This is a genomic window from Isoptericola sp. NPDC058082 (assembly GCF_042885055.1).
Classification (GTDB): domain Bacteria; phylum Actinomycetota; class Actinomycetes; order Actinomycetales; family Cellulomonadaceae; genus Isoptericola.
Map to the genome: position 1 here is coordinate 106,194 of NZ_JBHVSQ010000003.1, position 40,515 is coordinate 146,708.

At 74.8% G+C, this 40,515-nt stretch carries 35 protein-coding genes and 1 tRNA gene; 21 read left to right on the forward strand and 15 right to left on the reverse strand.

The features are described 5' to 3' along the window. Positions 1-187: 187 nt before the first annotated feature. The gene (locus tag ACFVS0_RS05475) at positions 188-1,861 is read right to left on the reverse strand and encodes a DEAD/DEAH box helicase (RefSeq protein ID WP_430587383.1); all 1,674 of its coding nucleotides are present in this window, start codon (positions 1,859-1,861) and stop codon (positions 188-190) included. 301 nt (positions 1,862-2,162) lie between these two features. Between ACFVS0_RS05475 and ACFVS0_RS05480 the strand changes: the two genes are divergently transcribed. Then, positions 2,163-2,837: a ferritin-like fold-containing protein gene (locus ACFVS0_RS05480; RefSeq protein ID WP_430549547.1), complete on the forward strand. Its 675-nt coding sequence runs from the start codon at positions 2,163-2,165 to the stop codon at positions 2,835-2,837. 6 nt (positions 2,838-2,843) lie between these two features. On the opposite strand, the gene ACFVS0_RS05485 is transcribed toward ACFVS0_RS05480, so the two are convergent. After that, positions 2,844-3,068: a DUF3107 domain-containing protein gene (locus ACFVS0_RS05485; RefSeq protein ID WP_430549548.1), complete on the reverse strand. Its 225-nt coding sequence runs from the start codon at positions 3,066-3,068 to the stop codon at positions 2,844-2,846. Positions 3,069-3,319: 251 nt separating this feature from the next. Here ACFVS0_RS05485 and ACFVS0_RS05490 point away from each other — a divergent pair, with 251 nt between their 5' ends. Together ACFVS0_RS05490 and ACFVS0_RS05495 are read left to right on the forward strand one after the other, a co-directional pair. After that, positions 3,320-6,730: a PD-(D/E)XK nuclease family protein gene (locus ACFVS0_RS05490; protein WP_430587384.1), complete on the forward strand. Its 3,411-nt coding sequence runs from the start codon at positions 3,320-3,322 to the stop codon at positions 6,728-6,730. Next, positions 6,727-10,479 carry a UvrD-helicase domain-containing protein gene (locus ACFVS0_RS05495; protein WP_430587385.1) on the forward strand — a complete coding sequence of 1,251 codons (3,753 nt, stop codon included), beginning with the start codon at positions 6,727-6,729 and terminating at the stop codon, positions 10,477-10,479. The genes ACFVS0_RS05490 and ACFVS0_RS05495 overlap by 4 nt, the downstream gene beginning before the upstream one ends. A 3-nt stretch (positions 10,480-10,482) precedes the next feature. Here ACFVS0_RS05495 and cynS read toward each other — a convergent pair whose 3' ends face one another. The 3 genes from cynS to ACFVS0_RS05510 all read right to left on the reverse strand — a co-directional run bounded on the left by cynS (position 10,483) and on the right by ACFVS0_RS05510 (position 12,961). Next, on the reverse strand, positions 10,483-10,932 hold the full coding sequence (gene cynS, locus ACFVS0_RS05500; protein WP_430587386.1) for a cyanase: 450 nt from the start codon (positions 10,930-10,932) through the stop codon (positions 10,483-10,485). A gap of 49 nt (positions 10,933-10,981) precedes the next feature. Beyond that, positions 10,982-11,842 (reverse strand): formate/nitrite transporter family protein, encoded by an 861-nt coding sequence (locus ACFVS0_RS05505; RefSeq protein WP_430549552.1) that lies wholly within the window; start codon positions 11,840-11,842, stop codon positions 10,982-10,984. Positions 11,843-12,037: 195 nt separating this feature from the next. Next, the gene (locus tag ACFVS0_RS05510) at positions 12,038-12,961 is read right to left on the reverse strand and encodes a macrolide 2'-phosphotransferase (protein WP_430549553.1); all 924 of its coding nucleotides are present in this window, start codon (positions 12,959-12,961) and stop codon (positions 12,038-12,040) included. 143 nt (positions 12,962-13,104) lie between these two features. Here ACFVS0_RS05510 and nudC point away from each other — a divergent pair, with 143 nt between their 5' ends. After that, the gene (gene nudC / locus ACFVS0_RS05515) at positions 13,105-14,106 is read left to right on the forward strand and encodes an NAD(+) diphosphatase (protein ID WP_430587387.1); all 1,002 of its coding nucleotides are present in this window, start codon (positions 13,105-13,107) and stop codon (positions 14,104-14,106) included. 21 nt (positions 14,107-14,127) lie between these two features. On the opposite strand, the gene ACFVS0_RS05520 is transcribed toward nudC, so the two are convergent. Next, on the reverse strand, positions 14,128-14,397 hold the full coding sequence (locus ACFVS0_RS05520) for a mycoredoxin (protein ID WP_430549555.1): 270 nt from the start codon (positions 14,395-14,397) through the stop codon (positions 14,128-14,130). Between the two features lie 73 nt (positions 14,398-14,470). Between ACFVS0_RS05520 and ACFVS0_RS05525 the strand changes: the two genes are divergently transcribed. The 3 genes from ACFVS0_RS05525 to ACFVS0_RS05535 all read left to right on the forward strand — a co-directional run bounded on the left by ACFVS0_RS05525 (position 14,471) and on the right by ACFVS0_RS05535 (position 17,985). Further along, on the forward strand, positions 14,471-16,507 hold the full coding sequence (locus ACFVS0_RS05525) for an ATP-dependent DNA helicase UvrD2 (protein ID WP_430563881.1): 2,037 nt from the start codon (positions 14,471-14,473) through the stop codon (positions 16,505-16,507). 110 nt (positions 16,508-16,617) lie between these two features. Next, on the forward strand, positions 16,618-17,124 hold the full coding sequence (locus tag ACFVS0_RS05530; RefSeq protein ID WP_430587388.1) for a hypothetical protein: 507 nt from the start codon (positions 16,618-16,620) through the stop codon (positions 17,122-17,124). Positions 17,125-17,613: 489 nt separating this feature from the next. Next, a complete protein-coding gene (locus tag ACFVS0_RS05535; RefSeq protein ID WP_429762635.1) occupies positions 17,614-17,985 on the forward strand; it encodes a WhiB family transcriptional regulator in 372 nt (123 codons plus the stop codon). A 130-nt stretch (positions 17,986-18,115) separates the two neighbouring features. On the opposite strand, the gene ACFVS0_RS05540 is transcribed toward ACFVS0_RS05535, so the two are convergent. Continuing rightward, entirely contained in the window at positions 18,116-19,225 is a 1,110-nt protein-coding gene (locus tag ACFVS0_RS05540) for a ThiF family adenylyltransferase (RefSeq protein ID WP_430587389.1), read from the reverse strand. A gap of 144 nt (positions 19,226-19,369) precedes the next feature. Between ACFVS0_RS05540 and ACFVS0_RS05545 the strand changes: the two genes are divergently transcribed. After that, entirely contained in the window at positions 19,370-19,909 is a 540-nt protein-coding gene (locus ACFVS0_RS05545) for a SprT-like domain-containing protein (protein WP_430549937.1), read from the forward strand. A 51-nt stretch (positions 19,910-19,960) separates the two neighbouring features. Here the strand turns inward: ACFVS0_RS05545 and ACFVS0_RS05550 are convergent, their stop codons facing one another. Next, positions 19,961-21,445 (reverse strand): zinc-dependent metalloprotease, encoded by a 1,485-nt coding sequence (locus ACFVS0_RS05550; protein ID WP_430586644.1) that lies wholly within the window; start codon positions 21,443-21,445, stop codon positions 19,961-19,963. Positions 21,446-21,669: 224 nt separating this feature from the next. On the opposite strand from ACFVS0_RS05550, the gene ACFVS0_RS05555 reads away from it, so the two are divergent. From ACFVS0_RS05555 to ACFVS0_RS05575, 5 genes are all read left to right on the forward strand, one after another. Further along, positions 21,670-22,839 carry a PDZ domain-containing protein gene (locus tag ACFVS0_RS05555; protein WP_430563884.1) on the forward strand — a complete coding sequence of 390 codons (1,170 nt, stop codon included), beginning with the start codon at positions 21,670-21,672 and terminating at the stop codon, positions 22,837-22,839. A 118-nt stretch (positions 22,840-22,957) separates the two neighbouring features. Then, on the forward strand, positions 22,958-26,014 hold the full coding sequence (locus ACFVS0_RS05560) for a UPF0182 family protein (RefSeq protein ID WP_430587390.1): 3,057 nt from the start codon (positions 22,958-22,960) through the stop codon (positions 26,012-26,014). Positions 26,015-26,184: 170 nt separating this feature from the next. Continuing rightward, positions 26,185-26,261: transfer RNA gene (locus ACFVS0_RS05565), tRNA-Met, on the forward strand. 208 nt (positions 26,262-26,469) lie between these two features. Next, positions 26,470-26,739: a Rho termination factor N-terminal domain-containing protein gene (locus ACFVS0_RS05570; protein WP_430549562.1), complete on the forward strand. Its 270-nt coding sequence runs from the start codon at positions 26,470-26,472 to the stop codon at positions 26,737-26,739. Between the two features lie 91 nt (positions 26,740-26,830). Next, a complete protein-coding gene (locus ACFVS0_RS05575) occupies positions 26,831-27,322 on the forward strand; it encodes a dsRBD fold-containing protein (RefSeq protein WP_430549563.1) in 492 nt (163 codons plus the stop codon). Between the two features lie 18 nt (positions 27,323-27,340). Here the strand turns inward: ACFVS0_RS05575 and ACFVS0_RS05580 are convergent, their stop codons facing one another. Genes ACFVS0_RS05580 through ACFVS0_RS05590 form a run of 3 tightly spaced genes read right to left on the reverse strand, consistent with a single transcriptional unit; the run spans position 27,341 to position 29,373 of the window. Beyond that, positions 27,341-28,624 carry an RNA polymerase sigma factor gene (locus ACFVS0_RS05580; RefSeq protein ID WP_430587391.1) on the reverse strand — a complete coding sequence of 428 codons (1,284 nt, stop codon included), beginning with the start codon at positions 28,622-28,624 and terminating at the stop codon, positions 27,341-27,343. A 21-nt stretch (positions 28,625-28,645) separates the two neighbouring features. Continuing rightward, a complete protein-coding gene (locus ACFVS0_RS05585; protein ID WP_430587392.1) occupies positions 28,646-28,996 on the reverse strand; it encodes a YciI family protein in 351 nt (116 codons plus the stop codon). Then, a complete protein-coding gene (locus tag ACFVS0_RS05590) occupies positions 28,993-29,373 on the reverse strand; it encodes a YciI family protein (RefSeq protein ID WP_430549566.1) in 381 nt (126 codons plus the stop codon). The genes ACFVS0_RS05585 and ACFVS0_RS05590 overlap by 4 nt, the downstream gene beginning before the upstream one ends. Before the next feature lie 219 nt (positions 29,374-29,592). Between ACFVS0_RS05590 and ACFVS0_RS05595 the strand changes: the two genes are divergently transcribed. The 3 genes from ACFVS0_RS05595 to ACFVS0_RS05605 are packed head-to-tail and all read left to right on the forward strand — an operon-like array spanning position 29,593 to position 32,128. Beyond that, on the forward strand, positions 29,593-30,456 hold the full coding sequence (locus ACFVS0_RS05595; protein WP_430587393.1) for an ABC transporter substrate-binding protein: 864 nt from the start codon (positions 29,593-29,595) through the stop codon (positions 30,454-30,456). A gap of 5 nt (positions 30,457-30,461) precedes the next feature. Next, positions 30,462-31,355 carry an ABC transporter permease subunit gene (locus tag ACFVS0_RS05600; protein WP_430549568.1) on the forward strand — a complete coding sequence of 298 codons (894 nt, stop codon included), beginning with the start codon at positions 30,462-30,464 and terminating at the stop codon, positions 31,353-31,355. Beyond that, on the forward strand, positions 31,352-32,128 hold the full coding sequence (locus tag ACFVS0_RS05605; protein ID WP_430587394.1) for an amino acid ABC transporter ATP-binding protein: 777 nt from the start codon (positions 31,352-31,354) through the stop codon (positions 32,126-32,128). The genes ACFVS0_RS05600 and ACFVS0_RS05605 overlap by 4 nt, the downstream gene beginning before the upstream one ends. Positions 32,129-32,153: 25 nt before the next feature. On the opposite strand, the gene ACFVS0_RS05610 is transcribed toward ACFVS0_RS05605, so the two are convergent. Further along, on the reverse strand, positions 32,154-33,026 hold the full coding sequence (locus tag ACFVS0_RS05610; protein WP_430587395.1) for an SDR family oxidoreductase: 873 nt from the start codon (positions 33,024-33,026) through the stop codon (positions 32,154-32,156). Positions 33,027-33,156: 130 nt separating this feature from the next. Here ACFVS0_RS05610 and ACFVS0_RS05615 point away from each other — a divergent pair, with 130 nt between their 5' ends. Together ACFVS0_RS05615 and ACFVS0_RS05620 are read left to right on the forward strand one after the other, a co-directional pair. Further along, positions 33,157-34,035 (forward strand): NAD(P)-dependent oxidoreductase, encoded by an 879-nt coding sequence (locus ACFVS0_RS05615; protein ID WP_430587396.1) that lies wholly within the window; start codon positions 33,157-33,159, stop codon positions 34,033-34,035. Positions 34,036-34,139: 104 nt separating this feature from the next. Beyond that, positions 34,140-35,516: a DUF2235 domain-containing protein gene (locus tag ACFVS0_RS05620; RefSeq protein ID WP_430549575.1), complete on the forward strand. Its 1,377-nt coding sequence runs from the start codon at positions 34,140-34,142 to the stop codon at positions 35,514-35,516. A gap of 24 nt (positions 35,517-35,540) precedes the next feature. On the opposite strand, the gene ACFVS0_RS05625 is transcribed toward ACFVS0_RS05620, so the two are convergent. Further along, on the reverse strand, positions 35,541-35,927 hold the full coding sequence (locus ACFVS0_RS05625) for a universal stress protein (RefSeq protein WP_430586634.1): 387 nt from the start codon (positions 35,925-35,927) through the stop codon (positions 35,541-35,543). Positions 35,928-36,007: 80 nt separating this feature from the next. Here ACFVS0_RS05625 and ACFVS0_RS05630 point away from each other — a divergent pair, with 80 nt between their 5' ends. Further along, positions 36,008-36,397 carry a zf-TFIIB domain-containing protein gene (locus ACFVS0_RS05630; protein ID WP_430587397.1) on the forward strand — a complete coding sequence of 130 codons (390 nt, stop codon included), beginning with the start codon at positions 36,008-36,010 and terminating at the stop codon, positions 36,395-36,397. A gap of 16 nt (positions 36,398-36,413) precedes the next feature. Here the strand turns inward: ACFVS0_RS05630 and ACFVS0_RS05635 are convergent, their stop codons facing one another. Continuing rightward, positions 36,414-36,857 (reverse strand): SufE family protein, encoded by a 444-nt coding sequence (locus ACFVS0_RS05635; RefSeq protein WP_430549578.1) that lies wholly within the window; start codon positions 36,855-36,857, stop codon positions 36,414-36,416. 100 nt (positions 36,858-36,957) lie between these two features. Then, positions 36,958-37,884 carry a sulfurtransferase gene (locus tag ACFVS0_RS05640; RefSeq protein WP_430563898.1) on the reverse strand — a complete coding sequence of 309 codons (927 nt, stop codon included), beginning with the start codon at positions 37,882-37,884 and terminating at the stop codon, positions 36,958-36,960. 451 nt (positions 37,885-38,335) lie between these two features. Between ACFVS0_RS05640 and ACFVS0_RS05645 the strand changes: the two genes are divergently transcribed. Both ACFVS0_RS05645 and ACFVS0_RS05650 read left to right on the forward strand, forming a co-directional pair. After that, positions 38,336-38,887 carry a nucleoside deaminase gene (locus tag ACFVS0_RS05645; protein ID WP_430587398.1) on the forward strand — a complete coding sequence of 184 codons (552 nt, stop codon included), beginning with the start codon at positions 38,336-38,338 and terminating at the stop codon, positions 38,885-38,887. Positions 38,888-38,914: 27 nt separating this feature from the next. Further along, entirely contained in the window at positions 38,915-40,405 is a 1,491-nt protein-coding gene (locus ACFVS0_RS05650) for an NCS2 family permease (protein ID WP_430549581.1), read from the forward strand. Positions 40,406-40,515: the final 110 nt, after the last annotated feature.

Below are 40,515 nucleotides of genomic sequence, written 5' to 3' on the forward strand. Positions count from 1 at the left end.
CGGAAGAGCGAGGGGGGGGAGGCAGGGCTCGGGTGGGGGGTGGAGAACCCCACCCACACACCCCACACAGACTCCCCCACTTTTCTCGGTTCCTTTCTGTTTCCCCCTTCCCTCCCTCTCCCCCCCCCCCCCCCCCCGGAGAACGGGGCCACCACGCTCGATGCGTACCTGTGGTCGTGCTGGCGGGTCAGCCCTCCGACGGCGCCTGCGGGGCCGACGAGCCGCCCTCGACCGGGCGGCCGCCGCGGGTACGACGACGGTTGCGGTTGCGGCGGCGACGCTGCTCGCCGTCGCCCTGCTCGCCCGCACCGGACGCCGGGGCCTCGGCGTGCTCGCCGGCGCCGTCGGCCGAGCCCTGGCCGGAGCGCGAGCCCTGGCCGGAGCGCGAGCCGCCTCGGCCGCCGCGCGAGCCGCCGTCCCGGCGACCGCCGTCACGACCGCCGTCACGACCGCCACGGTGGCCGTCGCGCTGGCCGGACGAGCTGGTGCGCTTGCCCGTCTCGCCGAGGTCCTCGAGCTCCTCGGCCTCGAGGCCGCCCAGCTGCTGCTTGCTCTTGGGCAGCCGGCCCTTGGTGCCCTCGGGGATGCTCAGGTCGGAGAAGAGGTGCGGCGAGCTCGAGTACGTCTCGACCGGCTCCGGGAACCCGAGGTTCAGCGTGCGGTCGATGAGCTGCCAGCGGGGCACGTCGTCCCAGTCGACGAACGTCACCGCGGTGCCCTGCTTGCCCGCGCGACCGGTGCGGCCGATGCGGTGCAGGTAGGTGCGCTCGTCCTCGGGGCACTGGTAGTTGACGACGTGCGTGACGTCGTCGACGTCGATGCCGCGCGCCGCGACGTCCGTCGCGACGAGGACGTCGATGTGGCCGTGCCGGAACGCGCGCAGCGCCTGCTCGCGGGCGCCCTGGCCCAGGTCGCCGTGGATGGCGCCGGCCGCGAAGCCGCGGTCGCGCAGCTCGTCGGAGACCTTCGCCGCCGTGCGCTTGGTCCGGGCGAAGACGATGGTGCGGCCGCGGCCCTCGGCCTGCAGCAGGCGGGCCAGCACCTCGACCTTGTCCAGCGCGTGGGCGCGGTAGACCACCTGGCGGGTGTTCTTCACCGTCGCGCCGTCGTCGTCCGGCTCGGCCGCGCGGATGTGCGTGGGCTGCGACATGTAGCGGCGGGCCATCGAGACGACCGGACCGGGCATCGTCGCGCTGAACAGCATCGTGTGTCGCACCGCGGGAGTGCGGGCGAGGATCTTCTCGACGTCGGGCAGGAAGCCCAGGTCGAGCATCTCGTCGGCCTCGTCCAGCACGACCGTGGCCGCACGGGTGAGGTTGAGGTGGCCCTGATTGAGCAGGTCGACCATGCGGCCCGGCGTGCCGACGACGACCTCGACGCCGTTGTTCAGCATCTCGATCTGCGGCTCGTACGCACGGCCGCCGTAGATCTGCGCGATGCGCACGGAGCGCTTCTTCGAGGCGGTGGCGAGGTCGTTGGCGACCTGGACCGCGAGCTCGCGGGTCGGCGCCACGACGATCGCCTGCGGCTTGCCGGGGGCGGGCAGCTCGTCGTAGCCGGGCTCGCCGGGCGCGACGACGCGGTGCAGCAGCGGGACGCCGAAGCCGAGCGTCTTGCCCGTGCCGGTCTTGGCCTGGCCGATGATGTCGTGCCCCTGGAGCGCCACCGGCAGCGTCATCGCCTGGATGGGGAAGGGGTGGGTGATGCCGGACTCGCGCAGGGCCTCGACGATCTCGGGGCGCACGCCGAAGTCGGCGAAGGAGACGTCCTGCGCCTGGATGGCTGCGGGGGTGGAGTAGTCGGGCTCGCCGGTGGCGGGAGCCGTGGGGGCCGCGGTGGCGGCGGGTTCGGTCGTGGTCACGGGTACCTTCGTCTGCTCGTCGGCGCGCGCGAACCGAGGGGCTCCCGAACGGGCGGGTCCGTCGACGGGCCGCACCGTTCAAGGTCACACTCGTCGGGTCGCAAGGAGCGCCGAGGTGGTCGGCAGCCGATCGCGGAAGAACGTCGCTCAGGCTCGGCGGGGATCCCGCCGGGCCGCTGCGGTCGAGTCAGTGGATTGAGACCCATGGCGTGACGACCGGGCAACCGAAGTACACGTCCATGGTACGCGACGGGCGCCCGGTCGGGGTGTGACGTCGACGGTCGCCTCTATCCTGAGGCGCGTGAGCCAGCAGCAGAGCACCCCCGACCCGGCCCTGACGACGCTCGTGGGGCTCGCGGCCTACACGGAGCTGGCGGCGTTCGGCCTGCTCTCGGCCCGGTCGGTGGACGCGCCCGACCTCGCCGTCCGCCAGACCCTGGCGACGGCGGCGGGGGAGTCGCTCGGCCGCCAGGAGCGGTTGCTCGCCCTCACCGCCGCACCCGGGGCCGACGGCGCGGCCGCGGCGATGGCGCCCTTCGACGGGGTGCTCGCCGACTTCGACGCGCGCACGCCCCCGTCCGGCTGGGCGGAGGGGCTGCTCAAGAGCGTCGTGGGGCTCGGCGTCGCGCAGGACCTGTGCCGCGAGCTCGCCGCCGGGCTGCCCGGCGGTGCGGGGGACTTCGTGGCCGCCGTGGGCGAGCCTCGCACCGACGACCCCGCGACCGCCGCGCTGGCGGGGGCCGCCGCGGCGGACGGCGTGCTCGCCGCCCGCCTGGCGTTGTGGGGGCGGCGCGTCGTGGGCGAGGCGCTGGGCCTCGTGCCCGTGCTGCTCGCGGCGCACCCGCCGCTGGCCGCGCTGGCCGCCCGCGCGCGCGAGGCCGTCGACGACGGCGGCGCGTCCACGCAGGCGTGGCTCGTCTCGCGGCTCACCGCCGAGCACACGCGCCGGATGGACCGCCTGGGCCTCGCCGCCTGACGGGCGTCAGAGGGCGCCGAAGCCCACCCTGGCCTGCTCGGTGGCGCCCACCTCGACGTACCCGATCGTGGCGGTCGGCACGAGGATGGTGCGCCCCCGCGAGTCGGTGAGCTCGAGCAGCCCCCCGTCGGTGATGGCGCCGCGCACCGCGGCGGTCACCTCCTCCGCCGTCTGGTCGGTCTCGACGACCAGCTCGCGGGCCAGGTTCTGCACACCGATCGTGATCTCCACGTTGTCTCCTTCGCGAGCCGCGCCGGTCGTGCCGGCGCGCGTCTGTCGGCCGTCTCCCGGCCGTCGGTCGATCCCGGTCTCCCGGACGTCTGCTCGATCCTAGCCACGCCCGCGCGCGGGGAAGGGCCCGGGACGCGTTTGTCAGCGGAGGGTGAAACCGGCGCGTCGCGCGCCGGGGACCGGGGCCGTCGCTGGGGCTGTCGGTGGGGCTGTCGGTGGGGCTGTCGGTGGGGCATGGTCGAATCGGTCCCGTGACGTCAGCACCCCTCACCGCCGTGCGCCTCGTGGTGCCGGAGCCTGCCGTCGTCGCGAGCGACGACGTCGTGCTCGACGCGACGCAGGAGGCCGCGGTCGCGGCCGCCCTCGGGGGCGACGTCACGCTCGTGGTCGGCGCCCCGGGCACGGGGCGCACGACGGTCGCGACGACGGTGGCGGTGCGGGCCATGCGCGGCCCGGAGGACGCGCCGGGCGTCGACCCGTCGCGCGTGCTGGTGCTCGCGGCGTCGCGCCGGTCGGCCGCGAGGCTGCGGGACGAGGTGACCGCGCGCGCGGGGCGCACCGTGGGGGCCCCGATGGTGCGCACGCCCGCGTCCGCGGCGTTCGCGGTGCTGCGGGCGCGGGCGGCCGCGCACGGCGACGCGGCGCCCACGCTGGTCTCCGGGCCGGAGCAGGACCTGGTGCTGGCGGAGCTGCTCGAGGGGCACCTCTCGGGAGAGGGCACCGACCTCGTGCTCCCGCCGGGGCTGCCGGAGGAGTCGCTCGGACTGCGCGGGCTGCGCCAGGAGCTGCGCGACCTCCTGATGCGTGCGGCGGAGCGCGGGCTGGGGCCCGTGGACCTCGACGAGCTCGGCCGCCGGCACGACCGGCCCGAGTGGGTGCTCGCCGCGCAGCTCTACGAGGAGTACCTGGACGTCACGACGCTGCGCCTCGGCACCCCGGACGCGGGTGCCCGGTACGACCCGGCCGGCGTGATCGACGAGGCGGCGCACGCCCTCGCGGGCTGGGACGACGAGCTGCCGGACGTGCCGAGGCCGTCGTGGGACCTCGTCGTCGTGGACGACTACCAGGAGGCCACGGTCGCCACGGCACGGCTGCTGCACGTGCTGCACGACGCGGGCGCGCGGCTCGTGCTGCTGGCCGACCCGGACTCCGCGGTGCAGGGCTTCCGCGGCGCGTCCCCCGGACTGGTCGGGCGCGCTGCGGCCCCCGCGCGCGCCGGCGTCGTGGGGGCGTTCGACGCGCGCACCGTCGTGCTGGGCACGGCCTGGCGGCAGCCGGAGGGGCTGCGCGCGGTGACGCGGGCCGTGACGTCGCGCATCGCGACCGTCTCCGGCGCGCTGCACCGCGGCGCCGGTCCGCGGCCGGGCGTCCGCCCGGTGGAGGACGGCGAGGACGCAGAGAACGGAGCCACCGGTCACGGCTCCGACGCCGCGCCGTCGTCGGACGGGACGTCGTCGGACAGGACGGCGGGGGAGGAACCCGCTGGCGCGAAACCGTCGGGCGTGCAGGTCGCGGTGCTCGCCGGGCCGGCACAGGAGGCCGCGTTCGTGGCGCGCGAGCTGCGTGCCGAGCACCTGCTGCACGGCACGCCGTGGGAGCGGATGGCGGTCGTGGCGCGCAGCGGTGACCGGCTGGCCTCGCTGCGCCGCGACCTGGTCGCCGCGTCGGTGCCCGTGGCGCTGCTCGGCTCGGACCTCCCGCTGCGCGACGAGCCCGCCGCGGCACCCCTCCTGGCGGCGCTGCGCGTGTGCGCGGCCGGCGGCGGCGTCGACCGGCTGATCGCGGACGAGCTCGGGGAACCCGGCCCCGGCGCGGGCTCCGCCCTCGACGCCGAGACGGCGGCGCTGCTGCTCACCTCGCCGGTGGGCGGTCTCGACGCCGTGGCGCTGCGGCGCCTGCGCCGCGCCCTGCGGGCGGAGGAGCTGTCGGGCGGGGGCGGGCGGTCGTCGGACGCGCTGCTGGTGGAGGTGCTGGACGACCCGGCGCGCGCGGAGACCCTGCCGACGCCGGTGCGGCGCGGCCCCGTCGCCGTCGCGCGCGTGCTGGCCGCGGGGAGGGCCGCGGCCGCCGAGCCGGGCGCCACCGCGCAGACCGTGCTGTGGGCGGTGTGGGCGGCCACCGGGCTCGCCGACCGGTGGCGCGACGCGGCGCTCGCGGGCGGACCCGCCGGGGCGCGCGCCGACCGCGACCTCGACGCCGTCCTCGCGCTGTTCCGTGCGGCCGAGACGTACGTGGACCGCATGCCCGGCGCCCCCGTCGCCGCGTTCGTGGACTACCTCGCGTCGCAGGACCTGCCCGCCGACTCGCTCGCGGCGTCCGCGGTGGGCGCGCACGCGGTCGAGGCGCTCACCCCGGCCGGTGCGGCAGGACGCGAGTGGGACGTGGTCGTCGTGGTGGGCGTGCAGGACGGCGTGTGGCCCGACCTGCGGCTGCGTGACTCGCTGCTGGGGTCGCAGGCGCTGGTGGAGCTGCTCGCCGGGCGCTCGGACGACGCGCACGGCATGGGCCCGGAGGCTCGGCGCCAGGTGCTGGCGGACGAGCTCCGGGCGTTCGCGGTCGCCACGTCGCGGGCACGGCGCCGGCTGGTCGTGACGGCCGTGGAGGACGCCGAGGACGCGCCGTCCGTGTTCCTCGACCTCGTGGAACCGCCCGACGGCGACCGTGCGGGGGCCGAGGGGCCGGACCCGCGGCGGGTGACCGTCGGCCCGCCGCTCGACCTGCGCGGCGTGGTCGCCGAGGCGCGCGCGACCCTCGTCAGGGCGGCCGGGCACGGGGACGACGACGGCCCGGTCGGCGTCGCCGCCGCCCTGCTCGCCGACCTGGCCGACGCGGGGATCGCGGAGGCCGACCCGCGCACGTGGTACGGCGTCGCCGCGACGTCCAGCGACGCGCCGCTGTGGGGGCCCCACGACGTGGTGACGGTCTCGCCGTCCAAGGTGGAGACGGTGAGCACGTGCGCCCTGAAGTGGGCGTTCGAGTCGGCGGGCGCCACGGCACCCGACGCGACGCACCAGACGCTCGGCACGCTGGTCCACGCGATCGCGGAGGACCTGCCGAAGGCGTCGCTGTCCGAGCTGCGCGCCGAGCTCGACCGTCGCTGGCCCGAGCTCGCGCTCCCCGACGGCTGGCCGTCGCGCCAGCTGCGCCGCCGCGCCGAGCAGATGATCGAGCGCCTCGCCGCCTACTACACGGAGGCGGGCGACCCGTTGCTCGTGGAGCCGGCGTTCGAGCTGACCGTGGGCCGTGCGCGCCTGCGCGGCAAGATCGACCGCGTCGAGGACGCGGGCGACGAGGGCGTGACCGTGGCCGACCTCAAGACCGGCCGCAGCGCGCCCGCCCGCGCGAAGGCCACCGAGCACCCGCAGCTCGGCGCGTACCAGCTCGCGGTGACCGAGGGCGCGCTCGACCTCCCGCCGGGCACGCCCAGCGCGGGCGCTCGGCTCGTGTACGTCGGGACGCCGACCGTGGCGCCGACGCTGCGCGACCAGCCCGCGCTGCAGGTCGGCGAGGACGGGTCGAGCTGGGCGCGGGCGCTGGTGGAGAGCGCCGCCGACACGATGGCGGCGGGCCGATTCACGGCGCACGAGAACGACCTGTGCCCCATGTGCCCCGTGCGCCGGTCGTGCCCCGTGCAGCCCGAGGGAAGGAACGTGATCGAGTGACCGGCGACGGCACCACCGGCACCGACGGCGCTGTCGCGCCGGAGCCCGGGGACGACCGTCCCCACGGCGGCCGCGACGACCTCGCCGCGGCGTTCGCGGACGAGACGTGGGCCGCGCTCGGCGAGCCCGGCCGCGAGGCCGACCTCGGGTTCCCCGAGCTCGCCGGCGTCGGCCCGGCCTCGCCGGACGCGGTCCTGTTCGACGACGCGGCGCTCTTCGGCGACTCCGCGCTGGTGGGCGGCCCGGCGGCCGACGGCGGCCCCGGCGCGACGGCGCGCTCCGCGTCCGCGGAGCCGCGGCTGTCCGCCCGCGACATCGCCGAGCTGCTCGGGCGGCCGTCGCCCACGGACGAGCAGGTCGCCGTCATCGAGGCGCCGCTCGAGCCCGTGCTCGTGGTCGCCGGGGCCGGGTCGGGCAAGACGGAGACGATGGCGGCACGCGTGGTGTGGCTGATCGCCAACGAGCTGGTCGCCCCCGAGGAGGTGCTCGGGCTGACCTTCACGCGCAAGGCGGCGGCCGAGCTCACCCAGCGCGTGCAGTCCCGCCTCGCGCAGCTCGCCCGGGCGCAGGGGCGCGCGACGTCGGGCCTGGACCTGCTCGCCCGGCCCACGGTCGCGACCTACAACGCGTACGCGGCCGCGCTGGTCGCCGACCACGGGCTGCGGCTCGGCATCGAACCCGGCTCCCGGCTGCTGGGCGAGGCGAACCAGTGGCAGCTCGCGGCGCAGGTCGTCGAGTCGTGGGCCGACGACCTCGGCACCGACAAGGCGGTGAGCACGGTCGTCGGCGCGGTCCTGGCGCTGTCGGGCGAGCTCGGCGAGCACCTGCTCCCCGTGGACGAGGCGCGCGAAGCGCTGGCCGACGTCGTCGCCCGCCTCGACGCGCTGCCGCTCGGCCCCCGGCAGAAGAAGCGGACCAAGGAGGTCCAGGGGCTGATCGACTCGGTGGCGGAGCGGGCCCGCCTGCTCGACCTCGTCGCGGAGTACCGCCGCCGCAAGCGGGTCGCGGACTCGCTGGACTTCGGCGACCAGATCGCGTTCGCCGCCGAGCTCGCCAGGTCGGTCCCGGCGGTCGGCGCGACGGAGCGCTCCCGCTTCCCCGTGGTGCTGCTCGACGAGTACCAGGACACGTCGTACGCGCAGGTGGAGCTGCTCGCCGGGCTGTTCGGCGGCGGGCACGCCGTGACCGCGGTGGGCGACCCGCACCAGTCGATCTACGGCTGGCGGGGCGCTTCGGCGTCGGGGCTGGCCCGCTTCGGCGAGCGGTTCCGGACGCGCGCCGGCGCGCCGGCGGCCGTGCGCTACCTCAGCACGTCGTGGCGCAACGACGCGGCCGTGCTGGCGGCCGCGAACGTCGCCGCGGCCCCGCTGCGCGAGCGCGCACGGCACACCGGCACCGGCGTGGACGTGCCGCCGCTCGACCTGCGCCCCGGCGCGGGCACGGGCGTCGTGCGCGCGCACGTCGCCGCGACGAGCGAGGAGGAGGCGGAGGCGGCCGCGGAGTTCGTCGCGGCGCGCTGGCACCGCGCGACCCGCCGGGACGGCTCCGACCGGGTGACGGCCGCCGTGCTGTGCCGGGCGCGGTCGCAGTTCGCGGCCGTCGAGGTGGCGCTGCGCCGCCGCGGGCTGCCGGTGGAGGTCGTGGGCCTGGGCGGGCTGCTGTCCACGCCGGAGGTGGTGGACGTGGTCGCGCTGCTCGAGGCGGTGCACGACCCCTCGCGCGGCGACTCGCTGCTGCGGCTGCTCACCGGTCCCCGGGTCAACCTCGGTGCCTCCGACCTGCACGCCCTCGGCTCGTGGGCGTCGGACCTGGCCCGCGCCGACGGCGCCCGACCGGGCGACCGTGCGGCCGCGCCGGGCGAGGGCCCGGAGGAGGACGGCGACGGCCCCGTCGTGGTCGAGGGCGACGTCGTGGACCACCGCTCGATCGTCGACGCGCTGGACGACCTGCCGGCCCCGGGCCGCCCCGCCCGCGACGGTCGCGTGCTGTCCGCCGCGGGCCACGGCCGGCTGACGGCGCTGGCCCGGCTGCTGCGCGAGCTGCGGGGCCTCACGTACCTCTCGCTGCCGGAGCTCGTGGTGGTGGCCGAGCGCGCGCTCGGCCTCGACGTCGAGGTCGCCACGGCGCAGGTGCTCGCGGACACGCTCACCCCGGCCACCGGCCCCGGAGGCGGTGCTGCCGCCGGCGTGAGCCTGCGCGGCCGGGAGCACCTCGACGCGTTCCGCGACGTCGCCGCGAGCTTCGCGCAGTCGGCCGACGTCGCGACGCTGGGCGCGTTCCTCGCGTGGCTCGGCGTCGCGGGCGACCAGGAGCGCGGCCTCGACATGCCCGTCCGCGAGCCCGACCCCGACGCCGTGCAGGTCATCACCGCGCACGCCGCGAAGGGGCTGGAGTGGGACGTGGTGGCGGTGCCCGGGCTGGTCGACGGCGTGTTCCCCAGCCAGGCGGAGTCGGCGCAGGGGCGGCTGGACAGCGGGTGGCTCACCGACGTCTCCGCGCTGCCGTACCACCTGCGCGGCGACGCGCCCGACCTGCCCGAGTTCACCTGGGCGGAGGCCGCCGACACCAAGGACCTCGCCGCCCGGCGCGACCGGTTCCGCGCGGACAGCGGCGCGCACCGCCTCGCCGAGGAGCGCCGCCTGGCCTACGTCGCGTTCACGCGCGCCCGCCGGGAGCTGTTCCTCACGGCGCACTGGTGGGGCACGGGCAGCACGCCGCGGCGCGTCTCGCCCTTCCTCGCCGAGCTCGTCGAGGGTGGGGTGGTCGACGCGGGCGGCTGGGCCGAGCAGCCCGACCCGGCGGCGGGCAACCCCCGCGACGACGTCGAGCACGCCGCGCCGTGGCCCCCGCCCGAGCAGTCCGCGGGGGGCGGACGCGCGGACGACCCCGAGCCCGGGACCGACACCGGGCCGGGCGAGGCCCCGACGCCGCGCGACGTCCTGCGGGCGTCGGCAGCCCGGGTCGAGGCGGCGCGCGCCGACCGTGCGCGCAGGGACCCCGCGAGGCCGGAGGGCGGCGCCGCGACCGGTGTGCTGCGCGACGCGGCGGGCCGCGACCTGGTGCTGCTGGCCCGCACGCTGCTCACGGAGCGAGGGGAGCGGGGGTCGCGCGAGGTGGAGCTGCCGGCGCACGTGTCGGCGTCGGGCCTGGTCCGGCTCGCCGGCGACCGCGCCGGGTTCGCGCTCCAGCTGCGCCGTCCGGTGCCGCAGGAGCCCACCGTGCACGCCCGCCGCGGCACGCACTTCCACGAGTGGGTGGAGCGGTTCTTCACGTCGTCGTCGCTGGTCGACGTCGACGACCTGCCCGGCGCCGAGGACGGCGAGATCGCGCCCGACGTCGACCTGGAGACGCTGCGGCAGCGCTTCACGGAGTCCGCGTGGGCGTCCCGCACCCCGCTCGCGGTCGAGGTCGACGTCGAGACGCCGGTGGGTGGCGTCATGCTGCGCAGCCGGATCGACGCCGTGTTCCCCGACGACGACGCCCCGCCCCCCGCCGAGGGCGAGGCGCCGGCGGTCGTCGTCGTGGACTGGAAGACCGGGCACGAGCCGCGCGACGCGGGCGCCCGCTCCGCCCGCGAGGTGCAGCTCGCCGTCTACCGGCTCGCGTGGTCCCGGTACGCCGGGCTGCCGCTCGACAAGGTGTCCGCCGCGTTCGTCTACGTCGCGAGCGGTACCACCGTGCGCCCGCGCCGCCTGCTGGACGAGGCCGAGCTGGAGGCGCTGGTGCGGGGCGAGCCGCACCAGCGGTAGGCCTCACCAGCGGTAGTCGAGGAACTTCCCGTCGAGGGTCACCACCACGCGGTCGCCGTCCGGGTGGGCGCGGCGGGCGATGTCGACCTGGAAGTTGATCGCCGACATGATGCCGTCGCCGAACTCCTCGTGGATGAGCTCCTTGAGCGCCGGCCCGTACACGGCCAGCGCCTCGGTGAACCGGTAGATGGTCGGGTCGGTGAGCACCGCCTCGTCGCGCACCCGGTACGGCTGCAGCCGCATGGCCTCGGCGACGTCCTCGCCCAGGCCGAGCAGCGTGCAGGCCGCGGACGCCTGCTCCGCGCTCATCGGGTGGTTGCCGAGCAGCGCGGCCGTCGTCCAGACGACCGGTGCGCCGACCTCGTCGGCGATCTCCTGCCAGGTGAGGCCGGAGCGGAGGCGGGCGGTGACGACCTGCTCGGCCGCGGCGGCCTTGGTCATGATCGGGTCCACGGGTGTCCTTCGGTCGGAGGGAGGTCTGGCGTCGACGTGGTGCGGCGGGTCAGCCGACCGGCGCGGCCACGCGGTCCTCGGCGACGGGCTCGGCCGGCGCGGGACGACGGCGCTCGGGCCGGGTGCGGTAGTGCGTGAGGTAGAGCGGCAGGCCGACGAAGGTCAGGCCGCCGACGAGGTTGCCGAGCACGGTCGGGATCTCGTTCCACACGAGGTAGTCCATGACGGTGAAGTCACCGCCGAGCAGCAGGCCGGACGGGAACAGGAACATGTTCACGACGGAGTGCTCGAAGCCCATGTAGAAGAACAGGAACACCGGCATCCACATCACGACGGCCTTGCTGATCGTGTCCTTCGACATGAGGAAGGCGACGACGCCGGTGGAGACCATCCAGTTGCACAGCACGCCGCGGACGAACAGCGTGAGCATGCCGGCCGCGCCGTGGTCGGCGTACCCGACGGTGCGCCCCTCGCCGATGTGCCCGAGGGCCTGCCCGATCTCGTTGGGCGGTGTGGAGAACCCGTAGGTGAAGGTGATCGCCATGAGCACGGCCACCGTGAACGCGCCGGCGAAGTTGCCGCAGAACACGAGGCCCCAGTTGCGCCACATGCCGGCCCAGGTGGCGCCGGGGCGGCGGGCGATGACCGCGAACGGCACCAGCGTGAAGACGCCGGTGAGCAGGTCGAAGCCCATCAGGTACAGCATGATGAAGCCGATCGGGAAGAAGGCCGCACCCAGCAGCGGGTTCCCGGTGTTCGTCGAGATGGTCACCGCCATCGCGGCGGCCAGCGCGAGGATGGCCCCGCCCATGAACGAGCGGATGAGGGTGTCCCGGGTGGACATGAACAGCTTCTTCTCGCCGGTGGCGATCATCTGCGAGACGAAGTCCTGCGGCATCACGTACGACATGGCGGACCCTTCGGCGGGAGTGGAGGCGCTGGTGTGCCGCCGAGTCTCGTCGTCGCAGGTTGTGGCCACGTCGCCACGACGTTGAGGTCGTGTTTCGGTACCTCCCGAAGCCGTGAGCCCGGGGTTTCGCCGACCTCGCAGGCCGGGTCGAAGGGCTGTGAGACCGGCGGCTGCGAGACCGCCCCCTCGCCCTGGTCAGGCGGGGGCGTCCTCGCGGGTGGCCTCGTCCAGGTCGGCCAGCATCGCCTCGGCGTCGGCGACGACGTCGTCGAGCCCGCGGCGGACGCCGTGCAGCAGCCAGCGGGCCAGCGCGAGCTCGCCCACGAGCAGCGCGCGGTCCACGAGGCGCGCGTCGTGCAGCTCGGTGCGGCGCAGCTGGTAGGCCTCCATGATCGAGTCGACCGCGTCCGGCGGGGCGGCGACGAGGAGCCAGGCGAGGTCGTCGGCCGGGTCGGCCACGCGGGCGTCGGACCAGCCGCTGATCGCGGTGACCCGTCCGCCTGTGACGAGCATCTGGTCGGTGGCGAGGTCCCCGTGCACGACGACGGGCTGGAAGCGCCACAGGGCGACGTCCTCCAGGGCGGCCTCCCAACGGCGCAGCAGGGTGGGCGGCACCTTGCCGGTCGCGGCGGCCTCGTCGAGCTCGACCAGGCGGCGCTCGCGGTACTCGGCCGCGGTGTACGACGGCAGGCCGCACGACTCGACCACGGACGCGGGCAGCTCGTGCACCGCGGCGAGGGTGCGGCCGAGGTCGGCGGCGAGGCCGGGCCCGGGGCGCAGGGCCTCGAGGTCGAGGGCCGTGCCGGTCACGTGCCGGTGCACGACGGCGCGCCCACCCTCGGGCAGCAGGGCGAAGCCGGCCACCTGCGGGACGGTGAAGGGCAGCACGCCGGCGTCCACGTACAGGTGCAGCGCGTCGAGGAGCTCGGTCTCGGCCTCGAGGGCGGCCCCGGCCATCGTGGTGCGGGGGGCGCGCACGAGCCAGTCGACGCCGTCGTCGGCGGTGACGACGGCGACGTCGTAGTCGCCCGGGAGCTCCTCGGGGCGGACCGAGCGGGCGTCGAGGCCCGGGACGGCGGCCGTCGCGAGGGCGGCGAGGGCGAGCGGACTGCGTGGCACCCGCCCACCGTAGACGGTGCCGGGTCCCGCCCGGGAGCACCGCCGCGCGCGTGTCCGCCGACGTCCTGCGCGCCGTCCCGCCCGGCGCGCGCCCGTCGTCAGGGCGGGCACCCGAGGGCCGCCGCCGCGGGTACGGTCGAGGCGTGACGGCCCCCTTCGCGATCCCCGACCTCTCCTACACGCACGCCACCCACGACCGGGCGGCCGAGCGCCGCGCCGACCCGGGGCTGCTCCCGCGCCTGCTGGCCGACCCCACGACGCGCGTCGTGCTGGTGCTGCGCGGCCGCGTCGCCGTCGACGCCGAGGGAGACCTGCTCCTGGTCGGTGCGGCGGAGGCGGACGGCCTCCCGGCCGAGCCCGAGCGGGCCGACCGCCCCGACGCGCACGTGCCCGGGCACCGGTGGCTGTTCCTCGGCGAGGAGGACGGTGCGGGGCTGCTCGCCCTCGTGCTGCCCGACGAGGCCGACGCCGACGCGGTCGGGATCGAGGGCGTCTCCCCGGCCGCGCCCGCGTCGCGGCTGGCGCGCGAGCACGCCTGGGCGGGGCTGCGCGAGGTGGGCGGACGTCGCGGCGACGCGCTCGCCGCGGAGGCCGTGGCCCTCGCCGCGTGGCACGCGTCGCACGAGCGCTGCCCGCGGTGCGGCGAGCCGACCGTCGTCGAGCAGGCGGGCTGGGTGCGGCGGTGCCCGGTGCAGGACGTCGAGGTGTACCCGCGCACCGACCCGGCGGTGATCATGGCGGTGGTCGACGACGAGGACCGGCTGCTGCTGGGGCACGCCGCGCACTGGCCGGAGGGCCGGTACTCCACGCTCGCCGGCTACGTCGAGCCGGGGGAGGGGCTGGAGCAGGCGGTGCGCCGCGAGGTCGTCGAGGAGACGTCGGTCGTGATCGGCGACGCGCCCGGCGACGTCGTCTACCGCGGCAGCCAGCCGTGGCCGTTCCCGGCGTCGCTCATGCTCGGCTTCCGGGCGCGCGCCGTGGCGACGGACGTCGAGGTGGACGGTGCCGAGGTGACAGCGGCGCGCTGGTTCACCCGCGACGAGCTCGCCGCGGGGGTCCGTGCCGGCGAGGTGGGCCTGCCGGGGCGGCCCTCGATCGCCCGTGCCCTCGTGGAGGAGTGGTACGGGGAGGAGCTGCCCGGCTGACCGGTCGGCCGACCGGTCCCGTCAGGCGGTCAGGCGTGCCTTCACGTCGAGCAGCGACGGGTTCGTCGCCGCGGTGCCGTCGGGGAAGACGACGGTCGGGACGGTCTGGTTGCCGCCGTTGACCTGCTCCACGAACGCGGCCGTCCCCGGCTGCTCCTCGATGTCGATCACCGTGTACCCGATGCCCTCGGAGTCGAGCTGGGTGCGCAGCCGCCGGCAGTACCCGCACCACGCGGTCGAGTACATGGTGACGGTGCCCGGGGCGGGGAGTTGCGGCGTGACGACGGTCATCGGGATCCTCCTGTGACGGTGGCTGGGGACGACGGGAGCGGGGTGTCGGCGACGGCTGCGAGAATCGCAGACGATGTCGACCACCACCAACTCCCCGAGCGCCCCGCTTCATCCCGACGCGATCCTCGACGCCCTCGACCCCGAGCAGCGGGACGTGGCGCTGGCCCTCACCGGGCCGGTGTGCGTGCTCGCCGGTGCGGGTACGGGCAAGACGCGGGCGATCACGCACCGCATCGCCTACGGCGTGCGCACCGGCACCTACAAGCCGACGTCGGTGCTCGCGGTGACGTTCACCGCCCGCGCGGCGGGGGAGATGCGCACCCGGCTGCGTGACCTGGGCGTGGTCGGCGTGCAGGCGCGCACGTTCCACGCGGCCGCGCTGCGCCAGCTCGGCTACTTCTGGCCGCGCGTCGTCGGCGGCGCACCGCCGCGGATCCTCGAGCACAAGGCCTCCGCCGTCGCGGAGGCCGCGCGCCGTGTCGGCGTGAGCGTCGACCGGGTCGCCGTGCGCGACCTGTCGTCCGAGGTCGAGTGGGCCAAGGTGTCGCTCGTCACGGCGGAGGACTACGTGAAGGCGGCCCTCGTCGACGACCGGCCCGCGCCCTCGGGCTACGACCACCAGACGGTCGCGCGCCTCATCACCGCGTACGAGGACGTCAAGACCGAGCGCGGCGTCATCGACTTCGAGGACGTCCTGCTCATGCTCGCCGACATGCTCAACTCCCACCGGCAGGTGGCCGACGAGGTCCGCTCGCAGTACCGCCACTTCGTCGTCGACGAGTACCAGGACGTCTCGCCGCTGCAGCAGTTCCTGCTCGACCAGTGGCTGGGCGACCGCAAGGAGCTGTGCGTCGTGGGCGACCCGTCGCAGACCATCTACTCCTTCACGGGCGCGACCCCGCACTACCTGCTCGACTTCACGCGGACCTACTCCGACGCCCAGGTGGTGCGGCTGGTCCGCGACTACCGGTCCACGCCGCAGGTCGTGCACCTCGCGAACCAGGTGCTGCGCCGCGGCCGGGTCCCCGGGGCGCTGGAGCTGGTGGCGCAGCGCCCCGCGGGCCCGCCCGCGAGCTTCACGGCGTACGACGACGACGACGCGGAGGCCTCGGGCATCGCCGCCCGGGCGGGTCGGCTGATCGCGTCGGGCGTGCGGCCCAGCGAGATCGCGGTGCTCTACCGCACCAACGCGCAGTCGGCGGCGTTCGAGTCGGCGCTCGCGGACGCCGGGATCAGCTATCTCGTCCGCGGGGGCGAGCGGTTCTTCCAGCGCAAGGAGGTGCGCGACGCGATCGTCCTGCTGCGCGGCGCGGCGCGGTCCGCCGACCCGGACCAGCCCATGCCCGAGCAGGTGCGCGACGTGCTCGTCACCGCCGGGTGGACCGAGCAGCCGCCTGCCGCCCGGGGCGCCGCCCGCGAGCGGTGGGAGGCGATGCAGGCGCTCGTCGGGCTGGCCGACGACGTCGCGGCCGCGGCGCCCGAGGACGCGCCGGCCACGATGGCGACCCTGGTCGGCGAGCTGGAGGAGCGGGCCTCGGCGCAGCACGCGCCCACGGTCGAGGGCGTCACGCTGGCCTCGCTGCACGCGGCGAAGGGTCTCGAGTGGGACGCCGTCTTCCTCGCGGGGGTGAGCGAGGGCCTCATGCCGATCTCGCTGGCGGAGACGGACGAGGCGGTCGCGGAGGAGCGCCGCCTCCTCTACGTGGGGATCACCCGCGCCCGCGAGCACCTGGAGCTGTCCTTCGCGCGGTCCCGCAACCCGGGCGGCCGGGCCACGCGCAAGCGCACCCGCTTCCTCGACGGGCTGTGGCCGGACGACCCCTCGGACCGGCGGGGCCGCGGACGTGCGGTGCGCGGCCAGGCGCGCCAGCAGCTCACCGGGGAGCACGACGTCGCCCTGTTCGACGCGCTGCGCGAGTGGCGGCTGTCGGTGGCCCGCGAGACGGACAAGCCGGCGTTCACGGTGCTGGGCGACGCCACGCTGGCCGCCATCGCGGAGCTCAAGCCGACGTCCGTGGCGCAGCTCGCGCGCGTGAACGGCGTCGGCCCGGCGAAGATCGACCGTTACGGGCAGACGATCCTCGCCATCGTGGCGGAGCAGGCCGGCTGAGCACGTACGGCAAAACCCGTATTTGTGAGCGGACCTGACGAAGACCCTTGTCGGGCCGACCGCCGGAGTGCCAGATTGTCGAGGTCCGTCCCCGACGAGAGGTGTCCTCCATGGTCCCGCCCGGGCGTTCCCGCCCCACCGCCCCAGCCGGTCGCCGCGCCCGCAGGGCGCCGGCCGCGGGCGCCGGCCTCGTCCTCGCCGTCCTGCTGGCGGCCTGCTCCGCCGGCGGCACCGACCCCGGCGACGGCAACGGCCCGCGCAGCGGCGGACACGGTGAGCACGGCGGATCCCCTGGGGCCGCCGGGGCCGGCGGCCACGCCGCGCACGACCTGCCCGCGGGTTTCACCGAGGCCCTCGAGAGGGTCACGACCGACCGCGGCACGGAGATCCTCGAGGACGGGCTGATCACCAGGGCCGAGGTGCAGGACCTGCAGCAGGTCCAGGTGGACTGCCTCGTCGGCGAGGGGTTCGACGCGAGCCGCGGCGACGGCGGGCTGCAGGTCCGGGCGGTCCCGGACGGTCTGGACGACGCGGGTGTGGCAGCCGCGGTGGAGGGCTGCCTGGGCGACCTGGTGGTCATCGGGCCGCTGGAGGCGGCGGCGTCCTCGGGGGCCTGAACGGGTGCCCGAAAAAACTCGTCGAAGAAATCTCGAAAAAAGATGTGGCGGCCTGGGCGAGGCCGTCTATGCTCGGAGAGTCCCAGACGGAGTGGCGTCTGCCGAGAGGCGGAGGTCCGAGAGCAGTGAGGAGGTGGGTGCACAAGATGGACACGATGACTCAGATCGTGATGGCGACCGCGTCTGCTGGCGCGCCCGGGTACACGTCTGCCCGTGGCGAGCTCGACGCCGTCCGTCCGTTCCGCGCGCGTCAGCACGGAGCAGGCAACGCCGATCTCCACATCGCACCCGACTCCGCCTCCTGGAGACATCCGGTCTAGAACCGGATCCAGGCCGCGGAGTCCCCCCGGGACCCGCGGCCTTCGTCTTTCCGCTCAGGGAAGAAGACCTCACCAGGTCGTTCGAGCCGGACCTCTGACTCCAGAGGTCCACCCGCAGGTCCTGAACACCGACGTTCACATCAATACCCAGGACCTGACGGAGGAACTCGTGCGCCTCGCACAGCTGTTGGACGAGCGGCTGCTCGACACGATCCCCCAGGGCGGAAACGGCCCTTGGACCCCGCATCAACCCCTCACCCAGAGCCCGGCCGAGGTGGCCGAGCTCGACCGCCAGTTCGCGGCGCTGCTGCCGTGCCGTACCAACGACCCGGAGCTCTGGTTCGCCGAGCACACCACCCAGGTCGAGGAGGCCAAGGCGCTGTGCCGCGGCTGCCCGCTGCAGGCCGGCTGCCTCGCCGGTGCCCTCGAGCGGCAGGAGCCCTGGGGCGTCTGGGGTGGTGAGGTCTTCGTCGACGGCAAGGTCGTGGCCCGCAAGCGCGGTCGCGGCCGGCCCCGGAAGTCGGAGACCGTCGCAGCATGACCGCGCAGTGCGCCCGGGCTGCCCGGCGTGCTGAACAGGCAGGACCCACGACAGGCCTCCGGCGAGACCCCGGAGAGCGCGCCCGCATCACGTGCGGCCGGCTCTTCGCCGTCTCGCCGGGGGCCTGTCCTCATGTCGGCAGCCGGGCCGGCAGCCGGGTCGGCAGCCGGACGCACCCGCACGCCGGGTGCGGCGCGACGTCCCGCACGCGCGGCACCGCCTCGGGCAGCGCGACCTCCAGGCGCCGCCCCACGGTCGCGGGCGTCGCGCCGTCGAGCAGCGCGAGCACCTGCCCGGCCGCCAGCGCGGCGGCCGTCGCCGCGAGCATGGTCTCGTGGGCGACGTCGTCGGCCGGGCGGAGCGCGAGGTCCGCCGCGACGAACGGCCACCCCCGGTCCGCGTCGGCGGCGTGACGGTCGCAGCACCCCACGCACGGCGAACGGCCCGGCAGCACGAACGGTCCGACGACGACGTCGGCCTCCCGCACCACCACGGGGAGGTGGGGGACCCCGGCCCCGAGCAGCCGCTCGTAGCGCTCCGCGCGCGCGGCGTGCGCCTCCACCACCACGACGGCGTCCGGCAGGCGTGGCCCACCCGTCTCCGCGACCCCCAGTGCGCTGCCGACCCGGAGCCGCGGGTGGGCGGACGCGAGCCGAGCGGCGGCGGACTGCTCCCGCGGACGACCGACGTCGCCGGGTCCGTGGCCGCCGAGCCCGAGGTCGCCCACCTGGACGGGGTCGCGGTCGTCGAGCACGAGGGCGCCGACGCCGGCACCGGCGAGGAGGCCGGCCAGGGCCGTGCCGGTCCGGCCGAGGCCCCGCACCCCGACGACGCCGGCGTCGCGGCGGGCGAGCGTGGCCGCGCCGGCGCCGTCGGGGCGCAGGGCACCCAGCACGGTGGCGTCCGGCGTCCAGGGCGGCGCGGCGTCGGCGGCCGCGGGCGGCCGGTCCGTGGCGGTGCGGACGAGGAACCCGCCGTCGGCCAGCACGCGCTCGATCTGCTCCTGACGCTCGGGGCTCACGCCCCACTGCCGGGCGCCACGATCCAGGGAGCGGTGCCGTCGTGTCCCGGCGTCGCGCAGCCATCGCGCCTCGTGGTCGTCCAGGCCGGACAGGACGAGGCTCCAGCGGGGGTCCGTGCCGAGCTGGACCTCGCCGTCGCCGTGGTCGAGGACGGGGGTCGCCGGGCGCAGCGTGAGGAGGTGACCCGTCGCGGCGGTCAGGTCGTCGGCGTCTGCCATGCGGCCACCCTGGCACGCGGGTCAGGGACGGTCGGGGCGTCGTCCACAGGTCCCTCGGGCGGATTCCCCGGGCGCCCGGTTCGTGAGTTCTGACACACAAAGTTCACGATTCCCCGGTACCGTCGTGCCGTGGCCCACGACACGATGATGACGTCGGTGGAGGTCCGGCGCAGCCGTCGGCGGACCGCCACGGTCAGCGCGTACCGCGACGGGGAGCGTACCGTCGTGGCCATTCCCGCGCGCTTCTCGCGTGCCCAGGAGCGCGAGTGGGTGGCGAAGATGCTCGCGCGGCTCGAGGACAAGGAGCGGCGTCGGCGCCCGTCCGACGCCCAGCTCGTCGAGCGCGCCAAGGAGCTCTCCGAGCGGTACCTGGACGGTCGTGCCCACCCGACGAGCGTGGCCTGGTCCCCCCACCAGGGCCGGCGCTGGGGGTCGTGCACACTGGTCGACGGCTCGATCCGGATCTCCACGCGCGTGCAGGGGATGCCCGAGTGGGTGCTCGACTACGTGCTGCTGCACGAGCTGGCGCACCTGCTGCACGCAGGGCACGGCCCCGCGTTCTGGCAGCTCCTCGAGGCCTACCCGCGCACGGACCGGGCGCGCGGGTTCCTCGAGGGCGTCTCGTTCGTCCAGGACGACGGCGGAGCGTCGCCCGGCCCGGCCGACGACAAGCCCGCCGGCTGAGCCGGCCGGTGTCGGCGGCGCGGGCCGAGGCGACGGGTCGGACGGGCCGGGTCAGGACGAGGGCGTGTCCCCGTCGCCGGTGCCGTCGTCCTTCCCCGAGCGGTCCGCGGCGTCCAGGATCTGCGCCAGCGCGGCGTCGACGTCGGACTGTTCCTCCGCCTGCTCCTGGCGTCGCGTGAAGTAGCCGGAGGGGTCGTCGAGGTCCGCGGTGCCGGGCAGCAGGTCGGGGTGCTCCCAGACGGCGTCGCGCGCCTGGGGGCCGCCCTCGGCGAGGACGTGCGCGAAGAGTGCGGTGGCGTCGCGGGAGCGCCGCGGACGCAGCTCGAGCCCGACCAGCGTGGCGAAGGTGTGCTCCGCGGGCCCGCCGGCCGCACGGCGGCGCCGGATCATCTCGCGCAGCGGGTAGGTGTGCGGCAGGTGGGGGAGCGCCGCGGTGGCCGCGACCTCGGTGACCCAGCCCTCGACGAGCGCCAGCGCGGTCTCGAGGCGCAGCAGGGTGGCCTCCTGCTCGGGGGTGTGCTGCAGCCCGAAGACGCCGCCGGTCAGGGCGCCGCGCAGCGCCTCGGGGTCGCTGGGGTCGATCTCGCGCACCTGCTGCTCGAGCACGTCCAGGTCGATGGTGATGCCGCGTGCGTACTGCTCGACGAGGCCGTGCAGGTGCGCCGTGAGCCAGGGGACGTGCGTGAACAGCCGGGCGTGCGCGGCCTCGCGCAGCGCGAGGAAGTGGCGCACCTCCTCAAGCGGCGCGTCGAGCCCGTCGGCGAACGCGGTGACGTTGGTCGGCAGCAGCACGGTGGCGGGCTCGGACAGCAGCGGGACGCCGACGTCGGTGGCGCCGAACACCTCCCGCGACAGGGTGCCGGCGGCCTGCCCCACCTGCATGCCGAACACGGCCGACCCGAGGCGGCGCATCATCTGCGCGGGATCGAACCCGCCGCCGAGCTCGCCGCCCAGGGCGCCGGCAGGCAGCCCCGCGAGACCCGGCACGCCCAGCGCGTCGGTGTCGCCGAGGTCCCCGGGGAGCTGGTCGCGCAGCACGGTGGCGAGGGCGTCGGCGACGGACGTCGCGACCGGCGCCACCAGGCGGTGCCAGGCGGGCAGCGTGGCCTCCACCCACTCCGACCGGCTCCACGCGTGCGCGCGGCCGCCGGCGGGCGGCAGGTCGGTCACCGCGTCGAGCCACAGCTCCGCGACCCCGAGCGCGTCGGTCGCGGCCTTCGCCTGGCCACCCGTGAGCGACGGGTCGCCCTCGGCGACGGCGACCTGCCGGGCGATGTCGTGGGCGACGTCGGTGTTCACCGGGCCGTCCCCGGACGCGGACAGGAGCCGCTGTACCTGGGCCAGGACGTGCTGCATGGTCGCCGGGTCGGGCGTGCCGGCGCCGGGCATGCCCGCGAGCGCGGCCGGGTCGATGCCCTGCGCGCGCATCTGGGCGAGGACCTCGTCGGTGCGGTCCCCGAAGAAGCCCTCCAGCATCGAGCGCAGCATGCGCTCGCGCTCCTCGGCACCCTCGGGGTCGTCGGGAAGGTTGCTCATGCGCGGGGCTCCTCGGCTGTGCGGTGGAGGGACGTCGGACGACGGCGGCCGTCTTCCGACTGGTTCACCGTAACCACCGACGACGTCCGGCCGGGCCGTGGAGTTCCGGCGGTTCGCTCTGGGCGCAGATCTCCCGGAGACCCTGAGGGGCGGGCCGGTGACCGGGCTGGTGACCGAGCTGGTGAGCGGGCGCCACGTCCAGGAACGTCGGCGATGATGTGCCGGTGACCTTCGACCGCGACATCCTCGCGCCCGACGACCCGTCGTCGCCCGACGAGGACACGCTCCCCGCCTCGCGCGCGTCGCGACGCAGCGTGACGCTCGGCGTCTCCCTGCTGGTGACGGCGCTCCTCGCCGCCGTCCTCCTGGTGCTCCCGACGCCCTACGCGATCCGTGCGCCGGGGCCGACCGAGGACACGCTCGGGCTGCAGGGCGCGGACGTGCAGGGCGGCGCGGGCGAGACGTCGAGCGGGGGCAAGAGCGCCACCGCGAAGCCGGTCGTGGAGATCGAGGGCGCGAAGACCTACGACGTCACGGGCGAGCTGCGTCTCACCACCGTGTCGGTGTACGGCGGGCCGGGCGGCGACGTCCTGCTGGGGGACGTGCTCTGGGGCTGGGGATCGCGCGAGCGCTCGGTGCAGCCGGTCGAGGCGATCTTCCCGCAGCAGACCACGCGGGAGCAGCAGCAGGAGGTCGGTCAGGCGCAGATGGCGGGGTCGGAGTCGGCCGCGACCGTGGCGGCGCTGACGGAGCTGGGGTACGAGGTGCCCGCGACGCTCACGGTGGCCGGCACGGTGCCCGACTCCGGCGCCGACGGCGTCGTCGAGCCGGGGGACGTGGTGCGCAGCATCGACGGGCAGGAGGTCACGACGCACCAGGACCTGCTCGCCGCCCTCGACGACGTGCCGGCGGGCGACGACGTGACGCTGGGCGTCGAGCGCGACGGCGAGGCGGAGGACCTCACGGTGACGACGTCGGAGGGGGACGGGCGCGCGGCGCTCGGCGTGCTCCTCGACCCGACGTACGACTATCCGGTCGACGTGACCATCCGGCCGGGCGACATCGGCGGGCCGAGCGCCGGCACGATGTTCGCGCTGGCGATCATCACGAAGATGACGCCCGACGACGAGCTGGACGGCGCCCACGTGGCGGGCACGGGCACGATGAGCGTCGACGGTCTCGTCGGGCCGATCGGCGGCATCCAGCAGAAGCTCTTCGGCGCGGTCGACGCCGGTGCGGACTGGTTCCTCGCCCCGGCGGGCAACTGCGACGAGGTCGTCGGGCACGTCCCGGACGGGCTGCAGGTGGTCCGGGTGGCCACCCTCGAGGACGCGCGGACGGCGATCGAGGCGATCGGCGCGGGGGAGGGCGCGGGCCTGCCGACGTGCTCGTGACCGGCCTGTGAAGGGCCGGTCGCCCACCCGCGGGCGAAGCGTGGGAACCTGAGGGATGACAGGGACGTTCCACACCAGAACGTCCGTCCGTCCCGAGCACGAGTGAGGTGCCCGCACCGTGTCCTTCGCTGCCCCACCCCGTCGACGACCAGGCGGCCCGCCCGCCAAGCGTCGCCGCAGCCCTCTGGCGATCACGCTGGTCGTGATCGCCGCGGTCGTCGTCGCGCTGCTGCTCCTCGCGCAGTTCTGGACCGAGATCATGTGGTTCGACGCGCTCGGCTTCGGCAACGTGATCTGGACGGAGTGGATCACCCGCGGCATCCTCTTCGTCGTCGGCTTCCTCGTGATGGCGGCCGCCGTCTTCTCGTCGTTCGCCGTCGCGTACCGGGTGCGCCCCGTCTACGCGCCGTCGACGCCCGAGCAGGCGACCCTGGACCAGTACCGGGAGGCCATCGAGCCCCTGCGTCGCGTCGTCACCATCGCCGGACCGGTCGTCGTCGGGTTCTTCGCCGGTGTCGCGGCGTCCGCGCAGTGGCGCAGCGTGCTCCTGGCGATCAACCCCTCCTCGTTCGGCGAGAAGGACCCCCAGTTCGGGATCGACCTCGGGTTCTACGTCTTCTCGCTGCCCGCGCTGCGGTTCGCGGTGAGCTTCCTCATGGCGGTCGTGATCATCGCCGGCATCGCCGCGCTGGTGACGCACTACCTGTACGGCGGGCTGCGTCTCGGGCCCGTGCCGGCGGGGACCCCGCGCACCACCCGCGCGTCCCGCGTGCACCTCGCCGTGCTGGGCTCCACGCTCATGCTGGTGATCGGTGCGAACTACTGGCTCGACCGGTACTCGCTGCTGACGGCGACGAACGGCGGCAGCACGGCGGCCACCTACAACGGGGCGTCCTACTCGGACGTGCACGCCGTCATCCCGTCGAAGGAGATCCTCACGGGTGTCGCGGTGCTCGTGGCGCTGCTGTTCGTCGTGGCGGCGGTCCGCGGCACGTGGCGTCTGCCGGCCATCGGCGTCGGCCTCATGGTCGTGTCGGCGATCGCGATCGGCGGCATCTACCCGGCCGTCGTGCAGCGCTTCCAGGTGAACCCCAACGCCCAGGAGCTCGAGGCCGACTACATCCAGCGCAACATCGACGCCACGCACGCGGCGTACGGGCTGGACGACATCGAGACCCAGCCCTACGACGCCACCACGGAGGCGGAGCAGGGCGCGCTGCGCGAGGACGCGGACACCACCGCGTCGGTGCGCCTGCTCGACCCGCAGATCGTCAGCCCGTCGTTCCGCCAGCTGCAGCAGAACAAGCAGTACTACAACTTCGCCGACAACCTGTCGGTGGACCGGTACGACATCGACGGCGAGTCCCGCGACACCGTGATCGCGGTGCGCGAGCTCAACCTCGACGGCCTGGGCGACGGCCAGCGCAACTGGGTGAACGACCACACGGTGTTCACCCACGGGTACGGCGTCGTCGCCGCGTACGGCAACCAGCCCGGACCGGACGGCCAGCCGGCCTTCTACGAGGGCGGCATCCCCACGCAGGGCGCGCTCACCGACAAGGGGTACGAGCCCCGCATCTACTTCAGCCCGTCCACGTCGGAGTACTCCATCGTGGGCGCGCCGGAGGACGCGACGCCGTGGGAGCTCGACTACCAGGCCGACGACGAGGAAGGCGGCCAGCAGGTCAACACCACCTTCCCCACCGAGGACGTGACCGCGGGCCCGTCGGTCGGCTCGTTCGGCAGCAAGCTCCTGTACGCGCTGAAGTTCGGCTCCCAGGAGATGCTCTTCTCCGAGCGGGTGAACGACGAGTCGCAGATCCTCTACGACCGCGACCCGATGACCCGCGTGCAGAAGGTCGCCCCGTGGCTGACCCTCGACCAGGGCATGTACCCGGCCGTCGTCGACGGGCGCGTCAAGTGGATCGTCGACGGGTACACCACGTCCGACGCGTACCCGTACTCGACCAGCCGTCCGATGCAGGAGGCGACGGCGGACTCTCTGACGCTCGCCGCCCAGGGCGTGCCGGTGGAGATGCCGCCGGAGGTCAACTACATCCGCAACTCGGTGAAGGCGACCGTCGACGCCTACGACGGCTCGGTGGACCTGTACGCCTGGGACACCGAGGACCCCGTCCTGAAAGCCTGGTCCGACGTGTTCCCGACGTCCGTCAAGCCGATGTCGGAGATCTCCGGCGACCTGATGAGCCACATCCGCTACCCCGAGGACATGTTCAAGGTCCAGCGCACGCTGCTGACGCAGTACCACGTCGAGGACGCGGGGCAGTTCTTCTCCGGCCAGGACTTCTGGGCGAACCCGGCGGACCCGGTGGCCAGCGGCGGCGCGAACGGCGCGAACGCCGCGAAGCAGCCCCCGTACTACATGTCGCTGCAGATGCCGGGGCAGCAGAGCTCGGCGTTCTCGTTGACCAGCACGTTCATCCCGGGCGGTAACACCGACCGCGAGATCCTCACGGGGTACCTGGCCGCCGACGGCAACGCCGGGTCGACCGCGGGCGAGGTGGCGGAAGGCTACGGGAAGCTACGGATGCTGGAGCTGCCCCGTGACTCGACGGTGCCCGGCCCGGGTCAGGTGCAGAACAACTTCGACTCGAACCCGACGATCTCCGAGCAGCTGAACATCCTGGAGCGCGGCTCCTCGAACGTCGTGCGGGGCAACCAGCTGACGCTGCCCGTCGGTGGTGGCCTGCTCTACGTGCAGCCGGTGTACATCCAGTCCGCCGGGGGCACGGCGTACCCGCTGCTGCGCCGCGTGCTCGTCGCGTTCGGCGACCAGACCGGGTACGCGGAGACGCTCGACGAGGCCCTGGACCAGGTGTTCGGCGGCGACTCGGGCGCGACGGCCGGCGACGCCGACGGCGAGGTCGAGTCCGAGGTGCCCACCGCGCCGGTCGACGGCGGCGACGGGGCCACGGAGCCGAGCACGGAGCCGAGCACGGAACCGAGCACGGAACCGAGCGGTGGCACCACGCCGTCGGGCGACGCGCAGTCGCGACTGAACGCCGCCCTTCAGGAGGCGAACGACGCGATGACCGCCAGCGACGAGGCGCTGAAGGCCGGCGACTTCACCGCGTACGGCGAGGCGCAGGACCGCCTGCAGCAGGCGATCGAGGACGCCGTCGCGGCGGAGAAGGAGATCGAGTCCGCCGGCTGACCGGCGGGTGGTGCGAGGCGCGGGGTCGTCGGTCCGTCGGGACCGGCGGCCCCGCCGTCGTCGGACGGGCGTCGTCGCAGGCCGGAGGCGGTCGCGGGTGTGACCTCGGTCCCATTCGCCCGATGCGATTTGATTCGTGCCCGGTGACGCCGTAATGTTCAGGGAGTCGACGCGGGGTGGAGCAGCTCGGTAGCTCGCTGGGCTCATAACCCAGAGGTCGCAGGTTCAAATCCTGCCCCCGCTACCACGGGATGTCGTCGACATCCACGAAGGCCCCGACCGGGTTCCGGTCGGGGCCTTCGTCATGTCCGGGCCACGCCCCCGGCACCACGCCCCCCGGTTCGTCGCCCTCGGGATGCGACCGAGCGAGGTCGTGGCCACGGTGGAGTCGCCGCGTGGAGACGACGCGCGGCGCCATGACCCGACGGACGGGCGTGATCGGGAGGAGCCGCAGGATGCCGCGACGAGACGCAGGGCCGAGCGTCAAGGACAAGGAGCTCTACGAGGAGCTGCGCGACGAGGGCAACAGCAAGGAGAAGTCGGCGCGGATCGCGAACGCCGCCGCGGCGCGCGGCCGGAAGAAGGTCGGTGCCAAGGGCGGGAAGTCCGGATCCTACGACGACTGGACGGTCACCGACCTGCGCAAGCGGGCGGCGGAGATCGGCATCGAGGGACGGTCGTCGATGCGCAAGGCGGAGCTCGTCGAGGCGCTGCGCTCGCACTGACCGCGCCGTGCCAGGGGCCCGTGCCGGGCGCATGATGGAAGGAGCCACCGCCGGGACGGCGGGCACCCGACGACGACGCGAGGAGGCGGCGATGAGAGCGACGGTGGGCGACCGGATCGTGGTGGCGTCCGGGGTGGTCGGCGGGGCGGTGCGCGACGGCGTCGTCGTCGGCTGCCCGCACGAGGACGGCTCGCCGCCCTATCAGGTGCGCTGGTCGGACACGGGCGAGGAGACGCTGGTCTTCCCCGGCGCCGACACCCTGGTGCAGCACGACGGCGGCGGGACGGAGCCGGCGCCGCCGCGGCGGTCGCCCGCGCGGGCGCTCACCTGGGACGTGCGGGTCTCGCTCGTGGAGTCGGCCGGGAGCACGACGGCGGAGGCGATGCTGACGCCGGGCCCGGACGTCGGCTCGTTGCGCGGCGTCGGGCACGCGCGCAAGGACCCGGGCGACCTGCAGGTCCCGGTCATCGGGGACGAGGTCGCCGCGGCGCGGGCCCTGCGACGGCTCGCGGACGCGTTGCTCGAGCAGGCGGAGCAGGACATCTCCGCGCAGACGGGGCACCAGGCGCACGTGCACCCGTGACCGCCCGGCCCGGGTCGGTCAGGCGAGCTGCGCGCGACGGTGGCGCAGGTGGTCGCGCTCGGCGCCGTGCCCGCACAGGGCCAGCGCCGCGTCGTAGGCCCGGCGGGCGCCGTCCGCGTCGCCCGCGCGGCGCAGGAGCTCCGCCCGCAGGGCGGGCAGCCGGTGCCCGGGCAGCGCCACCCCCGTGAGGGCGTCGAGGCCGGCGTGCGGCCCGGAGACCTCCGCCACGGCGACCGCGCGGTTGAGTCGCACGACCGGGGTGTCGGTCAGCGTCAGGAGCTCGTCGTAGCGGGCGAGGATGCGGTCCCAGGCGGTCGCGTCCGGGGTGCGGGCGATCGCGTGCTCGGCGGCCACGAGGGCCTGGAGCAGGTACGGCGTCGGGGGAGCGGTGGCGAGGGGCGTGAGCAGGTCGAGAGCCTCGGCGATCTCGCCCTGGTGCCACCGGGAGCGGTCCTGGTCCGGCAGCAGCACCAGGGCTCCGTCGCGCACCCGGGCGTCGCGGCGCGAGTGCTGGAGCAGCACGAGCGCGAGGAGGGCGTCGAGCTCGCGTGCCGCCACGCCGTCGTCTCCGGCGCCGTCGTCTCCGGCGCCGTCGTCCTGCGCGCCCCGCCCGCCCGCGGCGCTGCCCGGCGCGGGGAGGACGTCGCGCAGCACGCGGACGAGCCGCACCGCCTCGCCGGCGAGCTCGCCCCGCACGACGTCGTCCCCGCTGGTGGGCGCGTAGCCCGCGGTGAACGCGAGGTACGCGACGTCGGCCGCGACGCCGAGGCGGTCGGTGAGCTCCCGAGCGGACGGCAGCGCGAACCGCTCGCCCGCGAGCCTCTTGCGCGCCCGGGTCAGGCGTGCCGCCATCGTCGGCGTCGACTGGAGGAACAGGCGGGCGACGTCGGCGGTGGGCACGCCCAGCACCAGGCGCAGCGAGAGCGCCGCGGCCGCCTCGCGCGACAGCCGCGGGTGGGCGCACAGGAGCACCAGGCGCAGCCGCTCGTCGGTCAGGGGCTCGCCCGCGTCCGCCATCACCCGCTGCGCGCGGGTGGCCAGGTCGGCCTCCACCTCCAGCAGCGGCATCGATCGCGCCAGCACCCGTTCGGACCGGAGCCGGTCGAGCACCCGGCGCCGGGCGGCGGTGAGGAGCCAGGCGGGGCCGTTCGCCGGCACGCCGTCGCGCGGCCAGGTACGGGCCGCCGCCTCGAATGCGTCCGCGAGCCCGTCCTCCGCCAGGTCGAGGCGACGGAACCGCGCGACGAGCAGGGCCAGCAGCCGGCCCCACTCGTCGCGCATCAGGTCCTCGAGGGCTGCCACGGGCGTCCTTCCGGGGCCGGTCTACCCGGCCACGGCCGGCCGCAGCTCGACCGTGAGCTCGTCCGGGAGCAGCCGCGCGAGCTCGACGGCGGTGTCCAGGTCGGGCACGTCGACGACGTAGAAGCCGCCGAGCTGCTCGGCCGCCTCGGCGAAGGGGCCGTCGGTGACGGCGCGGTCGCCGCCCGCGCCCGGCCCGAGCGTGCGGGCGGCGGCGGGGTGGCCGAGGCCCTCGCCCGCGACGACCGCGCCCCGCTCGGCGACCGCGGAGTCGAACGCCTCCAACCGGGCGTAGAAGCGCTCGCGGTGCGCGTCGTCGGCGGCGCCCCAGATCTCGTAGTGGTCCGGTTGCGTGAGCAGGACGACGACCTTCATGCGCTGCCCTCCTCGTGGTCCACGGCGGCGCGCACCTCGACGACGCCGTCGGCGTCGCCGGACGACCCGGCGAGCGTCGCGCTGATCTGGAGCAGGTCGTCGAGGTCGTCCGACTCGACCAGGTAGAACCCGGACAGCTGCTCCGCCGTCTCGGCGAACGGCCCGTCGGTGACGACGACCCGCCCCGCGGCGTCGCGGCGCACCTGCTTGGTGGTGCGGGAGTGCGTGAGCTCGGCACCTCCGGTGACGCGGTGCCCGCGCTCGGCCAGCAGCCTGGCGAACTCCTCGTGCCTCGCGTAGACGGCGGCGCGCTCCTCGGCGCTCGCCCGTTCCCAGACGTCCTCGACGCCGGGCAGCAGTACGACGTACGTGGTCATGGTTTCATCGTCCTTCCTCGTGGCGGGTCGTACACCTGCTCGTGCACCTGGATGACGCGCGAGGACCGTGCAGTTCGACAACCCGGGGAAGATCGACAACCGCGACGAGGTTGCCCTGTGACGACCGCCATGCCGCACGGACCCGTGGTCGGCATAGGCTCGTCGGCGGCGTGACCCCTCCGTCTTCGTCGGTCCCCCCTCGTCGGAAAGGCTCCACCCGTGCGCACCTCCCGTCCTGTCCTCGCGGTCGCTCTCGCGTCGGCCGCCACGCTCGCGTTCGCCGGCTGCTCGTCGTCGGACGACGGCGGCGACGGTGCCCCCGCCGCGTCCGGCAGCGCCACCGACTGCACGCCCGAGGGCATGCAGACCCTCACCGACGGCACCCTGACCGTGGGCGCGAGCGACCCGTTCGAGCCCTGGTACGTGGGCGAGCCGAGCACCGGGGAGGGCTTCGAGTCCGCGCTCGTGTACGCCGTCGCGGACGAGCTCGGGTTCGCGAAGGAGGACGTCGAGTGGACGTCCGTGACCTTCGAGCAGATCATCAGCCCGGCCGTGAAGCCGTTCGACGTCGCCGCCTACCAGACGACGATCACCGACGAGCGCAAGAACGCCGTGGACTTCTCCAGCCCGTACCTCACCAGCCGGCAGGGCGTCATCGTGGCCGACGAGGGCGAGTTCTCCGAGGCCGCCACCCTGGCGGACCTCGAGGGCGCGAAGATCGGCGTCACCGCCTCGCAGACGTCGCTCGCCGTCGCCGACGCCGCGTGGGGCGACGACGTCGAGGTGACACCGTTCAACGCCGCCGGCGACGGCATGACCGCCCTGAGCTCGGGCACCATCGACGCCATGGTGATGGACGTCGACCAGGGCGTCGCCGCCTCGACCGTCTACTTCCCCGACACGCACGTGATCGGCACGCTGCCGCCCGTGGGCGAGCCGGAGCAGCTCGGGCTCGTGCTCGACAAGGGATCGTCGCTCACGGCGTGCGTCTCGGCCGCCGTCGACACGCTCGAGGAGAACGGCACGCTCGACGAGCTGCGCACCACCTGGCTCAAGTCGGACGACGTCACCGAGCTGTCCTGACGCCCGTGACCGGACCCGCGACGACGCCGACCGGCGGCTGGCAGCCGTCGGAGCGGGCACGCGCCCGCACGGCGTACCGGCGGGCGCAGCACCGCCGCGCGCTGCTGGTGGCAGGGGTCGCCACGGCCCTCGTGCTGGCCGCCGTCGTGTACGTGGTGACGACGGCGCCCGGCTGGGAGCGGGCGCGCGAGGCGTTCTTCTCCCCGGAGCGCGCCTGGGAGGTGCTGCCCGAGGTCGCGGCGGGGCTGTGGCTCAACCTGCGGGTGTGGGTCGTGGCGAGCGTGGTCGCGCTCGTCGTCGGGCTGCTGCTGGCCGTCGTGCGGACCTCGCGGGTGCCGGCGCTGTTCCCGCTGCGGATCTTCGCCGTCGCGTACGTGGACGTGTTCCGCGGCGTGCCGCTGCTGCTCGTGCTGCTGCTGGTGGGTTTCGGCCTGCCCGCCCTGCGCCTGCCGTGGCTGCCGGTGAGCGCCGCCTTCCTCGGCGGCCTGTCGATCGTCGTCTGCTACACGGCGTACCTCGCGGAGATCTTCCGCGCGGGCATCGAGGCGGTGCACCCGTCGCAGGTGGCGGCCGCCCGGTCGCTGGGTCTGACCCGCGGGCAGGCGGCGCGGCGCGTCGTGCTGCCGCAGGCGGTCCGCAACGTCACCGCGCCCGTGGCCAGCATGCTCGTGTCGCTGCAGAAGGACTCCGGCCTCATCTCGATCCTCGGCGCCGTCGACGCGATCCGCGCCGCGCAGATCGCGACCACCGGCGACTACAACTTCACGCCGTACGTTGTGGCGGGCCTGCTGTTCCTGGCGATCTCGATCCCGCTCACCCGGCTGGTCGACGCATGGTCCGCCCGCCAGGGCTGGCGCGGCGAGCTGCGCGGCGTCGCCGGTGCGGGGGTGGTGCGATGAGCGACATCGTCCCCGGGGCGCCGCTCCTGTCGCTGCGCGGCGTCCGCAAGTCCTTCGGCACCGGTGCCGACCGCAAGGTCGTGCTCGACGGCGTCGACCTCGACGTCGCCGCGGGGTCGTGCGTCGTCGTGGTCGGGTCGTCCGGGTCCGGCAAGTCCACGCTGCTGCGCGTCGTCGACCTGCTGGAGGAGGTCGACGACGGCCAGGTGCTGCTGGACGGCGAGGACGTCGCCGACCCCTGGGTGGACGCCGACGCCGTGCGCGCCCGCCTCGCGATGGTCTTCCAGCAGTACAACCTCTTCCCGCACCTGCGCGTGCTCGACAACGTGGCCCTGGCGCCGCGCGTCGTGCACAAGGTACCGCGGGCCGAGGCCGAGGCGGCCGCGCTGGCGATGCTCGAGCGCGTCGGCCTCGCGGACAAGGCGCGCGCGTACCCCGACCAGCTCTCGGGCGGGCAGCAGCAGCGCGCCGCCATCGCGCGTGCGCTCGTGAACGGGCCCGAGCTGCTCCTGCTCGACGAGGTGACGTCCGCCCTCGACCCCGAGCTGGTGGGGGAGGTGCTCGACCTCCTGCTCTCCCTGCGCAGCGAGGGCGTCGCCGGGCGGCCGACGACGATGCTCGTCGCCACGCACGAGATGGGCTTCGCCCGCGAGGTCGCCGACGAGGTCGTCTTCTTGCACGCCGGGCGCGTGCACGAGCGCGGAACGCCCGAGCAGGTGCTCCGGGAACCGCGGGAGGAGCGCACGCGCGAGTTCCTGCGGCGGCTGCGCTGACCCTCTGCCGCCCGGGCGCGGCGGGTCACTGCAGGCCGAAGCCGCCGTCCGTCGTCAGCACCTGCCCGACGACCCACGACCCGGGTGCGGAGACGAGCCAGCCGATGAGGCCCGCGGGGTCGGTCGGCTCGCCCCAGCGTCCGAACGGTGTGGCGGCACGGAGCGCCTCGAGCTCCGCAAGGGGGCGATCCGTGGACTCGGGGTCCAAGTATCCGGTGTTGACGGGGCCGGGGTTGACCGTGTTCAGGACGATGCCCAGGTCCAGCAGCTCGGCGGCGACGGTGGCGGTGACGCCCGCGAGCGCAGCCTTGGAGGCGGCGTAGGCCACTTCGCCGCGCATCGCGCCTTGTTGCTGGCCCGAGGTCATCCAGACGACCTTGGGTGCGGTGCGGGGGTCCGCCGGACCTGTCCGGGGCACACGTTCCCCCGGTCGGGCCCGGGGCGCGGTCGTCCGCTGCTGAGCCGCGAACCGGCGGGTGAGGAGCAGCGTGGAGCGGGTGTTCGTCTCCCAGAACGCGTCGAGGACGTCGGCGGACATGTCGAGGATCGACCCGTCGCCGCCACTGCGCGCGTGGTTGCACACGAGGACGTCGAGCGTGCCCGTCAGGTCCCGTGCGGCGTCGACGAGGGCGTCGATCTGCTCAGGGTCGCGGAGGTCTGCACCGGCGTCGCCGCTCACGGCCGAGCCGCGGAGTGCGCCGCGCACGCCGGCGCGCACCTCGTCGAGGTCGTCGCCACCCCAGGGCCGGTTCGCATCGTGCGGGGCGAAGTGGTGGATGAAGACGCTCGCCCCGAGCGCCGCGAGCTCGCGGGCCACGGCGTAGCCGATGCCCTTGCGCCGGGAGACCCCGGTGACGAGCGCGGTACGGCCGGCGAGCGGGAGGTCGTCGTGGTGCATGGTCGCACCTTAGTGACCTCGGTCCAGCCGAAATCGAGCCGGACGGCTCGGGGCGGCGGCGCCCGTGCGACCTACCCTGGGGCGTGCCGGGTCGAGGTGACCACCGGCGACCGTGGCGAAGGGGGCAATGATGCAGGGCACGTCGATCGGGTTCGTCGGCACGGGACCGATGGGGGCGCCGATGGCGCGGAACCTGCTGGCGGCGGGGTTCGACGTCGCGCTGTGGAACCGGACCGCCGCAAAGGCGGAGGCGGTCGCCGAGGGCGAGCCACGCGCGACGGTCGCGGCGACGCCGGCTGAGACGGCTCGGCCGGTGGTCGTCGTGATGCTGCCGGACCTGCCGCAGGTGCGGGACGTCGTCGACCGGCCGGACGGGCTTCGGGCGGGGTGGCGCGCGGCCGGGGTGGCGGACCCGGTACTGGTGGTGACGAGCACGGTGAGCCCGGTCGCGGTCACCGCGTGGGCGGAGCAGCTCGCGGCCGACGGGATCCGCCTGGTGGACGCGCCCGTGAGCGGCGGCGTCGAGGGCGCGGTGGCGGGCAGCCTGAGCATCATGGCGGGCGGCGCGGACGGCGACCTCGCCGCGGTCCGGCCGGTGCTGGACGCGATGGGCTCGACGGTGCGCCACCTCGGTCCGGTGGGCGCGGGCTCGCTCACCAAGACGTGCAACCAGATCGTCGTGGGCGGCACGCTCAACGCACTGGCCGAGGCGGTCGCCATCGCCCAGGCCGGTGGCCTGGACCTCGCCACCGTGCTGGAGGTGCTGGGCGCCGGGCTGGCCGGCTCGCAGGTGCTCACGGACAAGTCGCGGCGCTACCTCTCGGGCGACTACGCGGACGGCGCCGCGTGCCGCACCCAGCTCAAGGACCTCGAGTTCGGCCTCGCGGTGGGGCAGCAGCTCGGCGTCGACACGTCGCTGACGGCGGTCGCCCGCGACCGGTACCAGCGGATGGTCGACCGCGGCGACGCGGAGCTGGACCACAGCGCCGTCATCCGCGTCGTCGTCTGAGCCTGCCCACGACGCCGCCGGTCGGCGGACCTTGCACGACGGCGTGAACGCTCGTCGTATCAGCGCCGCGCTGGCACCCTCCGAGGTACATGGAGGGGACGACCATGAAGCGACTGGTGCTGTGCTGCGACGGGACGTGGAACCACGCCGTGAACTCGCAGGTGTCCAACATCGAGAAGATCGCGCGCTCCGTGCTGCGCTCCGGCGGGAGCGCGGACCCGGACGTCGAGCAGGTCGTCGGGTACGTGGCGGGCGTCGGCGCCCGCGGCTACCTGGTGGACCAGCTGCTCGGCGGCGCGTTCGGGTACGGGTTCACCCGCAACGTGGTGGACGGCTACCGATTCCTGACCATGAACTACGAGCCCGGTGACGAGATCGTCGTGCTCGGCTACTCCCGCGGGGCGTACACGGCGCGCAGCGTCGTGGGGATGCTGTCGCAGGTGGGCCTGCTGACCGTGGAGGCCCAGGACGACGGGCTGCTGTGCGAGGCGGAGCGCGTCTACCGCCTCAGGCCGCCGACGGCGCGCCGCGTCGCGCGGGCGAAGCGCACCGTGGCCCGCACCCGGCCCGGGTCGTGGCGCCGGCGCCGGGCGGAGGCCCTGCTGCGGCGGGGCGACGAGGTCCGCGCCGAGAAGCGGGCGTTCCGTGCGGAGCACGGGATCGAGGTCCCCGTCCGCTTCCTGGGCGTCTTCGACACGGTCGGCGCGCTCGGGGTCCCGGGCCCGTCACGCCGCAAGAACCGCTTCCACGACGTCTCCCTCTCGCCCGCGGTCCTCACCGCGCGGCAGGCGCTCGCGATCGACGAGCGCCGGCTGACCTTCGCGCCGTGCCTGTGGACCGTGCCCGACGGCGACCCGCCCGACCGGGTGCAGCAGGTGTGGTTCCCCGGCACCCACGGCGACGTCGGCGGCGGTGGCGCCCGCTGCGGCCTGTCGGACGTCGCGCTGCAGTGGATGGCCGCCGAGATGCGTGGCGTCGGCGTGCAGTTCGACGAGCACCGGCTCGCGCGCCAGCTCACTCCGCGAGCCGCCCTGGTCCTGGACCAGGCGCCCCCGTGGCCCTTCCGCATCCTCAACATGTTCACCCGTGTGCGGCCGCGCTACGCGACGGTCGACGGCCGCCTCGTCTTCCGCAGGGGCCTGCGGGTGCTCGCGCTGCCGGCCGCGACGTCGTCCCCGGCGGAGCTCACCACCGGTGCTTCGGCCCCGGACGTCGTGACCGCGGAGGTCGTGGGGGCCTGGCGCGACGGTGTGCGCCTGGCGGACACGGTGCTGCGGCACGTGCTGCGCGACGGCTACGCCGCCCTCGCCCCCAACCTCGGCTGGTGGATCACCGAGGCCGGAGGGGTGGAACGGGTCCCCGTCGAGCAGGTGGACGCCGCCCGCGGCGACCTGCGCCCCTTCGTGCTGCCCGGCAGCGACGCCATCGCGCCGCAGCTCGCGACCCCGCGGGAGCCTCGCGCCCTGCCCGCGGGTCGCTGACGGAGCCTGCTCAGGACGGTGCGGTCACTCGTCGTAGGTGTCCTTGACGACGAGCACCGGGACGGGGGAGTCCAGCAGCACCCGCTGCGTCGTCGTCCCGACGAGGAACGTGCCCGCGTTGGAGCGCTTGCGGGAGCCGAGGACGACGAGCGTCGCGCCGGAAGCCTCGGCGGCGTCGAGGATCGCGTCCGCGGGCTCGGTGCCCGAGGGCCGGCGGGTGACCGGCTGGACCTCGACGCTCGCGGCCGCCTCGGCGAGGAGTCCGTCGAGCGGGTCGCCGTCGGCGGGGTCGTCCGACCGTGCGAGGTGGACCACGTGCAGGGGGAGACCTCGCCGGGACGCCTCCGCGACCGCGGTCCGGACGGCCGCCTCACCGTGGGGCGACGGGTTGTAGGCCACGAGCACCGTCATGCGCACACTCTCGCACACGGAGGGAACCTCGCGCCGGTCCGGGCCGTTGACCCCACCAGCCGACGAAGGAGCAGCGCATCATGCAGTGTCCGCACGACCAGACCGTCCTCGTGATGTCCGAGCGCAAGGGGATCGAGATCGACTACTGCCCGCAGTGCAGGGGCGTGTGGCTCGACCGCGGCGAGCTCGACAAGCTCATCGAGCGCTCGCTGGAGTCGGAGATCGCCGCCGAGGCGCGCGGTCCCGTCCCGCCCGCTCCGGCGTCCGCGCCTGCCGGTGCGGCCTACCCGGCGCCGGGCTACGACGACCGCCGCTACGACGACCGCCGCTACGACGACCGCCGCTACGACGACAAGCGCTACGACGAGCGCCGCTACGACGACAAGCGGTACGACGACCGCGGGTACGACCCCCGCTACCGCAAGCGCAAGAAGAAGGAGTCGTTCCTCGGGGACCTGTTCGACTTCTGACCCTCGACGACGGCCGTCAGGCGGCGGCGAGCTGCTCGCGCACCTGCCGCTTGGCGCGGGTGAGCATGCCCGCCATGCCGTTGAGGCGCAGCGGGCTGACGGCGCGGGTGAGCCCGATCATCAGCGGGAAGTCGTCGGGGACGTCCAGCACCTGCTGCGCCGAGAGCCCGGACAGCCCCTGGGCGAGGATCGACGCGAACCCGCGCGTGGTGGGCGCCTCCTGCGGGGCGGTCGCGTAGAAGTGCACGACGTCGCCGTCGACCTCCGCGAACGCGCGCACGGGGGACTGGCACTCCTCCACCGCCTCGAGCAGGCCGGGCGCGCTCTCGTACCGCGGGGGCAGGCCCGGGAGCTCGCGGGAGAACTCGAGCAGGAGCTGCAGCCGGTCGCGCTCGGGCAGGGCGAGGAACTCCTCGCGGATCTCGGCGAGCGGCTCGGGCAGGGGGGCGGCGTCGGTCATGGACCCAGTCTCTCGTAGGGGGCCGGACACCGGTCGAGCCGGTCCGGACCGCGGAAGGGTCCGGACCGGCTCGAGCTCGGCGCCGTGGCTGGTCGGTGCGTCAGGCGGCCTGCTGCTGCCTGACGCTCGAGGGGACCTCGCCGGGCTCGGCGCCCGCGACGATCGGCACGCGCACGGCGTTGCCCCACTCGGTCCAGGAACCGTCGTAGTTGCGGACGTCGTCGATGCCGAGCAGGTAGCGCAGCGCGAACCAGGTGTGGCTGGAGCGCTCGCCGATGCGGCAGTAGGTGATCACCGAGTCGCCGGCGGTGAGGCCGAGGCCGCCCTCCTGGTAGATCGCCTCGAGCTCCGCGCGCGGCTTGTAGGTGCCGTCCTCGGCGACCGCGGTGGCCCAGGGGACGTTGCGGGCCGACGGGATGTGGCCGCCGCGCAGCACGCCCTCCTCCGGGTAGTCCGGGATGTGCAGACGCTCGCCGGAGAACTCCTGCGGGGAGCGGATGTCGACCAGCGGGCCGTTGCCGAGGTGGGCGAGGACGTCCTCCTTGAAGGCGCGGAACGTGGCGTCGTCGCGCTCGACGACGGGGTACTCGCCCCGGGCGGGGGAGGGCACGTCGGTGGTGAGCTCGCGGCCCTCGGCCACCCACAGGTTGCGGCCGCCGTCGAGCAGGCGGACGTCCTCGTGGCCGAACAGGGTGAAGACCCAGGCGGTGTAGGCGGCCCACCAGTTGTTCTTGTCGCCGTACAGCACGATCGTCGTGTCGCGGGAGATGCCGCGGCTCGCGAGCAGGTCGGCGAAGCCGGCGCCGTCGAGGTAGTCGCGCTCGACGGGCTGCAGCAGGTCGGTGTGCCAGTCGATCTTCACGGAGCCGGGGATGTGGCCGGTCTCGTAGAGGAGGACGTCCTCGTCGGACTCCACGACCACCAGGCCCGGGGTGTCGAGGTTCTCGGCGAGCCACGACGTCGTCACGAGGCGCTCGGGGTGCGCGTACTCGGCGAGGCGCGGCGTCGGGTCGGTGGGTGCGGGCATGGTTCCTCCATCTGTGCGGCGACACCGGACGCCGGCCGGCGCGGTGGGTCGTGGCCACTCGGGCCTGGGACACGCGGGTTCTGTGGACACTCTAGGAACTGCACCACCAGCAGCGACAGCCCGTGTCCATCATGTGGGACCACGATGCGAGACGGAGTTCATCGCGACGAAACACCCGCGATACGGAATTGTGATTCCAAAACGCTTGTGGCGTCGGTCACCGAGTGTTAGCGTCGCGGTTGCCTACGGCGGGCCCGGGCCGTGCGGACGTCGACGTCGACTCCCGCGCGGTGATCGACGAGATCGATCCGACACCGGCAGCTATCTACCAGGCGGCATGAAGGACAACTCGCCTGCAGCGACCCGCCGAGCGCCCGGTCTCCACCGGGTCCTCGAAGGGCCGACGGACCCGAGCACCCGGGGGCCGCTGCCCGAACCGTGGAGACTCACCATGGACCGCAATGCCGTGATCAACACCCAGGCACCCGGCACGGCCGTCGCTCCGGCCGTCCATCCGGCCGCAGCACACCTCGAGAAGGCCGTCTCCCTGGCCGTCTACAGCGTGGCGAACGCGGGCGGCCCCTTCGGAGCCGTCGTCGTCACCCGTGACGGCCGCGTCGTCGAGGGCAACAACCGCGTCACCCAGGACAACGACCCCACCGCGCACGCGGAGGTCACCGCCATCCGGCGCGCCTGCGCCGAGCTCGGCACGTTCGACCTGTCGGGGGCCGTCCTCTACTCGAGCTGCGAGCCGTGCCCCATGTGCCTCGCCTCCGCCCTGTGGGCGCGCGTGGACGCCGTCTACTTCGCCGCCGACCGCCACGACGCGGCCGCCGCGGGGTTCGACGACGCCGTGTTCTACGACTTCTTCGCCTCCCGGCTCCACGCCGCGCCCGAGACCCGGGCCGCGGCCGGGGTGATGACCGTGCGCCACGAGCGCACCGGCAGCGCCGTCGCGCCGTTCGACGCGTGGCGTGTCCTCGAGACCCGCGTCGACTACTGACGCGCGGGCCGGAAAGGACACAAGGACGTGACCATCCTGGGAACGCGGCGGGACACCGCCGAGAACGACAAGACGCCCTCCACCGGCGCCGGCCGCGGCGTGCTGGAGCGGCTGTTCAAGATCACCGAGCGAGGATCCACCACGGGACGCGAGATCCGTGGCGGGCTGGTGACCTTCTTCGCGATGGCGTACATCGTCATCCTCAACCCCCTCATCCTCGGCGGCACCAGCGCCGAGAACGCCCCCACCGACGTCGCGGGCGGCTGGCTCGCGACGGCCCAGGTGGGCGCCGTCACCGGCCTCGCCGCGGGCGTGCTGACCATCCTGTTCGGACTCGTCGCGAACCTGCCGTTCGCGCTCGCGGCCGGGCTGGGGATCAACTCGTTCCTCGCCGTGGCCGTGGTCGGCGACGTGACCTGGCCCGAGGCCATGGGCCTGGTGCTCATCAACGGCCTGCTGATCGTGCTGCTCGCCGTCACCGGCGCGCGGTCGGCGATCTTCAACGCCGTCCCGCGCCAGCTCAAGGCCGCGATCACCGTGGGCATCGGCCTGTTCATCGCCTTCATCGGCTTCGTCGACGCCGGCTTCGTCACCCCCACCGAGGGCGGCCCGCCGGTGCAGCTCGGCGACGGGGGGTCCATCACGACCGTCCCGACGATGATCTTCGTCCTCGGGCTGCTGCTCATGGGGATCCTCGTGGCGCGCAGGGTCAAGGGCGGCCTGCTCATCGGGCTCGTCGCGACCACGGTCGTGGCGATCGTCGTGGAGGCCGTGCTCCAGCTGGGCCCGGCCGGCGCCGACAACCCGGGCGGCTGGCACCTGTCGGTGCCCGCGCTGCCCGACTCGCTGGTCTCCGTCCCGGACCTGTCCCTGCTGGGCCAGTTCAGCTTCGGCGCCTTCGACCGCATCGGGGCGCTCGCGGCCACGATGCTCGTGTTCACCCTGTTCTTCACGAACTTCTTCGACGCGATGGGCACGATGACGGGGCTCGCCAAGCAGGGCGGGCTGGCCGACAAGGACGGGAACTTCCCGAGGATCAAGTCGGCGCTGGTCGTCGAGGGCGTGGGCGCCGTCGTCGGCGGCGCGACGTCGTCGTCGTCGAACACCGTGTTCGTCGACTCGGCGGCGGGCGTCGGCGAGGGGGCCCGCACCGGCCTGGCGTCGGTCGTGACGGGCGGCCTGTTCCTGGTCGCCATGTTCCTCACGCCCCTCACCGCCGTCGTGCCGATCGAGGTCGCCAGCGGCGCCCTCGTGGTGGTCGGCGCGATGATGATGCGGGAGATCAAGGAGATCGACCTGGGCGACTTCTCCGTCGCCCTGCCGGTCTTCCTCACGGTCGTGACGATGCCGTTGACGTACTCCATCGCCAACGGGATCGGGATCGGCTTCATCACGTGGGTGCTGCTGCGGTTCGCCTGCGGCAGGGCGCGCGAGGTGCACCCGCTGCTGTGGGTGGTCGCCGCGGGCTTCCTCGTGTACTTCGTGCGCGGCCCGCTCTCGGCGGCGATCGGCGCCTGACGACGATGTCGGTCGGGGCTGCCGTGGCCCGGCAAGCCCGACCAACAGGGAGGGGAACCCGAGAGGCTCCCCCCCGCTGGCCAACTCTCCCCCTGGCTCGTGCCCGGCGC

Bases quoted from the DNA above. Each gene is read 5' to 3' on its own strand.
- ACFVS0_RS05645 (WP_430587398.1), top strand. From the start codon at position 38,336: ATGGACCGCAATGCCGTGATCAACACCCAGGCACCCGGCACGGCCGTC.
- ACFVS0_RS05575 (WP_430549563.1), top strand. From the start codon at position 26,831: ATGAGAGCGACGGTGGGCGACCGGATCGTGGTGGCGTCCGGGGTGGTC.
- ACFVS0_RS05520 (WP_430549555.1), bottom strand. From the start codon at position 14,397: ATGACCGTCGTCACGCCGCAACTCCCCGCCCCGGGCACCGTCACCATG.
- ACFVS0_RS05630 (WP_430587397.1), top strand. From the start codon at position 36,008: ATGCAGTGTCCGCACGACCAGACCGTCCTCGTGATGTCCGAGCGCAAG.
- ACFVS0_RS05590 (WP_430549566.1), bottom strand. From the start codon at position 29,373: ATGACCACGTACGTCGTACTGCTGCCCGGCGTCGAGGACGTCTGGGAA.
- ACFVS0_RS05625 (WP_430586634.1), bottom strand. From the start codon at position 35,927: ATGACGGTGCTCGTGGCCTACAACCCGTCGCCCCACGGTGAGGCGGCC.
- ACFVS0_RS05620 (WP_430549575.1), top strand. From the start codon at position 34,140: ATGAAGCGACTGGTGCTGTGCTGCGACGGGACGTGGAACCACGCCGTG.
- ACFVS0_RS05545 (WP_430549937.1), top strand. From the start codon at position 19,370: ATGATGACGTCGGTGGAGGTCCGGCGCAGCCGTCGGCGGACCGCCACG.
- ACFVS0_RS05525 (WP_430563881.1), top strand. From the start codon at position 14,471: ATGTCGACCACCACCAACTCCCCGAGCGCCCCGCTTCATCCCGACGCG.
- ACFVS0_RS05570 (WP_430549562.1), top strand. From the start codon at position 26,470: ATGCCGCGACGAGACGCAGGGCCGAGCGTCAAGGACAAGGAGCTCTAC.
- ACFVS0_RS05615 (WP_430587396.1), top strand. From the start codon at position 33,157: ATGCAGGGCACGTCGATCGGGTTCGTCGGCACGGGACCGATGGGGGCG.
- ACFVS0_RS05635 (WP_430549578.1), bottom strand. From the start codon at position 36,857: ATGACCGACGCCGCCCCCCTGCCCGAGCCGCTCGCCGAGATCCGCGAG.
- ACFVS0_RS05540 (WP_430587389.1), bottom strand. From the start codon at position 19,225: ATGGCAGACGCCGACGACCTGACCGCCGCGACGGGTCACCTCCTCACG.
- ACFVS0_RS05505 (WP_430549552.1), bottom strand. From the start codon at position 11,842: ATGTCGTACGTGATGCCGCAGGACTTCGTCTCGCAGATGATCGCCACC.
- ACFVS0_RS05530 (WP_430587388.1), top strand. From the start codon at position 16,618: ATGGTCCCGCCCGGGCGTTCCCGCCCCACCGCCCCAGCCGGTCGCCGC.
- ACFVS0_RS05640 (WP_430563898.1), bottom strand. From the start codon at position 37,884: ATGCCCGCACCCACCGACCCGACGCCGCGCCTCGCCGAGTACGCGCAC.
- ACFVS0_RS05605 (WP_430587394.1), top strand. From the start codon at position 31,352: ATGAGCGACATCGTCCCCGGGGCGCCGCTCCTGTCGCTGCGCGGCGTC.
- ACFVS0_RS05550 (WP_430586644.1), bottom strand. From the start codon at position 21,445: ATGAGCAACCTTCCCGACGACCCCGAGGGTGCCGAGGAGCGCGAGCGC.
- ACFVS0_RS05610 (WP_430587395.1), bottom strand. From the start codon at position 33,026: ATGCACCACGACGACCTCCCGCTCGCCGGCCGTACCGCGCTCGTCACC.
- ACFVS0_RS05585 (WP_430587392.1), bottom strand. From the start codon at position 28,996: ATGAAGGTCGTCGTCCTGCTCACGCAACCGGACCACTACGAGATCTGG.